General features: G+C 38.0%; 55 protein-coding genes and 1 tRNA gene (1 of these 56 running past the window's edge). 44 read left to right on the forward strand and 12 right to left on the reverse strand.

Translation table 11 applies throughout. From position 1 onward, the window contains the following. The first annotated feature begins 82 nt into the window (after positions 1 to 82). Positions 83 to 170, forward strand: a tRNA-Ser gene (locus Q4489_RS06345). A gap of 243 nt (positions 171 to 413) precedes the next feature. Here Q4489_RS06345 and Q4489_RS06350 read toward each other — a convergent pair. Further along, entirely contained in the window at positions 414 to 2,144 is a 1,731-nt protein-coding gene (locus Q4489_RS06350) for a potassium/proton antiporter (RefSeq protein WP_303478218.1), read from the reverse strand. A gap of 278 nt (positions 2,145 to 2,422) precedes the next feature. Here Q4489_RS06350 and Q4489_RS06355 point away from each other — a divergent pair, with 278 nt between their 5' ends. The 21 genes from Q4489_RS06355 (at position 2,423) to Q4489_RS06455 (ending at position 20,092) form a co-directional block, all read left to right on the forward strand. Beyond that, complete coding sequence (locus Q4489_RS06355; RefSeq protein WP_303478220.1) at positions 2,423 to 3,043, forward strand: fumarylacetoacetate hydrolase family protein; 621 nt, start codon at positions 2,423 to 2,425, stop codon at positions 3,041 to 3,043. 196 nt (positions 3,044 to 3,239) lie between these two features. Beyond that, a complete protein-coding gene (locus Q4489_RS06360) occupies positions 3,240 to 3,953 on the forward strand; it encodes a beta-ketoacyl synthase chain length factor (RefSeq protein WP_303478221.1) in 714 nt (237 codons plus the stop codon). Continuing rightward, complete coding sequence (locus Q4489_RS06365) at positions 3,950 to 4,717, forward strand: 1-acyl-sn-glycerol-3-phosphate acyltransferase (protein ID WP_303478222.1); 768 nt, start codon at positions 3,950 to 3,952, stop codon at positions 4,715 to 4,717. Before Q4489_RS06360 ends, Q4489_RS06365 begins: the two co-directional genes overlap by 4 nt. Continuing rightward, positions 4,714 to 4,974: a phosphopantetheine-binding protein gene (locus Q4489_RS06370; protein ID WP_303478225.1), complete on the forward strand. Its 261-nt coding sequence runs from the start codon at positions 4,714 to 4,716 to the stop codon at positions 4,972 to 4,974. Before Q4489_RS06365 ends, Q4489_RS06370 begins: the two co-directional genes overlap by 4 nt. 8 nt (positions 4,975 to 4,982) lie before the next feature. Then, complete coding sequence (locus tag Q4489_RS06375) at positions 4,983 to 5,234, forward strand: acyl carrier protein (RefSeq protein ID WP_286272171.1); 252 nt, start codon at positions 4,983 to 4,985, stop codon at positions 5,232 to 5,234. Next, positions 5,231 to 5,797, forward strand: a complete 567-nt coding sequence (locus Q4489_RS06380; RefSeq protein ID WP_303478226.1) for a hypothetical protein — start codon at positions 5,231 to 5,233, stop codon at positions 5,795 to 5,797. The genes Q4489_RS06375 and Q4489_RS06380 overlap by 4 nt, the downstream gene beginning before the upstream one ends. Then, positions 5,784 to 7,118 (forward strand): AMP-binding protein, encoded by a 1,335-nt coding sequence (locus tag Q4489_RS06385; protein ID WP_303478228.1) that lies wholly within the window; start codon positions 5,784 to 5,786, stop codon positions 7,116 to 7,118. Before Q4489_RS06380 ends, Q4489_RS06385 begins: the two co-directional genes overlap by 14 nt. Then, the gene (locus tag Q4489_RS06390; RefSeq protein ID WP_303478229.1) at positions 7,111 to 7,470 is read left to right on the forward strand and encodes a thioester dehydrase; all 360 of its coding nucleotides are present in this window, start codon (positions 7,111 to 7,113) and stop codon (positions 7,468 to 7,470) included. Before Q4489_RS06385 ends, Q4489_RS06390 begins: the two co-directional genes overlap by 8 nt. Further along, positions 7,471 to 8,205, forward strand: a complete 735-nt coding sequence (locus Q4489_RS06395) for a glycosyltransferase family 2 protein (protein WP_303478231.1) — start codon at positions 7,471 to 7,473, stop codon at positions 8,203 to 8,205. It abuts the gene before it with no gap. Next, the gene (locus tag Q4489_RS06400) at positions 8,202 to 9,155 is read left to right on the forward strand and encodes an acyltransferase (protein WP_303478232.1); all 954 of its coding nucleotides are present in this window, start codon (positions 8,202 to 8,204) and stop codon (positions 9,153 to 9,155) included. The genes Q4489_RS06395 and Q4489_RS06400 overlap by 4 nt, the downstream gene beginning before the upstream one ends. A gap of 12 nt (positions 9,156 to 9,167) precedes the next feature. After that, positions 9,168 to 10,706, forward strand: a complete 1,539-nt coding sequence (gene hutH, locus Q4489_RS06405) for a histidine ammonia-lyase (RefSeq protein ID WP_303478233.1) — start codon at positions 9,168 to 9,170, stop codon at positions 10,704 to 10,706. Then, positions 10,696 to 11,124 carry a thioesterase family protein gene (locus Q4489_RS06410; RefSeq protein WP_303478234.1) on the forward strand — a complete coding sequence of 143 codons (429 nt, stop codon included), beginning with the start codon at positions 10,696 to 10,698 and terminating at the stop codon, positions 11,122 to 11,124. Before hutH ends, Q4489_RS06410 begins: the two co-directional genes overlap by 11 nt. Beyond that, entirely contained in the window at positions 11,112 to 11,681 is a 570-nt protein-coding gene (locus tag Q4489_RS06415) for an outer membrane lipoprotein carrier protein LolA (protein WP_303478236.1), read from the forward strand. The genes Q4489_RS06410 and Q4489_RS06415 overlap by 13 nt, the downstream gene beginning before the upstream one ends. A 9-nt stretch (positions 11,682 to 11,690) precedes the next feature. Then, positions 11,691 to 13,907 (forward strand): MMPL family transporter, encoded by a 2,217-nt coding sequence (locus tag Q4489_RS06420; protein WP_303478237.1) that lies wholly within the window; start codon positions 11,691 to 11,693, stop codon positions 13,905 to 13,907. A gap of 1 nt (position 13,908) precedes the next feature. Continuing rightward, the gene (locus Q4489_RS06425; RefSeq protein ID WP_303478240.1) at positions 13,909 to 15,150 is read left to right on the forward strand and encodes an NAD(P)/FAD-dependent oxidoreductase; all 1,242 of its coding nucleotides are present in this window, start codon (positions 13,909 to 13,911) and stop codon (positions 15,148 to 15,150) included. Next, positions 15,135 to 15,683: a DUF3261 domain-containing protein gene (locus tag Q4489_RS06430; protein WP_303478241.1), complete on the forward strand. Its 549-nt coding sequence runs from the start codon at positions 15,135 to 15,137 to the stop codon at positions 15,681 to 15,683. Before Q4489_RS06425 ends, Q4489_RS06430 begins: the two co-directional genes overlap by 16 nt. Continuing rightward, positions 15,683 to 16,888 (forward strand): beta-ketoacyl-ACP synthase, encoded by a 1,206-nt coding sequence (locus Q4489_RS06435; RefSeq protein ID WP_303478243.1) that lies wholly within the window; start codon positions 15,683 to 15,685, stop codon positions 16,886 to 16,888. The genes Q4489_RS06430 and Q4489_RS06435 overlap by 1 nt, the downstream gene beginning before the upstream one ends. After that, positions 16,869 to 17,324, forward strand: a complete 456-nt coding sequence (locus Q4489_RS06440; RefSeq protein ID WP_303478244.1) for a hotdog family protein — start codon at positions 16,869 to 16,871, stop codon at positions 17,322 to 17,324. The genes Q4489_RS06435 and Q4489_RS06440 overlap by 20 nt, the downstream gene beginning before the upstream one ends. Continuing rightward, complete coding sequence (locus Q4489_RS06445) at positions 17,321 to 18,046, forward strand: 3-ketoacyl-ACP reductase FabG2 (protein ID WP_303478245.1); 726 nt, start codon at positions 17,321 to 17,323, stop codon at positions 18,044 to 18,046. The genes Q4489_RS06440 and Q4489_RS06445 overlap by 4 nt, the downstream gene beginning before the upstream one ends. Further along, on the forward strand, positions 18,046 to 19,269 hold the full coding sequence (locus tag Q4489_RS06450; protein WP_303478246.1) for a beta-ketoacyl-ACP synthase: 1,224 nt from the start codon (positions 18,046 to 18,048) through the stop codon (positions 19,267 to 19,269). The genes Q4489_RS06445 and Q4489_RS06450 overlap by 1 nt, the downstream gene beginning before the upstream one ends. A 121-nt stretch (positions 19,270 to 19,390) precedes the next feature. After that, positions 19,391 to 20,092 carry a MipA/OmpV family protein gene (locus tag Q4489_RS06455; protein WP_303478248.1) on the forward strand — a complete coding sequence of 234 codons (702 nt, stop codon included), beginning with the start codon at positions 19,391 to 19,393 and terminating at the stop codon, positions 20,090 to 20,092. Positions 20,093 to 20,150: 58 nt separating this feature from the next. Here the strand turns inward: Q4489_RS06455 and Q4489_RS06460 are convergent, their stop codons facing one another. Next, positions 20,151 to 20,534, reverse strand: coding sequence for a hypothetical protein (locus tag Q4489_RS06460; RefSeq protein WP_303478249.1), 384 nt, complete (start codon positions 20,532 to 20,534; stop codon positions 20,151 to 20,153). Between the two features lie 309 nt (positions 20,535 to 20,843). Here Q4489_RS06460 and Q4489_RS06465 point away from each other — a divergent pair, with 309 nt between their 5' ends. From Q4489_RS06465 to Q4489_RS06475, 3 genes are all read left to right on the forward strand, one after another. Continuing rightward, positions 20,844 to 21,278: an excinuclease ABC subunit A gene (locus Q4489_RS06465; RefSeq protein WP_303478251.1), complete on the forward strand. Its 435-nt coding sequence runs from the start codon at positions 20,844 to 20,846 to the stop codon at positions 21,276 to 21,278. A 106-nt stretch (positions 21,279 to 21,384) separates the two neighbouring features. Then, entirely contained in the window at positions 21,385 to 21,957 is a 573-nt protein-coding gene (locus Q4489_RS06470) for a 4'-phosphopantetheinyl transferase superfamily protein (protein WP_303478253.1), read from the forward strand. A gap of 222 nt (positions 21,958 to 22,179) precedes the next feature. Beyond that, positions 22,180 to 22,707 (forward strand): hypothetical protein, encoded by a 528-nt coding sequence (locus Q4489_RS06475; protein WP_303478255.1) that lies wholly within the window; start codon positions 22,180 to 22,182, stop codon positions 22,705 to 22,707. 68 nt (positions 22,708 to 22,775) lie between these two features. Here Q4489_RS06475 and Q4489_RS06480 read toward each other — a convergent pair whose 3' ends face one another. Next, complete coding sequence (locus Q4489_RS06480; protein WP_303478257.1) at positions 22,776 to 25,142, reverse strand: response regulator; 2,367 nt, start codon at positions 25,140 to 25,142, stop codon at positions 22,776 to 22,778. A 185-nt stretch (positions 25,143 to 25,327) separates the two neighbouring features. Here Q4489_RS06480 and Q4489_RS06485 point away from each other — a divergent pair, with 185 nt between their 5' ends. The 4 genes from Q4489_RS06485 (at position 25,328) to Q4489_RS06500 (ending at position 33,779) form a co-directional block, all read left to right on the forward strand. After that, a complete protein-coding gene (locus Q4489_RS06485) occupies positions 25,328 to 25,834 on the forward strand; it encodes a hypothetical protein (RefSeq protein WP_303478259.1) in 507 nt (168 codons plus the stop codon). Positions 25,835 to 25,967: 133 nt separating this feature from the next. Beyond that, on the forward strand, positions 25,968 to 27,023 hold the full coding sequence (locus Q4489_RS06490; RefSeq protein ID WP_303478261.1) for an efflux RND transporter periplasmic adaptor subunit: 1,056 nt from the start codon (positions 25,968 to 25,970) through the stop codon (positions 27,021 to 27,023). A gap of 2 nt (positions 27,024 to 27,025) precedes the next feature. Continuing rightward, positions 27,026 to 30,148: an efflux RND transporter permease subunit gene (locus tag Q4489_RS06495; RefSeq protein WP_303478263.1), complete on the forward strand. Its 3,123-nt coding sequence runs from the start codon at positions 27,026 to 27,028 to the stop codon at positions 30,146 to 30,148. Between the two features lie 145 nt (positions 30,149 to 30,293). After that, complete coding sequence (locus Q4489_RS06500; protein WP_303478265.1) at positions 30,294 to 33,779, forward strand: PAS domain-containing hybrid sensor histidine kinase/response regulator; 3,486 nt, start codon at positions 30,294 to 30,296, stop codon at positions 33,777 to 33,779. A 28-nt stretch (positions 33,780 to 33,807) separates the two neighbouring features. On the opposite strand, the gene Q4489_RS06505 is transcribed toward Q4489_RS06500, so the two are convergent. Next, complete coding sequence (locus tag Q4489_RS06505; protein ID WP_303478267.1) at positions 33,808 to 34,461, reverse strand: response regulator transcription factor; 654 nt, start codon at positions 34,459 to 34,461, stop codon at positions 33,808 to 33,810. 122 nt (positions 34,462 to 34,583) lie between these two features. Beyond that, a complete protein-coding gene (locus tag Q4489_RS06510; protein WP_303478269.1) occupies positions 34,584 to 36,869 on the reverse strand; it encodes a TonB-dependent receptor in 2,286 nt (761 codons plus the stop codon). Positions 36,870 to 37,148: 279 nt separating this feature from the next. Between Q4489_RS06510 and Q4489_RS06515 the strand changes: the two genes are divergently transcribed. The 5 genes from Q4489_RS06515 to Q4489_RS06535 are packed head-to-tail and all read left to right on the forward strand — an operon-like array spanning position 37,149 to position 41,774. Next, positions 37,149 to 38,444, forward strand: coding sequence for a GntP family permease (locus Q4489_RS06515; protein WP_303478271.1), 1,296 nt, complete (start codon positions 37,149 to 37,151; stop codon positions 38,442 to 38,444). Positions 38,445 to 38,462: 18 nt separating this feature from the next. Then, entirely contained in the window at positions 38,463 to 39,629 is a 1,167-nt protein-coding gene (locus Q4489_RS06520) for a homoserine O-acetyltransferase (protein WP_303478536.1), read from the forward strand. Continuing rightward, positions 39,629 to 40,396 carry a 3-hydroxybutyrate dehydrogenase gene (locus Q4489_RS06525; protein ID WP_303478273.1) on the forward strand — a complete coding sequence of 256 codons (768 nt, stop codon included), beginning with the start codon at positions 39,629 to 39,631 and terminating at the stop codon, positions 40,394 to 40,396. The genes Q4489_RS06520 and Q4489_RS06525 overlap by 1 nt, the downstream gene beginning before the upstream one ends. Positions 40,397 to 40,404: 8 nt before the next feature. Beyond that, a complete protein-coding gene (locus Q4489_RS06530) occupies positions 40,405 to 41,115 on the forward strand; it encodes a CoA transferase subunit A (RefSeq protein WP_303478274.1) in 711 nt (236 codons plus the stop codon). A 2-nt stretch (positions 41,116 to 41,117) separates the two neighbouring features. Then, complete coding sequence (locus tag Q4489_RS06535) at positions 41,118 to 41,774, forward strand: 3-oxoacid CoA-transferase subunit B (RefSeq protein WP_303478276.1); 657 nt, start codon at positions 41,118 to 41,120, stop codon at positions 41,772 to 41,774. An 80-nt stretch (positions 41,775 to 41,854) separates the two neighbouring features. Here the strand turns inward: Q4489_RS06535 and Q4489_RS06540 are convergent, their stop codons facing one another. From Q4489_RS06540 to Q4489_RS06550, 3 genes are all read right to left on the reverse strand, one after another. After that, the gene (locus Q4489_RS06540; protein ID WP_303478277.1) at positions 41,855 to 42,145 is read right to left on the reverse strand and encodes a transcriptional regulator; all 291 of its coding nucleotides are present in this window, start codon (positions 42,143 to 42,145) and stop codon (positions 41,855 to 41,857) included. After that, on the reverse strand, positions 42,138 to 42,620 hold the full coding sequence (locus tag Q4489_RS06545) for a hypothetical protein (RefSeq protein WP_303478279.1): 483 nt from the start codon (positions 42,618 to 42,620) through the stop codon (positions 42,138 to 42,140). Before Q4489_RS06545 ends, Q4489_RS06540 begins: the two co-directional genes overlap by 8 nt. Positions 42,621 to 42,785: 165 nt before the next feature. After that, a complete protein-coding gene (locus Q4489_RS06550) occupies positions 42,786 to 43,790 on the reverse strand; it encodes a LacI family DNA-binding transcriptional regulator (protein ID WP_303478281.1) in 1,005 nt (334 codons plus the stop codon). 157 nt (positions 43,791 to 43,947) lie between these two features. On the opposite strand from Q4489_RS06550, the gene Q4489_RS06555 reads away from it, so the two are divergent. From Q4489_RS06555 to Q4489_RS06580, 6 genes are all read left to right on the forward strand, one after another. After that, complete coding sequence (locus Q4489_RS06555; RefSeq protein ID WP_303478283.1) at positions 43,948 to 44,991, forward strand: UDP-glucose--hexose-1-phosphate uridylyltransferase; 1,044 nt, start codon at positions 43,948 to 43,950, stop codon at positions 44,989 to 44,991. After that, positions 44,991 to 46,148 (forward strand): galactokinase, encoded by a 1,158-nt coding sequence (galK, locus tag Q4489_RS06560; RefSeq protein ID WP_303478285.1) that lies wholly within the window; start codon positions 44,991 to 44,993, stop codon positions 46,146 to 46,148. The genes Q4489_RS06555 and galK overlap by 1 nt, the downstream gene beginning before the upstream one ends. 18 nt (positions 46,149 to 46,166) lie before the next feature. Continuing rightward, positions 46,167 to 47,192 carry a UDP-glucose 4-epimerase GalE gene (gene galE / locus Q4489_RS06565; protein WP_303478287.1) on the forward strand — a complete coding sequence of 342 codons (1,026 nt, stop codon included), beginning with the start codon at positions 46,167 to 46,169 and terminating at the stop codon, positions 47,190 to 47,192. Positions 47,193 to 47,442: 250 nt separating this feature from the next. Beyond that, positions 47,443 to 49,872: a M1 family aminopeptidase gene (locus Q4489_RS06570; protein WP_303478289.1), complete on the forward strand. Its 2,430-nt coding sequence runs from the start codon at positions 47,443 to 47,445 to the stop codon at positions 49,870 to 49,872. A gap of 11 nt (positions 49,873 to 49,883) precedes the next feature. Beyond that, entirely contained in the window at positions 49,884 to 50,381 is a 498-nt protein-coding gene (locus tag Q4489_RS06575) for a DUF6702 family protein (RefSeq protein WP_303478291.1), read from the forward strand. 197 nt (positions 50,382 to 50,578) lie between these two features. Beyond that, positions 50,579 to 51,283 (forward strand): transposase, encoded by a 705-nt coding sequence (locus Q4489_RS06580; RefSeq protein ID WP_303478292.1) that lies wholly within the window; start codon positions 50,579 to 50,581, stop codon positions 51,281 to 51,283. 55 nt (positions 51,284 to 51,338) lie between these two features. Here Q4489_RS06580 and Q4489_RS06585 read toward each other — a convergent pair whose 3' ends face one another. Next, complete coding sequence (locus Q4489_RS06585; RefSeq protein WP_303478293.1) at positions 51,339 to 53,210, reverse strand: CocE/NonD family hydrolase; 1,872 nt, start codon at positions 53,208 to 53,210, stop codon at positions 51,339 to 51,341. Positions 53,211 to 53,598: 388 nt separating this feature from the next. On the opposite strand from Q4489_RS06585, the gene Q4489_RS06590 reads away from it, so the two are divergent. The 3 genes from Q4489_RS06590 to Q4489_RS06600 are packed head-to-tail and all read left to right on the forward strand — an operon-like array spanning position 53,599 to position 54,579. Beyond that, on the forward strand, positions 53,599 to 53,925 hold the full coding sequence (locus tag Q4489_RS06590) for a DUF883 C-terminal domain-containing protein (RefSeq protein ID WP_303478295.1): 327 nt from the start codon (positions 53,599 to 53,601) through the stop codon (positions 53,923 to 53,925). A gap of 3 nt (positions 53,926 to 53,928) precedes the next feature. After that, positions 53,929 to 54,345 (forward strand): hypothetical protein, encoded by a 417-nt coding sequence (locus tag Q4489_RS06595; RefSeq protein WP_303478297.1) that lies wholly within the window; start codon positions 53,929 to 53,931, stop codon positions 54,343 to 54,345. A 3-nt stretch (positions 54,346 to 54,348) separates the two neighbouring features. Beyond that, on the forward strand, positions 54,349 to 54,579 hold the full coding sequence (locus Q4489_RS06600; protein WP_303478299.1) for a hypothetical protein: 231 nt from the start codon (positions 54,349 to 54,351) through the stop codon (positions 54,577 to 54,579). A 38-nt stretch (positions 54,580 to 54,617) separates the two neighbouring features. Here Q4489_RS06600 and Q4489_RS06605 read toward each other — a convergent pair whose 3' ends face one another. The 3 genes from Q4489_RS06605 to Q4489_RS06615 all read right to left on the reverse strand — a co-directional run bounded on the left by Q4489_RS06605 (position 54,618) and on the right by Q4489_RS06615 (position 56,597). Beyond that, positions 54,618 to 55,025 (reverse strand): SRPBCC domain-containing protein, encoded by a 408-nt coding sequence (locus tag Q4489_RS06605; RefSeq protein ID WP_303478300.1) that lies wholly within the window; start codon positions 55,023 to 55,025, stop codon positions 54,618 to 54,620. Positions 55,026 to 55,261: 236 nt separating this feature from the next. Continuing rightward, positions 55,262 to 55,597 (reverse strand): hypothetical protein, encoded by a 336-nt coding sequence (locus Q4489_RS06610; protein ID WP_303478302.1) that lies wholly within the window; start codon positions 55,595 to 55,597, stop codon positions 55,262 to 55,264. Positions 55,598 to 55,697: 100 nt separating this feature from the next. Then, positions 55,698 to 56,597, reverse strand: coding sequence for a DUF2785 domain-containing protein (locus tag Q4489_RS06615; RefSeq protein ID WP_303478304.1), 900 nt, complete (start codon positions 56,595 to 56,597; stop codon positions 55,698 to 55,700). Between the two features lie 239 nt (positions 56,598 to 56,836). Between Q4489_RS06615 and Q4489_RS06620 the strand changes: the two genes are divergently transcribed. Continuing rightward, positions 56,837 to 57,671: the start of a spermidine synthase gene (locus tag Q4489_RS06620; protein WP_303478305.1), read on the forward strand. 1,238 nt of this gene lie beyond the right edge of the window; 835 of the gene's 2,073 nt are visible here — the first part of the coding sequence; the start codon lies at positions 56,837 to 56,839; its stop codon lies off the right edge, out of view.

Raw genomic sequence — 57,671 nt, forward strand, 5'->3', positions numbered from 1 at the left:
CACGCTTGGCGTGCTCAGCCAAACCACCCAGTGTCGATAAACACTGTAAAAAGTTTATCGCTATAAAAATGAATCAAATTTAGGTGACGTGTCCGAGTGGCTGAAGGAGCACGCCTGGAAAGTGTGTAAAGGGCAACCTTTCGAGAGTTCGAATCTCTCCGTCACCGCCATCTTCTCTTCTGTTATTATCCAATGAATTTCCTCATATCAAAAAATAGCTTTTGCAGCTGCTTTTTAATTCGATAACATCGAAACTAAGCTATAAATTAATACAGTTTTCTCATGGGTATTCGGCAATCCCCACATTTTACTGTAAGGAGGTAATCTAAAAGTTACTTCGATTGAAATGAAAAGAGTTAACTAATGATACTATTGCTCTTAGTTCATTGGTTCCAAACATCGTTTTAGCCATTTCATTTACTATTAGTGATTTTACGGGCCGTCATTTTTACCCCGACAGTAATGATTCTATCCATTAGCATTTCATGAATGGTTAATTCAACATTTTCTAAAATAACCGATTTACCAACTTCTACATTATCTATGAGTTTACTTTTAATGAGCTGTTCTAAGGTTTCGTTTTCAGAGCCATTTACTTCTATATTATAGGAGTGAGATAATTCTAATATTCTTGTAGTAGCTTTAACTTTAAATTCGTCTAGCAAAGTATTGAGATTTTTTCGCTTTGATTTACTAGAGAAAACAAAATTCACAAAAGACCTAATTGCAGGCTTTAATACAATAAATAAATGATCGCCCGTCAATAATTGAGTTGAGCCTCTTGGTGCGATTATCTTATCGTTTCGGGTAATCATTGCAACTACGGCACTTTCAGGTAAGGCAAGTTGTGATAACCGTCGCTCTACCGCACGTGATTTCTCATCAATAGTGATTTCTACAATATCAGCATTTACATCTTTCAGTGACATAATTTCTAATGTGGCTGCTGGCTTCTCTTGAGGCGGCAATGTTAGCTTTAATGCTTTGGCCATTAAAGCCAAGGTAGAGCCTTGAACCGTTGCTGAAATAAGAACAACGAAAAACACTACGTTAAAGATAAGCGCGGCTCCGGGTAACCCAAATATATAAGGGAATATCGCTAAAATAATAGGCACAGAGCCTCTTAAGCCCACCCAAGAAACTAAGGTGATTTCTCGCCATCTAAACCTAAAAAGCGCGAGAATTGGAATTACTGCCAAAGGACGAGCGATAAAAATTAATACGAGTGCTATAACAAGGCCTTCTAGCCAAACCTCTAATAATAATGAAGGGGTTATTAATAAACCGAGTACTAAGAACATTGTTATTTGACTCAGCCAAGCAAGGCCGTCGTGAAATAAAAATGTGTTTTTTCTGGCGATAAAGTGACTATTTCCTATAACCGTGCCGGTAATAAACACAGCTAAAAACCCACTTCCGCCAACATAAGCGGTTATACCAAATGACAATAAACCGCAGGCTGCTACTAGCACAGGGTATAGACCTGCTGCTGATAACTGAGTGTTATTGATTAATTTGACTGATAACCAACCGATTAGTAACCCGAACAATCCCCCAAAACCCATTTGTGAGGCAAATAATGCTAATAATTGGGTGCCGGGCTCCATCCCATTAACTAAAATTTCTAACAGACCTACGGTAAGGAAGATGGCCATTGGATCGTTTGATGCACTTTCGATTTCAAGTGTAGAGCTAAGCTTTTTGTCTAAATTAATACCGGCATTGCGCAATAGTGAAAATACAGCAGCAGCATCAGTAGAGCCAACAATAGCGCCAATTAACATTCCATATAATAAGGGTAAATCTAAGATATAGGCTGCCGCGTATCCGGTAACTGCCCCGGTGATAAGTACACCAAGAGTTGCTAATGCAGAAGCTGGTTTCCACACCTTTTTAATTGATTTAAAAGGTGTTTGTAAACCACCGTCAAACAATATCATTGCTAATGCCAGCGTTCCTAGCGCATGCGCTGCTTCAGCATTATCAAACATTATTCCACCAGGACCATCTTCCCCTGCGAGCATACCAACTAATAAAAAGAGTACTAAAACAGGTAAGCCCAAACGAGCAGACAATTGACTCGACAAAATACCAATTAGAATAAGTGCGGCTGCAAGTAGAATAAACTGATCAATCAGAAACATTAGTTCCCCAGTACTCGCGCCTATGCGCGAAACTAATAAGGTAAACCTTTATTATATGGTAATTAATTCAACACATAAAATTTAATTATTTGTTATGTTTTTTGTTGTGAGCGGTAGGCAGTTTAGTAAGTTAGTTCCACAATCCCCATGATTCGATAATAATTCAGTGCGCACAGGCTGCTTATTTAACAGTTGTTTCAAAATTGTGATCATTTATTATTTAATGGGAATGAAAGGTCATTTTATAAATTGGCAAGTTATAGGAATATAAACGCACTATGTTAAATTCAGTAAATATTGGAACTCGTGAAGTAACACCTTCAAATATTATTTGTATCGGGCGGAATTATGTTGAACATATTGAAGAGCTTGGTAATGAAATTCCAGAAGAAATGGTCGTTTTCAACAAGCCTAATTCAGCAATATCAAAAGAGCTTTACTCGTTTTATGACGAACCTTTGCATTACGAAGCAGAGCTTTGTTTTATTGTTGAAAAAGGGCTGTTTTCAGCTGTAGGGTTTGGTATTGATCTGACTAAGCGCGCATTACAGGCTAAATTAAAAACGAGCGGATTACCTTGGGAACGCGCCAAAGCGTTTAACGGAGCTGCCGTATTCAGTGATTTTAAAACGATTACTCCTGATGATATCAATAACACTTTAAGGTTAGTGCTCACTATAAATGATGAGGTTGCCCAACAAGGAGGTGTTCAATTGATGATGCACAAACCTAATGAAATATTAACTGAATTATCATCTTTTACTACTGTAAATGATGGCGACATTATTATGTCTGGCACACCTAAAGGGGTTGGTAAGATTTCAAAAGGTGACTTATTTGAAGGCAACGTTTATTTAGGTGAACATTTATTAGTGTCAAAAAGTTGGGTAGCACAATAACCGAGGCTTTGTTTAACCGTTTAAATGTTTACAGAATAAAACCGCGGAATATTCCAGTAATGCTATAAGTAAATTATAAATTGATTGTACAAATGTTTAACATGTTGAATATATTTCAATACCCGATATAATTCGCCGTCTGCAAGAACAAGTACCATTAATTGAACAACCAGAACTGGTGTAGGGATGCATTTAAATGCGGTTTTATGTCAATAATTTTTGCTATTTAAGTGCTGAAAATAAATCATCGCTAACCGATGGTCGCCATTGCTTTGATAAGCATGAATTACCAAAATTAGATTGGGTTGCCCCTATGCAAAGAAGGCGATTGAGTGCCTTTACTAAAATGGCATTATACTGCGCATCAGAGGCCAATCGTGATAGAGATCCTATTCCTGTTGTGTTTTCTTCCAGACATGGTGATTTACATAAAACAGCTAGCCTTTTAGATTCCTTAGCGTTAAATGAAAGTCTATCACCAGCGAGGTTCAGTATGTCTGTGCATAATGCTTCTGCTGGGTTACTCAGTATTTTAACGAACAATAAAGCCGCATCAAATACCGTTTCTGCTGGGAAAGAGTCATTGTTGATGGCAATAATTGATGCGTATGCCAAGTTGATGAATGATAACAACGAACAAGTACTCGTTGTTCATTGCGATCAAGCATTACCGATTGAATACATCGGTTATCAAGATGAAAAACAAATTGACCATTGTTTAGCATTTATAATGTCTAAAAACATTACTACCGGTGAAGAGCTAATCATTGAGCATCGTGAACAAAGCGCACTTGATGAAAACACCATATTGCCTCATGGCATAGTTTTTGGAGAATTCCTGACCAACAAACACAACGATTGCTTATTGCACGGACGAAGAAGTAACTGGTTTGTTAAGGCGATAACGTGAACCATATCAGTTATGTTTGGCGGTTAATCGCAACAGGGTTTTGTTTTTTTGTTTTCGGTTTTGGAGGTTTGATTATCTCTATTTTTATTTGTCCGTTACAAGTTTTAATTTATTCAAATAGAGACAAAAGAAAGCGTAAAGCACGTAAAATGGTGCATTACTTGTTTAAAGGTTTTGTATGCTTATTAAAATATAGTGGCACAGCAAAATTTAACATTGAAAATAAGAACCACCTCGAGCACTTGTCAGGAAATATAGTGATGGCTAATCATCCCTCACTAATTGATGTTGTTGTGCTTATTTCTATTATTCCAAATGCAGATTGTGTTGTTAAAGCAACCTTATTTAACAACCCTTTTATTAAGGCCATTTTAAGTAACACTGGGTATATCAGTAATGATTGTGCTGATGGTGTAATTGAAGATTGCCGGCAATCACTTCATTGTGGAAATAACCTTATTATTTTCCCTGAAGGAACACGAACAATACCTGGTGAAGTGGTAAGGTTTCAACGAGGAGCAGCCAATATTGCTTTGCGTTGTAACGCTCCTATAACGCCAGTTTTAATAAACGTTGAGCCAACGACCTTAACAAAAGCGGAAAAATGGTATCATATTCCAAATAAACGCTTTGTATTTAGTTTAATGTTAGCCAATAAAACACCGTCATTTACTTTTACTGGTGAGAATGCAATGAGCAAAATGAGTCGTCAGTTTACCGCTGTTTTAGAACAGCATTACCGAGAGGAAATAGCAAGAATATGAGTGATTTAGTACTCGAAGTGAAAATGTTAATCATTGAATCTTTGGATCTGGAAGATGTTACTGTTGACGATATTAAAAATGATGAACCGTTATTTGTAGATGGTTTAGGATTAGATAGTATTGATGCTTTAGAATTAGGCTTAGCGATTAAAAAACGTTTTGATATTAAACTTGATGCAAACTCAGAAGAAACTAAACAGCATTTTTCGTCAGTGAATAGTTTGGTCGAATTTATACGAAGTGTTAAAAATCAATAGGTATACAGATGAAGTCTAGAGAAGAAATGTTAACAACATTAAGCGAAATTTTAGTTGAAGATTTCGAGGTTGATGAAGCTGATATCAAGCCGGAAACACATTTATATGAAGAACTTGAGCTAGATAGTATCGATGCTGTTGACTTGGTTGTTAAGTTAAGCCAAATAACTGGAAAAAAAATTAACCCTGATGCGTTTAAACGCGTAAGAACGGTTGGTGATGTTATTGATGAACTTGAAGCATTATTATTGACCAAGTGAAAACTCCGCTAACTGTGCTATTGGGTGGACTTGTAATTGTCTACCCGTTTATTGTTTATTTTGGCTTACAATACGTTGAACCCCGTTGGCTTGGTATTGCGCTTTTGAGTATCGTGATCTTGCGATTTCAATTATCTAAATCGTTGGTGAATAAAATGCCTTGGTTGCCTGTGTCGACGGTTTTAGGTGCATGCGTCATCTTATTTTCCATCATTATCAATCAAGATAGTGGAATTTTATTTTATCCTGTTATTGTCAATGTTGCTTTGTTTTTGGCGTTCAGTTATTCGCTAGTGAGAAAGCCTTGTGTGATTGAAACTTTCGCTCGCATTACAAATGATAATTTAAGTGAGAAAGCGGTTCATTATACTGAAAATGTTACCAAGGTATGGTGCATTTTTTTTGTTTTAAATGCTTCCATATCAACGTACACAACATTGTGCTTATCAAAAGAAGCGTGGGTGCTGTATAACGGCTTTATCGCTTATATTGCTATGGCAATAGTTTTTTTAATAGAGTTATTGGTTAGGCGTTCAGTACAAAAAAACGATGAAAATAAATAAATTTATTGGTGAAAATCCTCAGTTGTTTTCTGGGCAATCGCCGTATTCCAGTGATGACTTTCTTCAAGATGTTGAACAATATCGACGGTTAATTAAAACGACCATTGCGGTACGTTCTTCGATAAAAGTTATGCTCTACGACGCTAATATTTACCGTTTTTTAGTGCGGTTTTTGGCTTTGGGTATTGAAAACGTTAGTGTGATTTTACCGCCTAACGAACAAGTTGGTACGCTTGAAAGTATCGCCGAATCTGCTGACTATACTGCTGGTAATATATTAATCAGTGATATGCCTTCGATTGAAGATGCGTGCTTATTCACTGAAAAAATGTCGGCGCCAATTTGGCCTGAAAGTAGTGAGGTTGTTTTTTTTACTTCAGGTACATCGGGCAAACCAAAAGCTATTATCAAAAACTGGTCATTATTAAATAAAGAATTGTTAACATTAGCAAAACTGTTTCCAATGTCAGCAGAAAGTGCTTTTGTTTCCACGGTTTCACACCAACATATTTATGGTTTGCTTTTTCGAGCCCTACTTCCGTTAAAAAATGGCAATACCGTTTATCAAACCCAAGAATTTCCTGAGCATATTGCTAACGTTATACGTCATCACAAACACGTAGTGTTAGTTTCGAGTCCTGCGTTTTTATCTCGTTTAGTTGAAGACAACGTTATCGCAAGGTATCAACATCATTTGCATGTTGTTTTTTGTTCTGGGGGAAAATTAGAAGTTAGTCATGCATTACGTTTATTTGCACAATTTCAAAAACCAATAACGCAAATTTATGGCAGTACAGAATCCGGAGGAATTGCATATCGACATGTTTGTAAACCGTCTGATGAACTTTGGCAATTGTTCCCTGGTGTAAAATGTGAAGTAGACCCTAGCTCTCATCGATTATTACTTCATTCACCTTTTGTGAAAGAAGATACATTACAGCTTGATGATATTTGCCAAATAGAGCAGGGAAAATTACGGTTGCTAGGCAGGGTAGATCGAACCATTAAACTTGAAGAAAAACGAGTTAATTTAACGCATATGGAGGAGGTGTGTTGCCAGCATGAATGGATTGAAAGTGTTAAACTTTTTGAGTTGAAACAACAAAGAACAATAATAGCAGCTGTTGTGGTATTAACCCCTTTGGGAAAATCGGCACTAGCAGAGCAAGGTTCACGAAGCGTAACGGTTCAATTAAAAACATATCTACAACAATATTTTGAACGAGTAACGCTACCACGTAAATGGCGTTTTGTAGAACGCTTCCCTTATAATGCACAGGGAAAATTACCAATGAATGAATTGGAGAAGCTGTTTGTCTGATTTAACAAATATTTTACCAAATATTGAAGCTGTTAAGGTTTTTGATAATGAAGTATCAATGTCAGTGTTCGTTGCTGAGAATATTGATTACTTTAAAGGCCACTTTCCACAAGCGTCAATTTTGCCAGGTGTTGTGCAGCTAGATTGGGCAATACACTTTGCTAGAGAATATTTATCGATTTCGAATTCTGCGGTTAAAAATGTTGAAGTGTTAAAATTTCAAGAAGTAATCACTCCTAACATGAAAGTGACACTGCTATTAACACTAAAAAGTGCAGATAAATTTACCTTTAAATACATTTCAGCTAAAGGTACACATGCTTCAGGGCGAATAGTGTTAGAGGAAACCTAGTTGCGATACTGTTTTGTGATACCTAATTATAACCATATTGAAAACCTAGCCGCTCAAATAACGGCATTAGCTAAGCATGGTCTAACAATTTTCATGGTTAATGATGGTAGTGATTTACAGGTAAAGTCAGACTTAGAAGCGCTTACTGCTCAAGAGCCGTTATTAACGTTATTACATCATGAAACTAATCAAGGCAAAGGTGGGGCAGTTCAAACTGGGCTAACATATGCATTGGCAGAAGGGTTTGATTATGCCATTCAAGTGGATGCAGACGGCCAACATTGTCTTGATGACATTCCAGCGTTAATTGCGTTATCTCAACAATTCCCACATTCGGTTATAAGTGGAAAGCCTGTTTATGATGATTCTATACCCAAGCTTCGTTATTTAGCTCGTTATATTACGCATTTTTGGGTGATAATCGAAACTCTTTCAACGTCATTAAAAGACACGATGTGCGGTTTTCGTGTTTACCCATTAAAGCCAAGTGTTGCTTTGCTCGATAACGTGGCAATCGGCAAACGAATGGATTTTGATATTGAAATTTTAGTTCGTCTTTATTGGCGAGGGGTTAGAACTCAATTTATAGAAACAAATGTTATTTATCCTCAAAACGGAATTTCTCATTTTAAAGCATTTGAAGATAATGTCAGAATTTCATGGATGCACACCAAATTATGCTTTGGTATGTTACTTAGATTGCCAATCTTAATTGCGAGAAAATTCAAACAATGAAGAAAAGTAACCAACATTGGGCGAAAATGGAAGAAAGAGGCTCAAGGGTTGGCTTAAAAATTCTTTTATGGGTTTATCGAGTATTTGGTAGAAGGCTATTATGGCTAGTGCTTTTTCCAGTGGTGTTATTTATGTTCCTTACAGGAAGCAGAGCAAGGTTAGCGTCGTATCAGTTTTTTAAACAAGCGCATCGTGTCAATAGTGATGTACCTAAGCCTAGTTTTTACACCAGTTTAAAACATTTTTGTCAATTTGCAGATTCAGCATTTGATAAGTTAGATGCATGGCTGAACAGAATAAAGCAACAAGATTTAACCTATAACGATAGCCAAGTATTTCCTCGATTAGTTGAACAAAACAAAGGGGCAATTTTTATCGGTTCACACCTAGGAAATTTAGAAGTATGTCGCGCATTAAGTTACGGAAAGTATACAACAAAAATTAACGTGCTTGTTTTTACTGATCATGCCGTAAAGTTTAACGAAATGCTGCAAAGTTTGAATGATGGTGTTGCGATTAACTTAATTCAAGTTGGTGCAATGTCACCTGCACTAGCTATTACACTAAAAGAAAAAGTCGACAACGGTGAAATGATAGTAATAGTTGGCGATAGAACTAGTGTTACTCAACAAAATCGCGTGGAGTATGTGCCATTTTTAGGTCAAGATGCTGCCTTTTCTCAAGGGCCGTTTATACTTGCCGCATTGTTAGATTGTCCAATTTATTGGTTTTTTTGCTTTAAAGAAAAGGGTGGTTTTCATGTTATTTTTGAACATGTTAGCAACGGGCTTAGCTTACCGAGAAAACAAAGAGACATTATTTTAAAAGAGGTTATCACTGCATATGCTGAACGATTAGCGTATTATGCGGTGCGTTATCCGTTTCAATGGTTTAATTTTTTTGACTTCTGGCAGAAAGATGAAACTGTAAGTAGAAGAAAAGAAAAATAAGTTAGGGTAAAAATGAATTCAGTCGTATTTGGTCAAGGCAGACTAGCCATCGAAGATATCGTTGCAATTGCAACCGGTGATGTTGCTGTTGAAATTACTAGCGATAAACATTTCGTTGAACGTATTGAGAGCGCTGTAACGTTTCTAGACGCTTTATTAGCGGAAGATGGCGTGATTTATGGCGTTACAACAGGTTATGGTGATTCTGTCACTACTGAAATTCCTTTAGATCTCGTTCAAGAGTTGCCGTTACACTTAACGCGTTTTCATGGCTGTGGTCTAGGCGATTATTTTGATGAAACTCAAGGGAAAGCGATTTTAGCTACTAGACTAGCATCTTTAACTCAAGGGTATTCAGGAGTTAGTTGGGATTTACTCAATTTGCTGTCAACGTTTATCAATGAAAATATTATTCCTGTGATCCCACAAGAAGGCTCTGTTGGTGCTAGTGGTGATCTTACTCCTTTATCATACGTGGCTGGCGCGTTAGTAGGTGAACGTGATGTTTATTATCAAGGCAAAGTATCAGCAAGCCGCGATATTTTAAAACAGCTAGCGTTAACCCCCATTACTTTACGTCCTAAAGAAGGGCTCGCGATTATGAACGGAACAGCTGTGATGACAGCGTTGGCGTGTTTAGCTTATGACCGTGCACAATATTTAGCAAAAATAGCAGCTCGCATCACGTCTTTATCTAGCATAGCGCTTAAAGGTAATAGCCATCATTTTGATGAAATTTTATTTTCGGTTAAACCGCATCAAGGCCAACAACTTGTTGCGAAACGTATTCGAGATGATTTAAATCATCATGAACACCCACGAAATGCGGATAGGCTTCAAGATCGATACTCAATACGTTGTGCTCCTCATGTGATTGGTGTGTTGCAAGATAGCTTGCCATTTTTTAAAACCACCATAGAAAATGAGTTAAACTCAGCAAATGACAATCCGATTATTGATGGCATAGGTGAACATGTACTTCATGGTGGGCACTTTTATGGTGGTCATATTGCGATGGTGATGGACAGTATGAAAACTGCCGTAGCGAACCTTGCTGATTTAGCTGATAGACAGATTGCATCGTTAGTAGATACCCGTTACAACAATGGCTTACCAGCAAACCTTACTTCAAGTTGCGATCAACGTCGTTATATAAACCATGGCTTTAAAGCAGTACAAATAGGAGCCTCTGCTTACACAGCAGAAGCATTGAAATTAACAATGCCTGCAAGTGTGTTTTCTCGATCTACAGAGTGTCATAATCAAGATAAAGTCAGCATGGGCACTATTGCTGCGCGGGATGGTTTACGTGTTTTACAATTAACGGAGCAAGTATTAGCAAGTACATTACTTGCGGCCGTACAAGGAATTCGTATTAGATTAGCAAATAATGAGCTTACATTAGATTCATTATCGCCTAGTTTGATTACTATGTATCAAGACATTGCGAATTATTTTCCAGATTTATCAGAAGATAGACCGTTAGAGAGTACGCTAAGACAAACGATCAGTCATATTCAAAATCAACGTTGGCCTTTATATGAAGAGTAAAGATGCGTTAATCAGTGCTTATGCTGAAATAGATATTCCTTTTCAAGATTGTGATCCTATGCAGGTTGTTTGGCATGGTAACTATGCTCGGTACTTAGAAGAAGCGCGTAGAGAGCTATTACGTAAAATTGATTATGACTATTTGCAAATGCAAGCATCTGGCTTTATGTGGCCGATTATTGATATGCGATTAAAGTATGTAAATTCAGCGTACTTTTCTCAGTTGATCCGTGTAGATGCTTACCTAAAAGAGTATGAGTCTCGATTAAAAATAGACTATATCATTTCTGATGTGAAAACTGGTCAAAAATTAACAAAAGCCTACACCATTCAAGTTGCTGTTGATATTGAATCGCGCGAGATGCAATTTGAAAGTCCGAAACTTTTTATCGATAAAATTCAATCATGGTTAAGTTAATTTTTTTCTGTTGTTCGTTGTTGGTGATTGTATGGTCACAGTCAATACATAGCTTCGAGCTCAATGCTGAGCAAGCGATGGAAATGTTATCAATAACTCCTGAACAAAACACCAACGGAACATTTAAACAGAAAAAATTTTTTAAAGTGTTAGCGACACCTTTTATTTCTACTGGCTTTTATCGTCAAACAAGCAACAATTTTAAATGGGTGACGACTGAGCCGGTTCGTAGCACATTAATTTTTGATGGTGAAAAACTTTGGCAACAGAATGGTTCAGAAATTCGGGTGGAACTACCTTTGGCTAATCACTATATTAATGTTGTTAAAGCATTAATTAAGGGTGATTTGTATGCGTTAAAAACATACTTTTCTTTTAAAAAAAGTAAAGTTAATAACTGTATAACCTTGTTACCATTAGATAATAAAATTGCTTTGATTGGTGAAAGTATTCAGTTTTGTTACCAAGGTAAACGACTTTCCATTCGCATTAACGAAAGCAGTGGAAATTATACTGACTTGAAGATAACACCTGCTGATAAAAGCGTTGAAAATTAAAGAGCTGTAATGAAAAAGCGAATCGGGCTATTGATTGTACAAGTGTTAATCACAGTAATGATGTTGCTGTATTTAGCTCGACAAGGTATTAATGTTCAAGCAGATATCTTAAGTACATTACCTGCATCAGATTATCCTGAATTTGTTATTGATGCTGAAAAAAAGCTATTCCAACGTTCGGCTAATCAAATTATTGTCTCATTTGCTGGCGAAAACAAAGTAGTAGCTTATCAACACATGCTATCTAACATCCAACAAAAAGGTTGGCAAGCTACTTTGCCAAATAAAGACAGAATAAATCAATTAGCGAATTTTTATAGCCAGTATACTGGTAGTGTTCTTTCAAATGATTTTCGAAAAAATATATCAACGAAAAAGCGTTATGATAATTATTTTAATCAACAGCTTTCGCAAGTAGCAAATCCAATTGTCAGCCAAACCTTTACAAATGATCCCAGCCTTGCAACTGCCAGTTTTATTCACGAAAGGCTTTTCCAATACTCATCAGTAACAGTAAAAGAAAACTATTTCATCGCTACAAGCTCACCTAAGCAACCTATTTTACTTTTTATTGATGTGCGTGAGACTGAAAAACCGCCAGTTGATATTAACCAGACGATAGTGATATCAGAACAAGTTAAACGATTGGTGAGTGAAACATTATTGCAATACCCAGAATTAACCATAAAAACGTCCGGTATACTGTTACATACCGCTGAGAATGCAGCGAACGCTAAGTGGGAGATGAGTGTTTTTGGCAGCTTAAGTCTATTAGCCACTATCGTTTTAGTCGTCTGGGCATTTCATTCGATTATTCCTGTTTTTTGGATCATGCTGACGGTGGGCAATGCATTTTTAGTAGGACTTTGTGCACTGATGTGGAGTTTTGAATCAATACATGTGATCACGCTCGTTTTTGGTGTGACGTTAATTGGTTTAACCGTGGATTATTGCTTACATGTTTTGACAAGTAAGTATGTAAGGCCGAGGCATAGAGTAGGGAAGACATTGTTTTTTGCTTTGGTGACAACACTAATCTGTTATGGCTTATTTTATTTTACCCCGCTATTGATATTAAAACAGGTTGCCGTATTTGTTAGCTTTGGATTAATAGCTGCTTTTTTTACCAGTTTATGGCTAGAAAGAGTGTTAATTTTTCAAGATCTAAATCAATCTTCAGTGCGCATATTAAACCTAAGAGAATTTAAATCCTTACTGTTAAAGTTTCAGCCGATTGTTTTAACGGTTGTAGGTACAATTATTGTGGTTTCCATATTTAAACCATTACAATTTGACGATAATATTGCTTCATTAAATGCTAGCTCTGACGAACTGATAGACGCTGAACGCTATCATTTTAAATTGCTCAATCAGCAGTCAATTTATCGAGTGTTCATCTACGCTAACTCAATAGAGGCCTTGTTACAAAAAGAAGAAGTTATCGCTGCCCAATTACGTACAGCATATCCCTTAGTTAACATCAATAAATTAAGTGATTGGCTCCCTTCAAAAACACAGCAAATTTTTAATTTCCAACGTTTTAAAGAAGCGGAGGAAAACGATGTTTTTTCATTGTTAACAAAAATGGTTCCTACATTTCAACTACCTAGTAATGGAGCTTATTTAACATTTGATAACTTTTCTCAAAGTCTACAAATGCAGTACGTTAACCATTTATATACTGGTACTGAGAATGGTCATGTGTCAGTGATGGAGTTAAGTGCAATACCTAAACAAGCAATATCCTCGTTTTTGGCCGATAAAAATCAGACAATTTTATTTGATAAACAATCGTCATTGACTGACGTTGTGCAGCAATTTAGACAAGCGCTTAGTTATTGGCTTATCGCTGCTATAGGGGCTATTTTACTATTGTTATTAATACGATACGAATTAAAAACAATGCTAAAAGCTGCCATGGTTATGGTCGCTTCTATTTATAGCGCACTCTTTATTTCACAGTTATTCAATGGCACTTTGTCTATTTTTAATTTGTTGAGTGCAATGTTACTAATTGGCTTGGCGGTAGATTACTTAATCTTTTATCGTGAACGGCAGCTAAGCCAAGCAAACTTTTTAGCAGTGAGTTTATCTGCTGCTTCATCAATACTGGTTTTTGGAATGTTAGCATTTAGTCAAACTCCGGCTATATATAGTTTTGGCTTGACTGTCACTGTAGGATTGCTCTTGATTTATATATTGGCCCCAATAGTGGCAAAGGAATGAAATGAAAATTGAACATGTTGATGTCATCATAATAGGTGCTGGCCCAGCAGGCGCAGTGGCTGGAGCAATGCTTGCAAATTTACACCACAAAGTATTAATTATTGAAAAGGAACATTTTCCTCGTTTTTCAATTGGTGAAAGTTTATTGCCACAATGCATGGCATTTATCAAACAAGCAGGTTTATTAGAGAGTCTTGAAAAATCAGCTAACAGTTTGTCTTTTCAATTTAAAAATGGTGCAGCATTTTGCCATCAAGGAAAATACACTGACTTTGATTTTACGCAAAAATTTACAGAAGGCCCAGGAACGACTTATCAAGTTAAACGTGCTGGTTTTGATAAATTGCTTGCCGATGGCGCTAAACAAAAAGGCGTAGATATTCGCTACGGTCAGATAGTGAAAAAAATTGATGTAGAGGGTGAAAGCCCAGTGGTCGATATTGAAACAGATGATGGTGAATTATATCAAGCGACAGGAAAGTTTTTATTAGATGCGAGTGGTTTTGGCCGGGTTCTTCCTCGATTATTACAGCTAGAGACACCGTCAAGTTTTCCTGTCAGACAATCTTGTTTTGCTCATGTTAAAGATAATATTACAGACGTAAACTTCGATAGAAATAAAATTTTAATTACGGTGCATCCAGAATTTAGAGATATTTGGTACTGGTTAATTCCTTTTGCTGATGGAACGGCAAGTATTGGTGTAGTAGGCGAACCATCAATGTTTGATCAACAGTTAACTGCGAATCAATTACTGGAGTCTTTTATTGAACAAGCGCCAAATCTGAAACATTTATTAAACGAAGCCAGCTTCATCAATAGTGCTCGAGTGATTAAAGGTTATGCTGCAAATGTTGATAGGTTATACGGTCATAATTATGCTTTGCTTGGGAATGCAGGTGAGTTTTTAGATCCGGTATTTTCTTCAGGGGTAACCATTGCAATGAAGTCAGCGTCTTTAATTACGCCGATTGTTGATAAGAAAATTAAAGGTGAACCTGTTGATATTGAAAATGACTTTGCTATTCCCTTAAAGCAAGGTATTGATTGTTTTAAAACATTTGTTAGCGCTTGGTATGATGGGCGTTTTCAAGATGTTATATTTTTCGAGCAACAGGAATCGCAAATAAAAGAGATGATCAGTTCTATTTTAGCTGGATATGCGTGGGATGACAAAAATCCATATGTTGCTCAGAGTGAAAGACGACTAAATGTATTGGTTAAGTTATGCAACGATATATAGCCATAATATTTTCAATATTGCTACTTTCTTGCTCAGCTATTCAACAAACAACAAAAGTATCTATCGCAAAAGGTGTTGTGTTGAACCTACTACCCAATGAGGTAGGAGTGAAGTACTACGAGCAAGCCTTGTTAACTGTTATACAACAAAATCAGCAATATAATATGCTCGTAAATACTCAATACTCACAAGGGAAACTGGCAATCGTTGCAGTATCATTGCAGGGTATGCCCTTGTTTGAATTAACACGTGATGTGGTTGGAAACGTCAATATAAAGCGATACATACCACTCGATATTGATCCGGCTCATATGTTAGCTGACATGCAGTTAATTCAACTGCCAGCAGATAAGTTATCTTTGCAGTTATCAGGTGGAAGACTCATAGAAAATCAAAACGCAATAAATAAGCATCGTACCATTTACTTTCATCAGCAACCTGTGATTGAAATCACGTATTTGGAAAATGTAACTGAGTTTCACCATTTACAACGACAATACAAAATGACGATTAAAAAAATAAAGGCAGACTAATGAGCTATTTACATGATTTAGGAATTGTTTGCTCGCTAGGTAATTGTAAAGAACAAGTATTTGATTCACTTATCAATCGACCAAGTAAAGAGTATTTGACACCTTGGCGGCAAGCACTTGATTCAGACAAAGTGTTTCAGTGTGGACAAGTAAAATTAAATGCTAACGAAATGCCTGATTTAACAAAATATCCTTTACATTTTCAAAGTAGAAACAACCAATTATCATTATTAGCATATCAACAAATTGAAAAAACCGTTAACCAAATTAATGCTGATATTTGCCCTTCACGAGTTGCAGTTGTGTTAGGAACAAGTACCTCAGGGATCAAAGAAGGTGAAATAGCGCGAGCAGCCCATAAGGGGTTAGGCATATGGCCTGAAAATTATCACTATAGTATACAAGAAATGGCCTCACCTGCTCACTTTATAGCCGAAATAGTGGGTGCTAAAGGACCTGTATATACTATTTCAACAGCATGTAGCTCAAGTAGTAAAGCACTTGCGAGCGCCAGAAATTTACTTAACAGCAATTTAGTTGATATGGTTATTTGCGGAGGAGTTGATACCTTAAGCCATTTACCCAACAACGGATTTAACTCACTTGAGTCAATCGCAAATCAATTCTGTAACCCGTTGTCGGCTGAGCGAGATGGTATCAATATTGGGGAGGGGGCGGCATTGTTTGTTATGTCGAAAAAACCTGCGAATATCAAATTGAAGGGCGTTGGTGAAACATCTGATGCTTACCATATTTCTGCGCCACACCCTGAAGGCGAAGGCGCAAAAGCGGCAATGGAGCTAGCGCTTAATAATGCGGGGTTAACAGTTGACGATATCCATTATATAAATCTACATGGCACAGCAACAATTAAAAATGATGAAATGGAAACACACGCTGTAGCTGAAATTTTTGGTGCTAAAGTCCCTTGCAGTTCAACAAAGCGTTTTACCGGCCATACACTAGGCGCTGCCGGAGGGATAGAGGCAGGTATTTTATGGTTGTTGTTATCATCATTAAATATTGAAGATAATATTCCTATCAATAAAAGTGATTTCGGTATAGATGCCAATTTTGATAAGATTGCCATTTCACAGGGCTCTCTCGGCGTTTCGTTAGAAAATGCTTTGTCAAATTCCTTTGCGTTTGGAGGGAATAACATCAGTATTATTTTGGGTAAAGAAAATGAAAAATTACGCGATTGAAGCGTTGATCGCTCATCGAGAGCCAATGATCTTAATTTCTCGATTGATACACTTTAGCGAAACGCATGCAACTTGCGAAGTAGATATAACTAAAGCATCGGCTTTCTATCAACCCAGTATTAAAGGCGTACATAGTTACATTGGTATTGAATATATGGCGCAATCTATTGCTGCTTTTGCAGGTGCTAAAGCGCAAGAACAAGGCAAGCCAATAGAAATAGGCTTTTTATTAGGAAGTAGAAAATACCATTGTTATCAAACAAGCTTCCAGTTAAATGAAACCTATCAAATTTCAATAGAAGAATTATATAGAGAATCATCTGGCTTAAGTGTGTTCGAATGTGCCATTTCGTTAGATGAGCGTATTGTTGCACAAGCAAAAGTTAATGCGTATCAACCAGAGAATCCGAAAGAATTTTTAAAGGAACAACAATGAGTAAACGTGTGCTAGTAACAGGTTCTAGTCGAGGTATAGGGCGCGAAATAGCATTAAAACTCGCTGAACTAGGGTTTGATATCACCGTACACTGCCGTAGTCAAAAAGACAAAGCAGATAAAGTTGCAGCTGAGATCATTGCGCTTGGTCGTAACGCATCAGTATTACAATTTGATGTTTGCGACAGAGTGTTAGCAAAAAACACAATCGAAACTAATATTGCAGAGTTTGGCGCATATTACGGTGTTGTCTGTAATGCTGGCATAACACGTGATATGGCTTTTCCTGCTATGTCAGGTGATGATTGGGATGACGTGATTAAAACAGGATTAGAAGGCTTTTATAATGTTGTTCACCCAACAGTAATGCCAATGGTGCAAGCTCGTAAAGGCGGACGAATTATTACTATGGCATCTGTTTCAGGAATTGCCGGTAATCGTGGACAAGTAAATTATAGCGCCGCAAAAGCGGGAGTGATTGGTGCGACAAAAGCGCTAGCGTTAGAGTTAGCCAAGCGAAAAATTACTGTTAACTGTGTGGCTCCAGGCTTAATTGAAACTGAAATGACGGCAGATCTCCCTCTTGACGATATGCTTAAAATGATACCGTTAAAGCGAGCAGGGAAGGCAAAAGAAGTTGCAGGCGCTGTAGCTTTCCTCATGTCAGATGACGCTGCTTATATAACAAGACAAGTGTTATCGGTTAATGGTGGGCTTATATAATGAAGCGTGTTGTGGTTACAGGAATGTCAGCAATTACAGCGTTAGGGCAAGATTGGCAAAGCTTTAAATCAGCGCTTAATCAAGGTGAAAGCGCTGTAGTTAATATGCCAGAGTGGGATTTTGTAGAAGGTCTGAATACGCGAATTGCTGCACCAGTAAAAGACTTTGAAAAACCTAAACATTATAAGCGACAAAAAGTACGTTCAATGGGACGAGTGTCTTTAATGGCAACCGTTGCAACAGAGCGAGCAATAGAACAAGCTAGGCTAAGTGAGGCGCCTTGTTTAACTGATGGTTCAACGGGGATCGCTTACGGGTCTTCAACGGGATCGACTTCACCTATCGTTCCTTTTGGTAACTTAATGAAAAACGGTGAAATGAATGGCGTTACTGCCACTAGTTATATTCAAATGATGGCCCATACTACCGCGGTGAATGTTGGGGTTTTCTTTGAGCTAAAAGGGAGAACTATTACCACTAGTTCTGCTTGTACCTCTGGTTCGCAAGGCATTGGCTACGCTTATGAAGCAATAAAGTATGGTAAACAAAAAGTGATGGTTGCTGGTGGAGCAGAAGAGCTTTGCGTTACTGAAGCTGCGGTATTTGATACATTATTTGCGACAAGTGTGAAAAACGACACACCCAAAAAAACACCTAGACCCTTTGAACAAAGTCGAGATGGACTCGTCATTGGTGAAGGGGCATGTACGTTAATTTTAGAAGAGTTAGAGCATGCTAAAGCGAGAGGAGCCAATATTTTAGCTGAACTTGTAGGTTATGGTACTAATGCTGATGGTGTTCATGTTACTCAGCCTACGCAAGAAACAATGACAGCGGCGATAAACTTAGCACTCGAAGATGCCGAACTTAGTGCGAAAGATATCGGCTATGTTAATGCTCACGGTACTGCTACAGAACGTGGTGATATTGCGGAGTCTTTTGCAACGGAACATGTTTTTGGGCAAGTACCTATTAGTTCATTAAAAAGCTATTTAGGTCATACGTTAGGAGCATGTGGGGCCATTGAAGCTTGGGCTTGCATTAACATGATGAATGATAAGTGGTTTGCACCCACGTTAAATTTAGATAATGTTGATAAAAATTGTGCGTCATTAGATTATATTCGAGAAGAAGCTAGGAACATTGATACTCAATACGTCATGAGTAATAATTTTGCTTTTGGTGGCATAAACACTTCGCTTATTTTTAAAAAGTGGTCGTGAGTAAGTGATGAGTTCCTTAAGGTGTTTTATTTTATTGATACTATTAAGTTTTGTAAGCAATAAGAGTTATTCAGCGCCAAGGAATAAACCCATATTTGAGTATGGTGCAGGCGTTTTTGCGTTGTCCACGTCTCAATATACTGGTGCTAATTCACGAAAAAATTACCTTGTACCTTTACCTTATTTTTATTATCAAAATGAGCATATCAAGGTTAATCGAGATGGGTTATTAGGTCACTTGTGGCAGTTGGAAAATATCACTCTCGACTTTTCATTTTCAGCAAATATTCCTGTAAAAAGCGCTGAGGTTGACCTTAGAAAGGGCATGCCAGATATCGACTGGACATTTCAAGCGGGTCCCGCCCTTAAGTATTACCTTTCAGGACAACAATATTCTTCAGAAAAATCATATTTTGAAGTTTTTAGTCGAAAAGTGGTGATGACAGATTTTAGTTACCTCGATAATGCAGGTTGGCAATACGGTGCTTCTTATTTATCGCAATCACTGATAGCAAATCAATTCAACGCAAACCTTACTTGGCAAAATCGTTTAACGGTAAATTTCGCTACAGATGACTTTCATCAGTTGTATTATGGTGTCGATAAAAAATATCAATCTAACATTCGTGAAGCCTATACCTCGCATGGGGGTTATTTACATTCAAGTATTTCTTCAGGTGTTGTTTATCGCAAGGGCAGTTTATGGTTGGCTGGTTTTATGATGTACCGTAACCTTCAAGGAATGAAAAGTGAAGATAGCCCCTTAGTTGAAAGAAAAGACAACATTTCAATAGGGTTAGGTATGGCTTGGATTATACGTTAAAAAGGTTTATAGATGAGCGACATTAAAGTAAAGGCACTTCAAATAAGTGCCTTCGAAATTAGCGGTTAGCCAATAAGGCATTTCTTTCTATTTCGGCAGCAAGTAGCTTAATCCATTTATTGTAATTACGGTGAATTTTGTTTTTAGATGAAGAGTAATCTAAGTTGTCGCTGTTTTGATAATCGATAGAATAGTCACTGTTGTTATAGGTGATTTTAATTTCTGCATAATGATCGCGAACATCAATGCCAGCAATAATGTTGTTATCGTTGGTTTTCAGCACCCGCCACCGCTTATATAATAAAGCATCAATAATCGACTTTTTCATTGTTTCATTACTGATATTAACTGGAACACTTGCTTGTGTGTTATAAATTACTTGAGAAGTTTTACAGCCAGCGAGTGTGAGTGTAATTAGGATGGAAAGTAAGATATATTTCATGAATTTCCTTCTGAATATTTCATAGTGTTAAAAAACAGTTATTATAACGATATTTTTTACGGATGTAATTTATATAAGTTATTGATTTATATTTTTAAAAAAATTAATTATGATGGCTGTTATTTCAACGTCGACTTATACTTTTATATCTGAACTAGCCAGTTATAGTTGAACACATGTAACTGCTTTGCAATGAAATATTAATATAGAAATAACAATGGCTTATAGTTAATTATTCATTATCGCTATTTTTACTGAATGTTTATAACGACATCTATATGTATTATTAAAGGATTGAAGGAGCCCCCCATGAAATTAACGTTTTTATTAGCTAGCTTGTTTACTGTGTTAGTTATTTTTCAAGCCAAAGCTGCAGACAGAATTGATTCATATTCAATAGAGAAGTTGTTAGAAAGTACTAAAGCTAAAGACGCTTTAAATAGTGATGTAAAACTATACTTTGGTAAGCAAAGCTTTGGCGATTCTCAAAAAACGTATGGTGAAGTGATGACTAATAAAAAAACCAATGCTTTTATGAAATCAGATAAAGAAGCATGCGAATGGGTAATGCTATCGGCATTAAAGGCATTGCAAGCACGAGCATTAAAAGAGGGAATGAATGCCGTTGTTGGTATTGAGTCATATTATAAAAAGCGTGAGTTTGTCAGCGAAACACACTTTGAGTGTGGCGCAGGCGCCATTTTAGCAGGAGTAACATTAAAGGGCACTTTAGTAAAACTTTAAAACTGAAGGCTGTCTATTTTTGTTCAATAAAACACAAATGTTAGCATTGGATTTTTTAATCATTAACACCAGAAATTACGCTGTACCTTCATCATTCGAGTTCAGCTTGTTTAATTCTGAGCGTGAGCAATTTTTATTAAAACGATCAGTAAAATCGAAGTTAACTTTTCTTCAAAGTCGTGCATTAATCAAAAAATATGTTGGTCTTTGTTTTAATTATGCAAGTGAAGATATTGAGGTTGTTTTTAATCATCAAGAGCAGTGTTTGCACGCATTATTCAATTCGAACCTTGTTTGCCGAGTATCATTAAGTCATTCAGGAAAGGCAATTTCAGTTGCTTTTCAGCTATCAGAAAAGCCTTTTATTTTTGGCGTTGATATTGAAAATAAAACCAAAAAAAGAGATTTAGAAAGTTTGGCAAAAACCTGTTTGAGTGTTAAAGAACAAGAAAATTTTCGGTTAAACTTAAATGATTCTGTAGCGTTTTATCGCCAATGGACTTTAAAAGAAGCGTTGATGAAAGCTACTGGACAACCATTATCAACATTATTTTCACTTGATAGCGATAAAATATTGTTAGCACAATCGTTGACATCGATTAGCTTTGATTTACATGAGTATGTTGGTACGTTTGTTTGCACGAAACAAGCAAGTTATAAGTTTATTGAGATCAATTAACGCATGAAAAAGCGGTTGCTAGCATTTTATCAGTATCATAAAAATTCTTGGTTCTTTTGGGCTATGTTTTTTGCATTCTACTTGCCTATATTAAGTTTTGTCTTAGTAACGCTGGTATTGTTAGTTTATATATTCTGGCCTTTTACTCACTATAATATACCCTTGCCTGAGATCTCAAACTCGTCGCATCAAACCCGTTCAATTACGGTGATTAGCCATGGATTGAAAGATTCTAACAGAGGTTGGGCGAAACAACTTGAGTCGCTCTTAAAACAACACGATGAGCATGAATTTGTGATCAATATAGATTGGGAGCACTATGCTGATAATGCATTAACATGTTCGGTAAATGGTCGACGAATTGGTACTAAAATAGCTGAAAAGTTAACACAATTTGATCAGTTAACATCGGTTAAAGTCATTGGTCACAGTTGTGGCGGTTTTATTAATTTAGGGCTTTGTGAAGGGCTTAAAGCTGCTAATGAACATATGAAGGTAAAAAGCGTTTATTTAGCGCCAGTTTCTGTTTATGGCGGAATATTCTGGAATTATGGCACGCAGAATTTTGGGCGTTGTGCTGATGAAAGTGTTACTTATTTTGACCATGAAGATAAGGTACCAGGTAGTAATAAAGCGCCTGTTTATAGTGAAGGCGTGGATATAACACACTTGAAAGAAAGTTTTGATTACCATGGCTCTACCCACCAATGGCCCATTTATTATTTTTTAAAAATTAATGCTAATAATTAATGAGCTTAAGTAAATTTTTACATTCTTTTGGGTTCAGCTTGAACAATTTGTTTTTGAAAGTGTTCCTATCAACCGATTATATCTCTAGAAAAAAACAGCGTCGTAATATTCGCTACAGTTATCAATGCGCTTTTATCACTTTCGGTCCAGTTCACTTGGCTGCCTACATTTTCACAACAAATTACCCCTAATGGTTTTTCGTCAATTGAGAAAATGTAATCGAGCAATGAAAATATCTTAAAGGGTTCAAAGTAACTTTCATTGAAGCATTTCGTTACTGGGTTCTCTCTTGCATGTGAGGCGTCTAATACCTCATTTTTTAGAATATACTTAAAATAACGTGGAAAATCAGCCGCTTTTAATACTAAACCATTACTATATTCGTTGTTATGATCTAAACACTGAAGGCATTGTATCTGGGTGTATTCTTGGTTAAATATCCATAAACTTATGCGATTTGCTTGGGGAATTAATTGCTTAAGTGCTTGGCATATCGTTTGTAATTTTTCTTCGTTGTTAATGGTTGGGTCGCTAATTCTAACCGCCAAATTATTAATACCTGGGTGTTCATGTTGTGGAGCGTAAATTGTTAATAAGCTATTTAACTTTGCGCGATTAAAAGGTTTGGTGATATAACCGTTCATGCCAATAGCAAGGTATTGCTCAATGTCTTCTTTCATTGTATTTGCTGTCATTGCGATGATAGGAATATGCGAGCTAGCTTTGCTTGAGCGTAAAAGTTTGGTTGCTTCAATGCCATCCATCACTGGCATTTGAATGTCCATAAAAATGAGGTCAACAATATTTTCTCGACAATAATCTATACATTCTTGGCCGTTTTCTACTACGGTGGCATTTACATTATGCGCAGATAACATTTTTGTTACGATAGTTTGGTTTACACGATTGTCTTCTGCAATCAGTATATTGGCTTGTTGTAAATTTACCGTTTCATGGTGAGTTTTGGCTATTTCAGACAGACCACTAACCGTAAATTTTTGCTGGTAGGTAAAGGTGGTGCCTTGTCCTTTTTCACTTATGAAGTCTAATTTACCGGCCATCATTTCACTTAATTTTACACAAATGGAAAGCCCTAACCCTGTGCCGCCATATTTTCGTGAGGTTGATGCATCAGCTTGGTGAAATGCTTTAAATAAGTTTGGTTGTATCTTAGTGTCTATACCTATACCGGTATCAATGACTTCAAATTGAATGTGTTGACAGGTGTCAGTTGTTTCAAGCACATTCACACTTAGTTGTACGCTACCTTTGTCGGTGAATTTTAAAGCGTTAGCACAAAGGTTATTTAAAATTTGGATAACACGTACAGGATCGCCTTTCAGTACCTTTGCTACTTGGTCATCGATGTGGGATACAAGGTTAACACCTTTACTTTGTGCAATTTGGCTAAGCGGCTTTATTACTGATGTGATCACATTGGCTAACTCAAATTCAATGTGCTCTATTTCTAACTTTCCTGCTTCTATTTTAGAAAAGTCGAGTACATCATTCACAATATTTGCCAGTATATTTGTAGAACTTAAAATACTTTTTAGGGCTTGATCTTTTTCATCGCAATGGGTCTCTGCCAAGCCAAACTCGGCAAGGTTTAATATACCATGAAGTGGCGTTCTTAATTCATGAGACATATTTGCAAAAAAGCGGCTTCTTGCCGAAAGCGCACTTTTAGCTTGTAACTCAGCCATTTTTAGTGCGGTAACGTCAGTATGTGTGCCAGTAAAACGTATTGGTTTGCCATGGTCGTCTTTTTCAACTACTTTACCTCTATCAAGAATATAGCGCCATTCACCATCTGAATGACGCATACGATGAAGGTTTTCATAAAAGGATGTTTTTCCATCTATATGTGCGGTTATGTCTGCAAAGCAGTCTTCAATATCTTCTGGATGAACTCTATCTTGCCAATCAGCCAACGTTTGAGTTAAATCAGCGAGTTTCAACCCTAGCATTTCAGCCCATCTATCATCAAACGTTACCTCATTGGTTTGTGGGTTCCAGTCCCACATACCAAGCCTTGTACCTTCTAATACAAGTGCTAATCGCTGTTGTGACTTTTTAGTGATTTCGCGTTGTTTTACTAATTCTGTAACATCGGTAAAAAATGAAATGGCGTGGTCACTTGGTTGAATAATGATTTCTTCACGCAGAAATGTTGTGGGTTGGTTAAGATATTTGACGCCATAAACAGGGATGTGGATCACATTTGCTTTATTCTTTTGAATGAGTTGTTGCCGTTGTTTTATTATTTGTTGATCGACGATGAGCGTTGTAATGTCATCAGGTAGCTCGCTGCCTGTTAATAGAATTTGCCGGGTATTATCTGAAGCATTGCTAATGATAGTACAGTCTTCATTTTGCCATTTAATCGAAAAAATATGTGACGTTAAACTTAACAGGTTATATGTGTGTTCCACATTTATATCCTTTTGCTTCAAATTCAGTAACAACATGTAAAGTTTAGACAAATTTTGATATTTGTATATTGTTAAATCAAAGAAACATATTTTCTAGCGTTTCATTTTGCTTGTCTGGGGTTTGACACTTGCTATTCAATTGCCTTTTGGTAATAGTAGTTAAAGGTTAGAAGAGGCTATAAGCAATGCATTTTTTATTATTTCTTGGGTTATTCTTTTTCTTTACAACGGTATCAGGTGAAGAATTCATCGGTCAATGGTATGTTGACAATCAGCATTCACAAATCACCGCACATACACGAGATGGTGATAGCCAATTACATCTTGATGTTCATGAAGGTAAGGTAACTGCGGTTAGGCTTTACTTACCCAATTTCGCACACTTTGGCGAAGTAAACGCTGCTTTTCAATATAGCTCACCTAAATATGGTTTGATCAGAACAACGACATATCACGTTGACGGCGAACAAGTCATGTTAACCGATCCGTTCGAAATTCATTCATTTGTTGAAAACCTTAAAGATATCGCTACACACCTTATGTTTCGAGAACACAACTTGGGTAATTCATTTAAAGATAGAAAGCTGACGATTTCATACATGGATTCAAGTAAAAAACCTAAGTGGCGTAATGCGAAGTTTTCCACGATTGAAATAGATGAGGTTTTACAAAAGCTTGGTGTAATGGCGTAACTTTATCAATTGACCAAATATGTATACTTTCCTCTTAAATATTAAGCTTTTTAGCGTTAATGTAATGAATAGCATGTAAATTTCGTATACCCTAATGCAAATAGTTATTATTACACCTAATGGTTGAGGTTTTATGGAAAGGTTACTGATATCACTTGTTTTTGCTGTATTTACGTTAACGGCACATGCAGAATCTGCAATTAATGTTGAGGTTACTAACGGTGAGGTTGCCAGCGTAAATGAAACATTAACGCTTTCTGGCAGTATCGAATCTAAGCAACATGCAAGTTTAGCCCCTTTACAAGCGGGGGTAATCGCTAACATTTTTGTAGAAGCAGGTGATGTTGTTTCTAAAGGCCAACAACTCATGCAGCTTGATAGTCAACTCGCTGAACTTGAATTACAGCAAGCAATGGCCGACTATCAATCAGCACAAGCGGAGCAGTCAGAAGCTAATCGTCTATTGCAAGAAGTTGAAGAGCTTTCAAGTAAAAAGGTGGTTGCACAAACAACGATAGGGGAACGTCGCTCTCAATTATCTATAGCCGAAGCACAGGTTTTACGTGCTAAAGCAAGTGTTGAACAATATAAAGAAACATTAAAGCGACATGTATTACGTGCACCTTTTGCAGGTGTTGTTTCAGCACGCCATATTGATATTGGTGAATGGGTTACTCAACAAACGGTTGTGTATACACTCGTTGAGCAACAACAGCTTCGGGTAAAACTTGCAATTCCGCAAGAATACTTATTTCAATTAACTAACCCCAAAACTCATAACGTTACCATTATTCCTGACATCATTGGTGCTAAGCCCATTACAGCAACGTTGAGCCAAATAGTACCTGTTGCAAATGAACAAAGCCGAGCAGTGACCGCGTGGGTAGACCTACCTCAAGGGCATAATTTAGTGTCTGGTATGTCAGCGAAAGTGAATATTGCCTTTTCGGGTGATGCTACAAATAAACAGCTAGTTTGGTTGCCTAAATCATCAATCAAAACTCACCCTGATGGTGGTCGCTCAGTGTTTATTGTTGATAATGGCAGAGCAACAAATGTCAAAGTAAAGGTCACGAAAAGCGAAGGAAGCAAAGTGGCTGTTGTAGGGATAAATGAGCACCAACGAGTCGTTACAACGGGAGTAGCCATTTTAAAAGCGGGTAGCAAAGTAACGGTAAAGGGTGAGTAGCCATGATTAAACAAGCCGTTAACCAAGGCGTATTAGTTGCCGTTGTTGTACTAATTTGTAGCATTTTAGGTGTTGTAGGCGCACTTAATATCCCGGTACAAATGATCCCTGATTTAGAAGTTAGAACCATTTCTGTACAAACGGGCTGGCCGGGCGCAACACCACAAGATGTTGAAAAAGAGATCCTAATCGAGCAGGAACGATATTTACGCGGTTTATCAAACCTCAAGCGAATGGTATCGTTCGCTGATATGGGTGAAGCGAATATTGAATTAGAGTTTCCCTTTGGTGTTGACGCAAATGATGCACTTATTCGGGTGAATAACGCGTTAAGTCAAGTGCCCGCTTATCCTGAGAACGTTGACCAACCTAGGCTTTATTCGAGCTCATTTTCGGGTAATGCGTTTATGTATTTTACCCTCAAACCGGTTGCAGGTAATCCGTTTGATCTTGATGTTGATATGCTCAGAGATTATGCCGAAGATTTTGTTCGGCCTCGTATGGAAAGCGTAGCAGGCGTTTCTGAAGTTCGCGTAAGCGGTGGCGCTCAGCGTCAAATTCAAATTAAAGTTGATGCTGCTCGGTTAGCACAACGAGGGGTTAGTTTACCTGAGTTAAGAACCGCGATTCGAACACGTAATAAAGATACCTCTGCGGGTGATATAGAAAGTGGTAAGAGTCGTTACTTATTGCGCGTTATTGGTCGTTTTGAACAATTGAGCGAATTAGAAGAGTTAGTTGTTGCCAGAAAAAATAGCACTGATATTCGTTTAAAAGATGTAGCGATAGTTAACTTAGATCATTTTGAAACGCGAAGTGTTTCTTATAAAGATGGCGAACGAACACTCAGGTTGTCTGTAAGACGTGAAAGTGGCTCAAATGTACTTGCGATTAAAGAAGCCATGCTACCTATTGTGGAAGAAATTAACCAACAGTTATTAGCGCAAAATGGCCTTGAATTAACCTTAATGAGTGATGACGTTCGTTATGTAAAAAGCTCGTTAGAAAATGTGTGGATCAATTTAGCGCTTGGCGCACTGTTAGCAACTCTTGTGATGTATTTATTTTTACGCTCTGGCAAGGCAACATTAGTTGGTGTGATGGGGATACCTATTTGTACCATCGCAGCCTTTTTAGCATTAATGTTATTTGGTCGAACCATTAACGTTATTTCGTTGGCGGGGGTTGCTTTTGCCATCGGCATGACGGTGGATAATACCATTGTAGTGCTTGAGTCTATCATGCAAGCAAAGCGTCAAGGTGTCAGTAAAGTACAAGCTGCAATTAATGGTGTGACTGAGGTTTGGCCTGCGGTTTTAGCTTCTACAGCGACAACAGTATTAGTATTTGCGCCTATTTTATTTGTCGAGCAAGAAGCAGGACAGTTATATTCTGATATCGCCATTGCAATTTCAGGCGCTATTATTGCTTCAATGTTTGTGGCTATTTTTGTGGTGCCTGTTGCACTTGCCACTTTAAGTAAGAAAAAAGACTTACAACATGGAAAACAATTAGCACTGTCAAAGAAATGGTTACTGTTAGCGAATCGTTTTACCCAAACCAAAAAACATGCACGCATTACTTCTGCGGCATTTATCGTTGTGATTCTAACAAGTGCATTTTTATTGATGCCGGCAGCAGAATATTTACCAGAAGGTGAAGAACCCAAAGCGTTTTCGTCAATGATCGCCCCACCAAGCTATAATTTATCGGAAATGATGGTAATAGGGGAAGAGATCAGAGCGTATTTAGATCCTTTTGTGTTAGATGCGCACGAAGAAAAATTTTCAGCGGGTCAGTCTGAAATGCCTCCTCTTGAATACTACTCAATGTCAGTGTCTGTTGGGCGAATTTGGCTACTAAGTGCGCCGAAAGATGCAACGTATATTGATCAAATGATGACAGCGATCACTGATAAATTTAAAAGTTATCCCGATATGCGTGCCTTCTCATCACGAGGATCTATTATTTCAAGTAATGATGGAGGTACAAGGGCTGTTGCTGTTGATATAGCGGGTAGTGATATTAATGAATTATATCAAGCCGCAGATGCTGTTTATCAACAAGCAAGTGTTGTGTTTGATAACCCACAGATCAATTCAGATCCAAGTTCGTTAACCTTAGATCAACCATTAATTGAAATTAGCCCAAGGTGGCAAAGGCTTTCAGAGTTAGGGATTAACAATAACGATTTTGGTTATGCTATTGCCGCAATGAGTGATGGTGCCTATGTAGATGAATTTATTTTAGAAGATGATAAAGTCGATATTTTTCTCTTCAGTGGCGAAGGTAACCAGCAAAGCCTTACGCAGTTAGCTAATACACCAATTATTGCCCCTGATGGTGAAGTTCTGCCCTTAAAAGCCTTGGCTGATTTAAAAGAAAGCCAAAACAGTAACTCTTTACGTCGTGTTGATGGTAAACGAACAGTAACGGTTTATATCATTCCACCACGTAATGTGGCTTTAGAAATCGCTGAGCAAAAAGTGCGACAAGAGTTATTGCCAGCACTATGGCAGCAAGGTGCCATTGCACAAGGGATTAATGTCAGTATTAGTGGCGCAGCCGATCAGCTCGAAGCAACGCAGGCATCTTTAAGTAGCAACTTTATTATCGCGCTTGTCTTGTGTTATTTATTGTTAGTGGCAATCTTTACTCATTGGCGTTACCCGTTATTTATTCTTGCTACAGTACCGCTTGGTATGGCTGGTGGCTTGTTGGGGCTAGTGCTTATTAATGGATTAAATAAAGCGTTAGGCGTTGTTGGCCTTGGTTTAATACACCTTCCTTTTGATATGATCACCATGCTTGGTTTTCTAATTTTATTGGGCACGGTGGTCAATAACCCGATATTAATTGTGGATCAAACGCGCCGTTTTGTTCTTGAGCAAGGCATGGCGGTTAGAGAAGCAGTGATTCAATCGGTAGAAAAACGCTTAAAACCGATTCTTATGTCAACAGCAACCACACTTTTTGGGCTAGCGCCATTAGTGCTTATTCCAGGCGAAGGTACAGAATTATACCGTGGGGTAGGGGTTATTGTGTTAAGCGGTATTTTTGTTTCTACCTTTTTAAGCCTAACTTTTTTACCCGCGTTACTCGTTGCTGTACTGCATAGAAAATAGTGCTAATTAAATATACTTGATCATATTATTCAGTATAAAAATGGAGACTTTATTATACGAGAAGGCATCACAGTACTTAAGCACTATTCGCAATTTTAGATAGATAGATTAGTATGGCTAAAACAATAATAAAAAATTGTCTGTTATGCTGCCGATTTCTGTCTTAGTTTTATTAAGCTTTTTCTACCTAATTTTACTGTTTACCATTGCCTTTGTTGGTGATAAATACACAATTTCAAAAAAGGTTAAACCGGTAGTTTATAGCCTAGGCTTGGGTGTTTATTGTACCTCTTGGGCGTTTTATGGCGTAACAGGGCAATCGGCAACCACGGGTTGGTGGTTTACGCCAACCTATACTGGCGCTATTTTAGTGTTTATTTTTGCCTGGCCATTAGTGCTAAAAGTTGCGCGTATTTGTCGTGAACAGTCGTTAACCTCGTTAGCTGATTTTATTTCATCTCGTTATGGTAAGTCTTCAAAATTAGCAGGGCTAATAACCGTAACCGCCGTATTTGCTATTATTCCCTATATTGCTTTGCAGCTTCGGGCGATCACAAGTAGCTTTAATGAAGTGATTAATTACCCCAATGAGCAATCGCCGGTCGATGTCACACTTTTATTTACCGTTACGTTAGCTGTGTTTGCCATATTGTTCGGAACTAGACGTATTCGCCCCTCTGAACATAACCCTGGACTTTTATTAGCGATAGCATTCGAATCAATTGTTAAGCTATTTACGTTTTTAGCGATTGGCTTTTTCGTGTGTTTTTATATGTTTGATGGCATCACAGAGCTGTTTAAGCAAGCAAGTGTTCATCATGCGGTACAAAACATTAGTTCACCACCCAGTTATGTTTATGTTATGCAAACATTGCTTGGTGTGCTGATGATGTTTTGTTTACCACGTCAATTCCACATGACATTCATTGAGTTAGATGAAGAAAAGGAACTGAAAACAGCACGCTGGTTATTTCCTTTCTATATGATTTTAATTAATATTTTTGCACTGCCTATTGCTTATGCCGGCTTAATTTTATTTGACGGTGTGAGTGTTGGTTCTGACAGTTTTATGCTGCAATTGCCGATATTAGCAGGAAGTCAATTAATGACATTAGTGTCATTTTTAGGGGGCTTTTCAGCAGCGACTAGTATGGTAATTGTTGCAACCATCGTATTAAGCATTATGATTTCTAATGACTTGATCACGCCTAAATTGCTAAATCGTGAAGCACATGCTGGACAACTACAAAAATTAAGCCCTGATAAATTGTTGTTGATCCGCCGTATCGCCATTGTCATTATACTTTTAGCGGCTTATGCCTATTATCAGGTTACCTCTAATTCTGAACTGTTAGCGGTTACTGGCTTAATGTCTATGTCGCTAGTTGCGCAGTTTTCTCCTGCATTATTACTCGGGCTAGTATGGCGTAAAGCAAACCAAAAAGCGGCTTACCGCAGTATTATTGTTGGTACACTCTTTTGGGCCTACACCTTGTTGTTACCTTCGCTTCATCAGAGTGTGATTAATATTGATGCACTATTACAGGAAGGTTTTTTAGGTATCGCCTGGCTCCGTCCCACGATGATGTTTGGCTTAGAGCTCGAGTTTATTTCTCACGGAGTGTTTATTAGTCTCGTGGCAAGCTTTTTGGTGTTTGTATATTACTCTTTGACTGCAACACCAGAAATTACTGAGCAATTGCATGCAGTAAAGTTTATTCACCCAGATGACTCTCAACGAGATTTTAATCAAATATCATCTGCATTAACCATTCGTGACTTGCATAGTTTAGTGGCCCGTTTTTTTGGTCCAACGGTAGCTGATCAGCTTATAGGTGATTACTTTCAACAACAGGTGTTTAACTGGGAGCATGTAGCGCCAGTTGCTTTAGAGCAAAAAGCAGAACAAGAATTAGCTGGCGTTATTGGCGGAGCTTCCGCGAAGCTTTTGTTTGATTCAGCTAAACGTAGACGTAGCGCATTATTAAATGATGTGGTCGATATTGTTGATGAAGCGAGCGAGTTGTTACGTTTTAATCGTTCGTTACTTCAAGCGACAATACAAAATGTTGAACAAGGGATTTCTGTGGTAGACAAAGAATTGCGTGTTGTTGCATGGAATCGCCGATACATCGAAATGTTTGATTATCCTGAAAAAGAGATTTTTGTCGGTAGGCCGGTTGAAGAAGTTTTACAATTTAATGCTAACAGAGGCTTATTTAATAAAGATAACAATGATGAAGAGATTGCTAAACGTATTGGCTATCTTAGAAAAGGAATTTCCTACCGGTTTCAGCGGGTACAGAAAAATGGCAAGGTATATGAAATGTCTGGTAATCCATTGCCTGGAGGTGGCTTTGTTACAACGTATGCTGATATTACCGAGTTTGTTAACACACAAAAAGCGTTAGAAGAAGTGAATGTTCACTTAGAGTCTCGCGTTGAACAACGTACGCACGATTTACAGCAATTAAACTTACATTTACAAGCGGCGAAGCAAGAAGCAGAGCAAGCTAATATTAATAAAACACGTTACTTTGCGGCATTAAGTCATGATTTGTTGCAGCCGTTTAATGCGGCCAGTTTATTTTCTTCAATTCTTGCTGAAAAAGCACGAGAGCAAAACGGCGATAAAGCTGAAATTACAGAATTAAGTGACAATATCCATTATTCGTTAACCAATGCCGAACAGTTACTCAGTTCGATATTAGAGCTGACAAAATTAGATGCCGGTAGCACAACGCCTTATTTAGAAGATTTCAATATTGAAAGCTTTATACGACCGATCGCTGAAGAGTTTGCTTATCTTGCCCAAAATAAGCAATTAACCCTAGAACAACGCATTGAAAATTGCGCAACCCGTTCTGATAAAGCGTTATTAAGACGCGTGTTACAAAACTTATTAGCCAATGCGCTACGCTATACTGATCGTGGCACAATTTCATTAAATGCCTATCAACTGCAACAAAAGTTGATCATTGAAGTGGTTGATACGGGAGTCGGTATTAAACAAGAAGATCAACAACGTATTTTTAATGATTTTGAGCAAATTGAAGGGGCTCAAGGTAATAAACACCATGTAGGTTTAGGCTTAGGGCTCGCGATTACTTCGCGAATCTGTAAAATTTTAGGTATTCCGTTAACCTTAACTTCGTCGTTAAATAGCGGAAGCTGTTTTACTTTATCATTGCCAGTGATCAAAATGTCGCAAACAGCTGATACTGATGCATTGCCTGTTATTAATCGAAATAGACGAGATTTAGCGGGCTTACACGTTTTAGTGATTGATAACGATGCTGCAGTTTTAGCTGCGATGGAACAACGACTATTAGAGTGGGGGTGTCAGGTGAGTGTTGCACATGACGCGCAAACGGCTTTAGTGAAATGTCAGCAGCAGTTACCAGAGATGATTTTGGCTGATTATCATTTAGATCATGGTAAAACGGGTGTTGATGCCGTAAATCATATTCGTAATACTTTACAGTGCCAGATCCCTATCATTATCAATTCTGCTGATCATTCCGAAGAGCTTTATGAGCAAGTCGTTGAGAATAATTTTATTTTTATTAATAAGCCGGTAAAACCTGCGGCATTAAAACGCACGATAAAATCGTTGATGGTAAGTACTTAATGCTTTTTTAAACGTACAATAACAGCCCTTAATTTGCAGTCATTTGTTTCAGGTTTTGAAACAGCATACTGGCCTGTGTGCGGTTATTTACTTGCAGCTTTTGTAAAATAGCCGAAACATGATTTTTTACTGTTGGTTCTTGAATATTCATTTCATAGGCGATTTGTTTATTAAGTAACCCGTCTGCGATCATTTGCAAAACCCGATATTGTGCAGGGGTTAATTTATGTAACTTATCAGCAAGTGCTTTTGCCGGAGTCGGTTCGATATTGGTTAAATCAATACCAACTGGTAGCCATGTTTCACCGTCGAGTACTTCTTCAATTGCGGCGGCAATTTGATCTAAAGAGGCTGATTTAGGGATATAACCACTTGCGCCCAAGTCAATCGCTTTACTAATGACACTAGGGTCTTCGTTTGCAGATACCATAACCACTTGAATGTCTTGATAGGCATTTTTGATTGACGTTAAGCCAGTAAAACCTTCATTACCGGGCATGTTCAAATCAAGGAAAATAAGTTCAATATCAGGGTGTTGTTGAATTACTTGGATAAGACTATCGTAACAATCAGCTTCGATTATTTCGCTTGTTGGTAGTAATTTACTTGCCGCTTGAATTAACGCAGTTCTAAATAATGGGTGATCATCGGCAACCGCTAATTTCACAACATCTTCACTCATAATAAACCTTTGTAAGACTATTAAAACAGAATGAAGAAGAGGGCGCTAGTGCCCCCTTCAGTTTAGCGCGTGTTAATCTTTTTGGGGTAAACGTTGTTCAACACGCGCTAGTCTACGCTAAATTAAAAGCGATAACCTACAGTTAAGTGAATAGTACGCGGATCACCATAGTAACCAATTAGTGTGGTGTCTCCACCAAAACCAGGACCATATGAGCCGTCAGGATTACGGCTAGTAAAGTTATAACCGCCTACCATGTATTCTTCATCGGTAATATTTTTCGCGTGTAAACCACCGTACCAGTTGCCGTCATTGCTTTCCCAAGCAATGCTCGCATTAACTTGGCCAAAACCTTCTTGATTCAATGAATCATCATCTTCAAAAATGATGTATTCATCACGATAGTAATAACCGGCGTTAAACATAAAAATACCCATGTCTGTTTCTAATAAGTAGTTTGCAGAAACATTAAAGGTATTATCAGGGGTATTTGATAAACCTACTAACGGAACATTAATATTTTCATCTTGTTCTATATCGGCTGAAATGTGCCCGTAAGCCATGTTTATCGTTAAGTTCTCACTGGCCAACCATGTCACTTCTGCTTCAATACCCTGTACATCAGAGCTTGCCGCATTTGCTAAGTTTTGACCTAAATCTGTTGGGTTTTCTTGCGGTAGAACAACAATATATTGTCTGTCTTTATGTTTAGTTGCAAAGGCGGTGATGTTGGTTCTTAGGTTATCCGTCCAATCTTTTTTCATACCAATTTCGAAAGAATCAACAATTTCTGGATCGGCTGCGTTTTCATTAGCACCAGCACGAGGGTTAAAGGTACCTGATTTAAAGCCTTGTGAGTAACTAGCAAAATACATGGTATCTCTGTCAGCCTGATATTCTATACCTACCCGCGGTGTAAAACGTGACCACTCATCAGATTTCATGGTATCTAATATACCGTCGCCATTACTATCTTTACCAAGCACTTGTGTTTGCGGTAAATTAGGGTCTTGTGTATAACCATCAACCCAATTGTCATAAGGGTAGACAATACTTGCATAAGTATCTGAATATACATCAGCTTTACGTTCTTCTTTGGTATAACGTGCGCCTAAAGTTAAAGACAATTTATCGGTTAAATCAATATTACTTTGTAAATAGGCAGCAACAGAATCGCTTTCATTACAACCTGATTTCTCAGCGGTTAAGCTTAAAAAGATGATGGCGTCATACTTACCACAAGATTCACCCGAGTATTGGTACAAGCCACCCACAATATTAAAACCGTTACCGCGATAATTAGCTTGAATTTCATGACTTGAATTTTCGTCATCATATACGGCTGGTACATCAAAAATTTGTAGGCCGGTGTTATCAAAGTCAATGTTGGTTGGAGAGTAACTTTCACGTTTTGCACCAACGTATTTTAATGAAAGGTTGTCTGTTGCTTGCCAGTCAATGGTTAAGCTTATGCCTTCAAGTTCAACTTTATTCCAGGTAGGTAAACTTGTGTATGAATCGTATTTACTGTCAGGAATTGGCGCATCGGGGGCTAATAAACTCGGTAATAAACGGTACCCACCTTTTGAGTTAGAATCGTCATCGGTTTTATCCCAGGCTAAACGCATAAAGAGGTCGTCACTTGCATGGTATTCAAGTGTTAATCGTGATGCCGTTAGATCTTTGTTGTAGTTTTCAGTATCTTCACCAGCAGGTGCTACCAAAAATTCACCAAAGCCGTCTCGGTTTAATGTGCCGTGGCCAAAGCCAAGATAAAGTTTTTCATCAATTAAGGGAATTTGGCCGGTAATTTTTAAATCACGTTGGTTATAACTACCAACTGTTGCTTCGATGTTAAACTCAGTGTCACCCGACATAGGTTTTGTGACATATTTAATTGCACCACCTGTGGTGTTTTTACCGTAAAGTGTGCCTTGTGGCCCGCGTAAAACCTCAATGCGTTCAACATCAAGTAGATCAAGTACAGCTCCTTGCGGTCGAGCCATGTAAACGTCGTCGATGTAAATACCAACGCCAGGTTCATAGCCCCAAAGAGGATCTTGTTGACCAATACCACGAATAAAAGCGGTAAGGGTTGAATTTGTACCTCGACTCGCTTGTAAGGTGGTATTTGGTGAAAAACGTTCTATTTCAGTAATATTCGCAATACCATTTTCTGCTAATTCAGCAGCGCCAACTGATGTAACGGCGATAGGTACTTCTTGCAGACTTTCTGTAGTTTTACGCGCGGTTACTTCAATGCGTTCTAACCCTTGTTTTTTCGCACTCTCATCTTGTTCAGCAGCAATAATATTGCCTGAAAATAACGCTGAGCTAATTGCGATTGCACAGAGTGACTTGGTGTAGCGTGAAGCCTTGTTGCTCACAGTTACGTTTGTATATTTCATACTTCCCCCGATGGATTTCTTCTTATCTTTTTTATCTTTAGGTTTATGTTTATCGTTTTTGCAGTGATTATGTTTTAGTCGATTAATAATGTAGTCGAAGCGTTTCCATCTGTATGTGGTACTTAAGTACTATACCTATTTCTGCCTTGGCGTTTAATAATGAATGCGTCATTTATGTGTTGACTGTTGGTAAAAACATCAACCGTAACTATGCCGCGTGTTTTGAGTGATATATGTTTTTGGTCAAACAATAATTCTAATAGAACGCAGGAACGGCTTATGATAAGTATGATTGGCTTGGTAGGAGGGCTGGTATTGCTCGTGATTCTTACCATGCGGGGGATGAATTTATTCATTAGCGCCCCGTTGTGTGCATTATTTGTTGCACTCACAAATGGTATGACGTTGCTCACGGGTGATGTACATTTTGTTAATACCTATATGTCTGGTTTTACCAGCTTTATTGCTGCTTGGTTTTTCATGTTTTTGCTTGGTTCACTGTTTGGCAAATTTATGGAAGATACGGGAGCTGCTGACAGTGTAGCGCGCTATATCGTAGACAAGCTAGGCATGAAAAAAGCCGTGTTTGCTGTAGTAGCTGCTTGTGCCATTTTAACCTATGGTGGTGTCAATTTATTCGTAGTTGCATTTTCGGTTTATCCGATGGCGTTAAGTTTATTTAAAGATGCTAATCTGCCGCGACGTTTTATTCCAGCAACACTCGCCTTTGGTTCGGTTACCTTTACCATGACATCTGCTGGTTCACCAGAAATTCAAAATTGGATCCCAATAAAGTATTTAGGCACTACGCCTTATGCGGGTTGGGAAGTTAGCTTAGTTGTTGCTGCATTTATGGCACTTTTTGGTTATTGGTGGTTGAACCGATTAATTGGTAAAGCTGTCGCAAATGGAGAAGTTTTTGAACACCGAGAAGATGATCCTGAAATACCTGAACGTGACTATCCACACCCAATCACAGGCGTCATTCCTTTATTGGTGGTGCTTGGCTTATCGTTTACGTTACATCATGATTTCGGTCATAACGCATTAATTATTGCATTGGCCGGTGGTGTGATCAGTATTTTACTGATCAATAATAAATATTTTCATCATCTTTCTAATGCGGTTACAGAAGGCACTAATGGTGCGCTTATCGCTATAGGTAATACGGCAGCGGTTGTTGGGTTTGGTGCAGTTGCTAAATCAACAGATGGTTTTCAATTAGCCGTTGAAATTATGACTCAAGTGCCGGGCAATGAACTCATTGGTGCTGCCGTTGCAGTAACTGTGATTGCAGGTCTAACAGGATCAGCATCAGGGGGGCAAGCAATTGCTTTACCTTTATTAGCACCACATTATTTAGATCAAGGCGTTAATCCAGAAGAGCTTCACCGAGTAGTTGCAATAAGTTCAGGAGCATTAGATACCTTGCCACATAACGGTTATGTGGTAACAACCATTAGAGCAATCTGTAAAGAAACGCATGCCAGTGCATATTGGTCGATGTTTGCTATGACAGGTATCGTCCCTCTGATAGGCTTAATACTTGCCATTAGTTTGTTTATATTATTTTAATAAAAAGAGAACCTTATGATGAATTTTCAACGCACTATTTTTATGTTTTTACTTGTGTTTGCTAGCAACCTTTGGGCAAGCGACCTTATCGTAGAAAAACAAAAGTTCACCTTAGATAACTTCAAAACTTTTAATGGCAAATTGATCAAACAAGTGAATGTTGGCTGGGAAGCTTACGGCACGTTGAATGAAGATAAATCGAATGTCATTTTAATCACGCACTACTTTACGGGTAACTCACATGCTGCAGGAAAATACAGTAAGCAAGATGCAATGCCTGGCTATTGGGATAGCATTATTGGCCCAGGAAAAGCAATTGATACAAACAAATACTATGTCATTAGTTCAGATACGTTAGTCAATGCTGGTGCCTTTGATAAAAATGTGATCACAACAGGGCCAGCAAGTATCAACCCAGATACGGGCATGCCCTATGGCCTAAGCTTTCCTGTAGTAACGATTCGCGACTTTGTTAACGTACAAAAGGCGCTAATCGAAAGTATGGGAATTACAAAGCTACATGCTGTTGTTGGTGCTTCAATGGGCTCGATGCAAGCGTTAGAGTGGGCGGTAGCTTACCCTGATATGGTTGAGCGTATGGTGTCTGTTATTGGTATTGGTCAGTCGGATGCATGGTTAGTTGCAGGCTTGGAAAAGTGGGCAGCCCCGATAAAACAAGATCCTAACTGGAATAATGGCGATTATTATCAAAGCGAAGGGCCAAATACTGGTTTAATGCAGTCACTTGCAACAATCACGCAAGAGGCAATGCACCCTGCAATTTTTAATGCCTCGAATCCAAACCATAAAAATATAATGGGCGATGCACTCCATGATATTAAAGCGACCTTTCCAGTAGTAGATTGGCTATATGGAGCTGCGAAAGCACGATTAAACACTATGGATGCAAATCATATTTTGTACTTAGTGCGCGCAAGCCAATTATTTGTTGCTGGTCATAATGATGACTTAGCAGCAAGTTTAGCGAAAGTAACAGCGAAGTCACTATTTTTACCCGCAAGTAATGATTTATTGTTGTTTCCCGAAATGGCGAAAAAAACCCATGAAATGTTAGGTGATAAAAGTCAGTATGAAGAAATTAAGGGCATGTGGGGACACTTAGACGGTTTATTTACCGTTCAACAAAAAGCCAAAACATTGAGCGACTTTTTGGAGCAGGAGTAATGAAAAATAAAACCGTACTGATAACTGGAGCTGCAAGTGGTATCGGCTTTAGTATCGCCCAGTTACTAGCAAAACAGCAGGCTAACGTTATTATCACTGATGTCAGCGAACAAGCTGCGCAACAGGCGAAGGAAAGATTAATATTACAGGGCTTTGCGGCGCAAGCATTTAAACTGGACGTAACACATGAAAATGATATTGAGCGTTTAATTGAAGCGCTTAGTAATACTTCCGTTGATATTTTAATTAACAATGCTGGTATACAACATGTTTCGCGGTTAGAGGACTTCCCGATGGGGGCTTGGCAAAAAATCATTGATGTACTGTTAACTGGGCCAGCAAGAACCTGTAAAGCTATATTACCTAAAATGCGCGAGCAAGGTTTTGGCCGTATTATCAATATAGGTTCGATTCATGGCTTAGTTGCTTCACCGTTTAAATCGGCATACGTTGCAGCTAAACATGGGCTGATAGGTTTTTCTAAGGTTATCGCGCTAGAAACTGCTGATTGCAATATTACCATCAATACTATTTGTCCTGCTTATGTCAAAACGCCGTTAGTCGAAAAACAAATAGCTGACCAAGCGAAAGAACACGGCATCAGTGAAGATGAAGTCATTGAAAAAATTATGCTCGCACCTATGCCAAAAAAAGCGTTTATCGATATGGATGAGATTGCCGCAACCGTGCAATTTCTTGCGAGTGAAAATGCTAGAAACATGACCGGTCAAGCTCTAGTGCTAGATGGCGGTTGGACAGTGAAATAGGAGGTATTATGTCTGGATTTAATAAGGTAGTAGCAAGTTACCAAGAAGCACTTGCCGGTCTTGAAGACAATATGACAATTATCGCAGGTGGCTTTGGCCTCTGTGGTATACCAGAAAACTTAATTCAAGAAATAAAACGTAAAGGCACCAAGGGGCTAACAGTAGTTTCTAATAATTGTGGCGTTGATGACTTTGGCTTGGGGGTGTTACTTAAAGATCGCCAAATTGAAAAAATTATCGCTTCATACGTTGGAGAAAACGCGGAATTTGAACGCCAAATGTTAAGTGGTGAATTAGAAGTTGTGCTTACTCCGCAAGGCACATTAGCGGAGAAAATGCGAGCAGCTGGTGCCGGTATCCCTGCTTTCTATACTGCGACAGGTTATGGGACACCTGTTGGAGAAGGCAAAGAGGTTAGAACTTTTAACGATAGAAATTATATTCTTGAGGAAAGTATCAAAGGTGACTTTGCCATAGTCAAAGCATGGAAAGCGGATACTTACGGTAATCTTATTTATCGTAAGACAGCACGAAATTTTAATCCGATGGCTGCAACAGCTGGCAAGATAACAGTTGTTGAAGCGGAAGAAATAGTTCCAGCAGGTGAATTAGATCCCGATCAAATTCATACGCCAGGGATTTACGTTGACCGTTTGATACAGGGAACATTTGAAAAGCGCATAGAACAAAGAACCATTAGACATTCAGGAGAACAATGATCATGGCATTAACGCGAGAACAAATGGCAATGCGAGTTGCACAAGAACTACAAGATGGTTTCTACGTTAATCTAGGTATTGGCATTCCAACATTAGTGGCTAATTATGTACCGTCGAATATGGAAGTGATGTTGCAATCAGAAAATGGCTTACTTGGGATGGGACAGTTTCCTACTGAAGAAGAAATAGATGCTGACTTAATAAATGCGGGCAAACAAACGGTCACTGTTGCCAAGGGTGCATCAATTTTTTCTAGTGCTGAATCATTTGCGATGATACGTGGTGGTCACGTCGACTTAACGGTATTAGGCGCATTTGAAGTTGATGTACATGGCAATATTGCTTCTTATATGATCCCTGGAAAATTAATTAAAGGCATGGGCGGCGCGATGGATTTAGTTGCAGGTGCAGATAATATTATTGTGACCATGACACATGCCTCTAAACACGGAGAGTCAAAGCTATTATCACAATGTTCATTACCTTTAACGGGGAAAGGCTGCATCAAAAAAATACTAACTGATTTAGCGTATATTGAAATCATTGACGGTAAATTTCATTTACTAGAACACGCGCCAGGCGTTGAAATTGAACAAATAAAAGCGCTTACTGCAGGCGAATTAGTCGTGAGCGAGCACGTAAAAGAAATGAATATTTAGTTTTCAAAGCGCTTGATTGGTGTTTAAACCGGCTCCCACGGTAAAAAAAACATCAAGTTCAAGCGCTTTTCATCTATTTTTTAAACACTGCCTACTATGTTTCGTAGAGCTGCTAAATGTCCGTTATATGCTTCTCGTCCTGTTTTAGATAGTGAGAGCCAAGTTCGCTGTCTACCCATATTTGAACGCTTTTGTGCGCACAGATACTGGGCGTCTTCGAGTGCTTTCAAGTGTTTTGAGAGTACAGAGTCACTCACCTCAAGCTTTTCTCGTAACACTTTAAATTCTATTTCTGCTGTTGCTGCTAAAATGGCACAAATTTGTAAACGATTTTGTGCATGAATGAGCGGATCAAAGCTAACATTATTCATGGTTACCGTTGTCCTTGATGTAATTACCTGTTGAGTAATGATGCAATAAATAAGCAAGTACAATTGCATTGAGTAGACCGCCAATATAGGCGCTATATTCAAATCCATTCACGCTTAAAGCGCGAGTCAGTATAATGACTGCACCGAAGAAAATGCCTGACAATAAATGATAAAAACATTCAGCTCTACTCTTTGGTAGTACCTTAGGTTTTATGCCAAGTAAATGACTGCTGTAGAGATAAAAGGCGACACTTGCCAGAAAGCAAATTGATGAAATAATTAAACCGAGCATCCAAAGGTTCTCATGTCGGGTAGATGCCCAAGAAAAAGTCATCATTCCGTAAAAAAAGGCCATAATGACGGTCAGCCAAAGTGGAGGCCTGATAAGTTTATTGGTACTACTATCTATATTCGCTAAATTATCGAGAGCTAGTTTAGCTTCTTCTGCCGATATGTTTTGTTCTTTATTTTTCATGATTACCCCTGTTACTTTCCGTAATGGAAAGTAATATAATCTATACTTTCCGAGTTGGCAAGTTAAAACTTTCCGTATTGGAAAGTTAGTGGGTGGATTTAGCTTTATACTATTGATTTTAATTGTTTTTAAATGTGTTCAGGTTGAGAGGCTAAATAAAATCCTTTATTTTTTACTAGTTGACTCCCTCTTTACCAGCCGTGGAATATGTTTAAACGTGACTTCGGTCGCCATACTTTCTTCTGGTTTTGTCATGCATAAAGCCAAATTTGCTGCTTGCTTAGCCATGGTTTCGATAGGGTAGTGTAGTGTAGTTAGCTTTGGCCTTGAATAGCGAGACAACAACACATCGTCAAAGCCGATGACTGAAATGTCATTGGGTACATGATAACCATTGTCTTCTAAGGTTGATATTGCACCAATCGCCATTGCATCGTTGTAGACAAATATCGCTGAGAATGGTTGACCACTTGTCAATAAGTTTTGGGCGGCAATTTCTCCACCTTGCAAAGTGGGTGCTTGATAATCAATCAGTTGCTCTTTAAGCGTGAGTCCATGCTCTGACAGAGTGTCTTTAAAGCCTTTAAGTCTTAGGGCTGGATCTTCAATAGGGTAGTGACTGCTAATACAAGCAAGTTTTTGATGAGACAATGTAATTAAGTGACGTGCTGCTATTTTACCGCCTTCGATGTTATCTAACCAAATACAGCGTTCTTCCAAACCCTTAACAATTCTATCAATAACAACTAAGCCTTTTACCTTTTGTGTGAGCTCGATAAGTTGTGCGTCGCTTAACGCCTTGCTATGAACAACCATAACATCGCAACGGCGCTCAATGAGCAGATTAATTGCTTGAATTTCAGACTCCGCATTAATCTCACTAGTACTTAATAGCAATTGCCGATGATGTTGCCGAGCAACTTGTTCTACGCCGCTGGCTAAAGAAGCAAAGAAAGGATCAGTTATATCAGGAATAACCACGCCAATGGTTGTGCTTTTTTGCGTTACCAATGCCCGCGCATTCGCATTAGGAGTATAACCAAGTTGCAGCATCACTTTACTGACTTTTTCTTTGGTTTTTGCACTTACTTTTGGGCCGTTATTTACCACTCGAGAAACTGTTGCCACAGAAACACCAGCGATACGGGCTACATCTTTAATTGTTGACATATGTAAATGTTTACATTTATTAAGTGTTTAACTTAACCCCAGTATATATAAGCTATTATGCTCGTGCAATATCATAGTTGTATTCCTAAAAAGTAAGGTTGTATTAAAAAGGGAAAACGTTTACATTTATGCTAAATTTATCTGATGGAATTAGTTTATGACGATTGAATTCGATCCTACAGAGCATCCACATCGCCGCTTTAACCCTTTATTAAGAGAGTGGGTACTGGTTTCTCCGCATCGTGCAAAACGCCCTTGGCAAGGACAAGTAGAGGCGGTTACTGAACAGCAATCAATTTCGCATGATCCAAATTGTTATTTATGCGCTGGTAATACGCGTATTAATGGTGAAATTAATGAAAACTATGAAACAACGTTTGTATTTACTAATGATTTTGCCGCGTTAAAAACCGATACCCCAAAAGTACAAAATAATGATCCGTTATTTCGTATGGCAACAGAGCAGGGCGAAAGCCGCGTGATCTGTTTTTCTCCAGATCACAGCAAAACCTTACCTGAATTGGCAGCATCAGAAATAAAGCATGTTGTTGATGCTTGGCAAGAGCAATGTGAAGATTTAAGTGAACAATACCAATGGATACAAGTGTTTGAGAATAAAGGAGCGGTTATGGGCTGCTCTAATCCTCACCCGCATGGGCAAATTTGGGCTCAGCAGCAAATACCAACCTTGGCAGAACGTAAATGCCGTTCACAATTAGTGTATTTTAATCAATACCGTAGCAACCTACTAAGTGATTATGCTGAAAAAGAAATAGCACAAGAACAACGTGTTGTAGTACTAAACGACGACTGGGTTGTGGTGGTGCCATATTGGGCGGCATGGCCATTTGAAACATTGTTACTACCAAGGTTTACCGTGTCTAGAATGGTTGAATTAACAGAACAACAAAAAATTTCGCTTGCCGATATATTGAAAAAAGTTGCTACCAAATACGATAACTTATTTCAATGTTCTTTCCCTTATTCAATGGGGTGGCATGGTGCACCATATGATGGTGAAAAACATCCTGAATGGACCTTACATGCGAGCTTTCTACCGCCACTTCTGCGTTCTGCAACGGTGAGAAAATTCATGGTTGGCTATGAAATGTTAGCCGAGGCTCAACGCGACTTAACACCAGAGCAAGCAGCAGAAAGATTAAAATCACTGCCAGACACACATTATAAGGAAGCTTTGTAATGACTCACGAACAACAGATCAACACTTTGTTTAACCAACGTTATCAACATCAACCTGACGTGATTTGTTACGCGCCAGCTCGCGTGAATATTATTGGCGATCATACTGACTATAACGATGGTTTTGTTTTTCCAGCAGCGATTGACTGTGGTACAACCATTGCCGCCTCTAAACGTGATGATCAATTAGTAAAAGTGTATTCACATGACTTTGGCCAAAGTTCTACAGAATTTGTACTAAATCAGTTCAGTTTTGATACTGAGCATATGTGGTGTAATTACATTAAAGGTTCTGTTCAAGCGTTAATGGAGAAGTATCCAAATCTAAGAGGGGCAAACCTTGTGGTCACTGGTAATGTGGCACAAGGTGCAGGGTTAAGTTCGTCAGCCAGTTTTGAAATGGCAATATTGAAAACTTTTACCTCGTTATACCAATTAGAGTTAGATGGAAAAACTGCCGCCAAAATGGGACAACAAGCTGAAAATGATTATGTTGGTTGCAATTGCGGCATTATGGATCAACTTATATCGGCTATGGGCAAGAAAGGCCATGCTATGCTACTTGATTGTCGTGATTTAACGTTTGAAGACGCACCAATTTCAGACGAGTTATCATTGGTTATTATCAATTCAAACGTTAAACGTGGATTAGTTGATAGTGAATACAACTTGCGTCGTGAACAATGTGAACAAGTTGCCAAACACTTTGGATGTAAAGCATTACGTGATGTTACATTAGCGCAATTAGAGTCGGAAAAAGCACAACTGCCTGATGTTCAATACAAGCGAGCCAAACATGTGATCACTGAAAACGCACGAACAGTGGCAGCGTTAACAGCATTTAAATCTTCCGATATGTCAACGTTAAGTCAGTTAATGGCTGAGTCACATCAATCGCTACGCGATGATTTTGAAGTCACGACAGTTGAAATGGACGGGTTGGTCGAGATTATTAGTGAACAAATCGGTAACCAAGGTGGTGTACGCATGACCGGCGGTGGGTTTGGCGGTTGTGTTGTAGCGTTAATGCCCAAAACATTAATTAAACAGGTGACTGAACACGTCAATATTCAATACCCTGAGCGATTTGGATTAACGGCAGATATTTATATTTGCCATGCATCTCAAGGTGCCTTTAGACAAATAGAAGAAGCTTGATTTATTACAGGATATACCATGAAAATTTTAGTCACCGGTGGCGCTGGTTATATTGGCTCGCATACGGTTTTATCATTATTAAACAACGATTTCGATGTGATTGTGTATGACAATTTATCTAATGCCAATATTGAATCTATTAGACGAGTTGAAAACTTAACCGGAAAGAAAGTGTCATTTATCAAAGGCGATATTCAAGATAAAGCGACATTAACGAAGGTGTTTAGTGAGTTTGTTATAGATGCAGTAATCCACTTTGCTGCCTTAAAAGCCGTTGGTGAGTCGTCTACGCTACCTTTGAAGTATTATCAAAATAATGTGCATGGTACGCTAAATCTATTAGAGGTAATGATGGCGTTTCGTGTATATGATTTTATTTTCTCTTCTTCTGCAACGGTTTATGGAGGTGAAAATGTTGTGCCTTATGAAGAAACTATGCCATTAGGGGAAGCTTCTAGTCCTTATGGTGCAAGTAAAGTGATGATTGAACGAGCGTTAAAAGATCTTGCACAAGCGAATTCAGAGTTCCGTGCCGTTTGTTTACGCTACTTTAACCCTATAGGCGCACATGAAAGTGGAGACATTGGCGAAGACCCGAAAGGTATTCCAAATAATTTATTACCCTATGTTGCCCAAGTTGCGGTAGGAAAGCGGGAAAGTTTACAAGTTTTTGGTAATGACTATTCAACGCAAGATGGTACATGCGAACGTGATTATCTTCATGTGATGGATCTGGCCGAAGGGCATGTGTCAGCCGTAAATTGGTTAAAGAAAAATAGCAGTTTTACTGGTGTGGAAGCCTTTAATCTAGGGACAGGGCGAGCAATTTCTGTGCTCGAAATTATTAACGCTTTTGAGCAAGCTTGCCAACAAAAAATACCTTATCACTTTGCTCCACGGCGTTATGGAGATTTACCTGCGTTTTGGGCAAATGCTGAAAAAGCTAATAAACAACTTGGTTGGAAAGCAACCCGCAATATATCGCAGATGATGGCAGATACTTGGCGTTGGCAATCGAACAATCCACAAGGTTATCCGAACTAATAAAGGGTACGTGAAACACGTTGAGTAAGTGTGGAGACATTAAGCTAGTATTGTTATAGTATAACAATTGAGACGAATGGTAGTATTTTGTTGTTAGAAAGCACTGAAGTTAGCTAAAAATTCCTTTATTATCTATGGGCTACTTTTCTTTGTTGTACTTTATCAACATAACATACACCAAAGAAAAGTAGCCCTAGCACTGCGTATGTTGATGAATGTGCGTAACCTCAAGTAGTGAGCAGGAAAAACTATGATTAAAAAAACGATAACATTGGCAGCTTTGCTTGTGTGTACCGCGTCATTATCGGCGTATGGTTCAGTGAAGCAGACCAAAGGGAGCTTTGAAGATAAGTTCCGTCAATTAGATGAAGTGTTACCAACACCTAATGTGTACCGTAACGCAGCTGGTGAACCAGGGCATCAATATTGGCAACAAGAAGTTGATTATAAAATTAACGTAACGCTTGACGAAGAAAAGCGTCGTTTAGAAGGCAGCGAAGAGATTGTCTATGTTAATAATTCACCTGATTCATTGAAATATCTTTGGCTACAATTAGACCAAAATATTTTCAAAAAAGATTCATTAAGTGAATTATCTACCACCTTCAGTGGTAACAAAGCGTCAGGCGGTAAAATTAGTTTATCTGCTTTGCGTCGTCAGCAATTTATTGGCGACTCTGAGTTAGGCTATACCATTGATAACGTGAAAGACAGTCGCGGCAATGTATTGAACTACGTTATTGTTGGTACCAACATGCGTATAGATTTGTCTAAACCGTTAAAACCAGGCCAGAAAACATCGTTTTCGTTAGACTTTGGTTTTAATATCGTTGAAGAAGATGCCGTATCAGCGCGTTCAGGTTATGAACATTTTCCTGATGATGCGCGTGAAGGTGGCAATGATATCTTCTTACTGGCTCAATGGTACCCTCGTTTGCATGCTTATACTGATTACGAAGCTTGGACAAACAAAGAGTTCTTGGGGCGTGGTGAGTTTACTTTAGAGTTTGGTGATTATGAAGTTGAAATGACAGTACCTGCTGATCATATCGTTTCTTCAACGGGTGAATTAGCAAACCCTAAGCAAGTACTTACGAAAGAACAACGCAAACGTTTAGAGAAATCAAAAGACGCTGACCGTATAGTTTTCATTGTGACTGAAGAAGAAGCGTTAGAAAACGAAAAAGCGGGTACAGATAAAACTAAAACGTGGAAATTTAAAGCAAATAACGTACGTGACTTTGCATGGGCATCATCGCGTAAGTTTATGTGGGATGCTCGCGGTTTCAAACAAGATAACGATGAAACTCCGCTGGTAATGGCGATGTCTTTCTACCCGAAAGAAGGCGGTGACTTGTGGAAAAAGTATTCGACTGAATCAATCATTCATACGATGGATGTTTACAACCGATTCTCATTTGATTACCCGTACCCAACGGCTCAGTCAGTAAATGGTCCTGTTGGTGGTATGGAATACCCAATGATCACATTTAACGGCCCGCGTACTGAATTACGTGATGATGGAAGTCGAACGTATTCACAAGCAGAGAAGCGCTTTTTAATTGGTGTAGTTATCCATGAAATAGGACATATTTATTTCCCTATGGTTGTTAACTCAGATGAGCGCCAATGGACATGGATGGATGAAGGCTTAAATAGTTTCTTAGATGGTGTTGCTGGTCGTGAATGGGATCCTACAATTCCATGGGGTGTAGAACCTCGTGACATCACAGGCTATATGAAGTCTTCAAATCAAGTGCCAATTATGACGCAATCAGACAGCGTATTACGTTTGGGTCCAAATGCTTATACAAAACCTGCTGCAGCGCTAAACATTTTACGTGAAACGATTTTAGGTCGTGAACTATTTGATTTCGCATTCAAAGAGTACGCACAACGTTGGAAGTTTAAACGTCCTACACCTTCTGATTTTTTCCGCACCATGGAAGAAGCATCTGGGGTTGATTTAGATTGGTTCTGGCGTGGCTGGTTCTATTCTACCGATCATGTAGATATTTCGTTAGACCGCGTATATAAATTACGTATTGATACTAAAGATCCTGATATTGATTTTGCACGTGAACGTCAACAAGAGTTGAATAAACCTAAGTCTTTAACTGACGAACGTAATAAATCAGAAGGTAAGCAACTGTGGGTTGAACGTTTCCCAGATATTACTGACTTTTACGATGAAAATGATCGCTTTACCGTGACCAATAAAGAGCGTAACAAGTATCAGAAATACCTTAAAGGTTTAAAAGACTGGGAACGTGAAGTTTTCACTCGCGCCGTAAAAGAAGATAAAAACTACTACGTATTAGATTTTTCTAATAAGGGTGGCTTAGTTATGCCAATTATTTTAGAACTATCATTTGAAGATGGTAGCAAAGAAATGATGCGCATTCCTGCAGAAATTTGGCGTCGTACACCTAAAGCCGTTAGTAAGTTAATTGTCACAGACAAAGACAAAAACCTAGTAGGTATTACTGTTGATCCTCGTTGGGAAACAGCTGACGTTGATGTGGAAAATAACCACTACCCACGTCGTATTATTCCATCGCGTATTGAAAGTTATAAGCGTAAAAAGTCATCAGCAAAAGTAAGCCGTGATATCATGCATGATATTAAAACGGAACTGAAAACAGATGATGATGAAAAAGATCAACAGAAAGATAACTAATTAGGTTTTATATGAAATTTGTAACTAAAAGCTTAATAATATGCTTGTTTTTAATCAGTAATGTTATTTATGCACATCAACAAAAAGCGGCGATTAGCACTGTGTTGTTTAATCCAAATACAGAAAATATTGAAGTAAGTCACCGCTTTTATTTGCATGATGCAGAACACGCTGTAAAACATATTTTTGGTAAAAATGCTGACATCATTCAATCGAAACAAACACAGCAACGTTTTTTCGAATATGTAATGGCACGTTTTTCATTGAAAGATGATAAAGGAAATACTATTGATTTAGGGCCTGTTGGCTTTGAAGTTGATGGGAAGTTCTTTTGGGTTTACCAAGAAACAAAACAACCTGTACTGTTAAGCGGCCTTACCATCGAGCATGCTGCATTACGTGATATTTGGCCGAGCCAAACGAACACTGTTAATGTGGAAGGGAAAGGCGACGTAAAAACTGCCACGTTTAACGGTAGTGTTGAAGTGGCTAAGATCGAATTTCATTAAACTAATAAGTCATTGATAAAGCCGCTAGGTAGATACATCTAGCGGCTTTTTTGATCCACAAATTAAAGTAAATTAAAGGGGTCAGGTACAATATTCTATCTTTGAATATTGTACCTGACCCCTTTAATTATCTAATTAGGCTATTTATCTAAAGGTAAACTACACTGAGAACTTTATTTAGATATCAAGGACGATAAATGGCCAGATTACCCAGGTTAGATTTACCAAATATTCCACAACACGTGATTCAGCGTGGTAACAATCGGCAAGCATGTTTCTATCAAGAAAAAGACTATAAAGCCTATTTAAATTGGCTTAAGTATTACTCGTTGAAAGAAAATGTAGCTATTCATGCATGGGTTTTAATGACTAACCACGTGCATTTATTATGTACACCTAGAAAACCGAAAGCAGTTAGTTTGATGATGCAAGGGCTAGGTAGGCGATATGTTCAATATTTTAACCATAGTAATCAAAGAACTGGAACTTTATGGGAAGGCCGGTTTAAATCTTGTTTAGTGCAAAATCGCAATTATTTACTCGAAGTTTATCGCTATATTGAATCAAACCCCGTTCGATCGGGTATGGTTAACAGCCCTGCGGAATACCCTTGGTCAAGCTATCAAATTAACGCATTAGGTAAGCGTTCCGATTTAGCAACTTATCATGAGCAATATATTGCCTTAGGTCAGTCGGAAGCAGAAAGACAACATTCGTATAGTACACTTTTTAAATCCAAGGTAGTTGGTCAGAATGAACCGTTGATCAGAAAGTCGGTTAGCAGAGGGGGAGTACTTGGCGATGAAAAATTTAAGTCAGCAATCGAAGCTATTACAGGGAGAAGAGTGACTTCAGTACGAAGAGGTAGACCAAAAACTGTTGTTGATACAAAATCGATTTAATGTACCTGACCCCATTTATTTTCATTTATGTTGGGGTTAGGTACATTATTTGAGTTTATTTCAGTACTGAAATTTCAATTTTACTCGCATGATCAGCTTGATGATAAATGCGATGATCTGCTTTAACAAAGTCAGCTTCTGTTGCTTTAAAGATGTTTTCTACATAGTTTTGCGGATTACGATCTAAAAATGGGAACATGCTACTTTGCACCATAATTTGTAATTTATGGCCACGTTTAAAGGTGTGCATTACATCGTAAAGTTCAAAATTTACAGGTGTTACTTTATTCGCGGTAAATGGCTTGGGATCGCTCATTGACTCTCTAAATCGACCACGGATTGAGCCCCATCTTACAAGTTCATGACGGTTACCCAGTTTTTTATCTAACTTATTGTTGTTCTCATTTTTTGCTGGAAATACGTCAACAAGTTTAACAATAAGGTCGGCAGCCGTTTGAGTGGTACTAAACTTTAATTTCAGTTCAATATTCCCTGATAAAGTTAGATCTTCGGTTAACGGTTCCGTTTCAAAAATAAGTACATCAGGTCGACGTGCAGCAAAACGTTGATCTTCTGTCATATAAGGACGATCCCATCCGCGACCAATAGCCTTTGAATGCGGTACAGGTTTATTTGGATCACTGATATATTCAGAAAAACTTTGCTTTTCAACGGGTTTTTCTGAGCGGATACTTTCTCCCGCTGATAAATATAACGTTTGTTTTTCAACCGCTTTTGGTGGCCAGGTGTCAAAACGATGCCAACGGTTTGCGCCGGTATCAAAAATAGTCGCTTTAGCTAAATTTGCATTGTCGCCTTTTTTAAGATGTTCTTTAAAAAATGGTAATAGCACGTGTTTTTGAAACCATGAACTGGTATTAAACCCGTTATCTGCTTCACCCATTTTTGAGCCGTCTCCACGGTTCCATTGCCCGTGATACCATGGTCCCATTACCAATTGCACATTATCTTTTTTATTGCCATGAGACATTGTTTGATACGTTTGCAACGGCCCATATAGATCTTCGGTATCATACCAACCACCTACAACTAAAGTAGCAGGCTTTGTTTTACCTAAGTGTTGTAATACATCACGAGACTGCCAGTATTCGTCATAATTTGGGTGAGCGGCTAAGGCATCCCAAAATGGACGTTTATGTTTAAAATATTTTTTGTTCACATTTGATAATGGACCTAAATCTAAAAAGAATTGGTAGCCATCATGCGTTGCCATGTCTTGACCTTTAGGCCAATAACCATGCTTTTCGTTTGGAAAGTTATCAAAGGTATCGAAAAATACAAATGCCATAGGTAAAACAAAGGCACCGTTACGATGAAAATCATCAAAAAACCAATCAGCAATTGGGGCTTGAGGTGAAATGGCTTTTAAAGCAGGGTGAGCATTTATTGAAGCAACAGAGGTATAGTAACCTGGGTATGAAACTCCCCACATGCCTACTGCACCATTGTTGTTTTCTAAATTATTGACCAGCCATTCAATACTATCGTATGTATCTGTAGCATCATCAACTGCTTTTTTACCACGTTGATACGCGTTTTGAGGGCGCATATTGTCGTATACCCCTTCGGAGCGAAATCGTCCTCTTACGTCTTGAAAAACAAAAATAAAGCCCTCTTTTTCAAAAGCCTCTGACGGACCTAAGCGAGTACGATATTTATCAACACCATATGGGCCAACAGAGTAAGGTGTACGTTGCATGATTACCGGATAGGTTTTTGATACATCGTAAGGGGTATAAACAACGGTAAACAGGGTTTTTCCGTCGCGCATTGGAATTTCATATTCGTATTTAGCATAATTTTCACGAATATATTCGGCTCGCTTATCCGCGCTGCTGTCATAAGCTAAGGCGGTCATCGTACTAACGATAAATAGTACTGAGACCAAAACTAGATTTCTAAACATGATAAAGCATCTCGTATTGTTGTTTTTGTAAACAAAAATTATTGTGGCAAGTATATGCTTTGCAGGCAAGTAGCTGGCCAACAACTCAACAGGTAAAAACCTACCACTCAACGCATTTTTAGTTCGGCCTTCATCGTTTAAATTGAATTGAAATATGAATAGCATAAATAAAACAACATTGAGGTGACAAAGCAAAAGCTATAAGAAATTATTTCAATACTACTTGTAGAATTTACATACATTTCATCAGCCATTAAGCGTCATAACAATTAAGTAGGCTTGATAGCCTGTTAAAACGGCAATGTAGGTTTTGGTATAGCCATTGCAGCAATATGTTTGACTCACGCAATAGAGTGAGAATAGTTTTAAACAAATATTGGAGAATATTATGGCTAGTCAAGCAACAAAAGCACAGAGTGAAAGCAGTGAACCTAAAACTACTAAAGGTAATGGATCGTCTCCTATTGCACAAAAAATTACTGAGTCGTTACATCAATCTGTTGATCATTTAGGTGAACATGCAGCTAAAACTGAAGAGTCGCTAAGAAAAAATGCGACTAATTCAGCAAATTCGATGAAAGATAAGCAAGTAAAAGTGCAAAGTATGTGGAATCAATCGGCAGTCGGTCGATACACACAAGAACATCCTGTGGCATCAGCCGGCATTGCTTTTGCAGCAGGTATGTTACTGACTAGCTTACTTAAGAGAAAGTAACAGATGAATGATAACTCTGAACATCAAGCTCAAGAAGATGCAACGTCTGCTAATGACGTTGCTCTTTCAGATATATTATCTGCATGGCAAGAAGTATTAACGGTTTACAAATTGCAGATACTGAAAGCGAGCGATCTTGTTGGCTCAGAAATTAAACTCAGTGTTAAAGCGATGACCTTAAGTTTAATAGGCTTATTGGTGTTGGTTGGTATTGGTTTGATAATGTGGATAACCCTTTGTTTAACAATTGCTTATACTGTATTCACCTTTGGCGGTCATTGGTTATTGATCCCTTCTACAGTATTGTTGATTAATGCAGTTGTGGCTTGGATCAGCTTTAAATTGTATAAACAAAGTAAGTCGGCGATAGGGTTACCGTATGCAAAGTCGTTGTTGATGAACTCAGAGCCTGAGGAGTAAGCGATGTTTGATCTACTAAAAAAACATAAAGCAAATGTTCAGTATGTATATGATGATTATCAAATTGTTACATCGTATAAAAGGATGAGCATAGAGCAAGCGAAAAATAAAAGCTTATATGTTATTGGTTCGCCAAAAGGCTTAGCGGCTAGTTTTGCCGCAGGTTCAGTGGCTGGTTTATCGTCTTCTTCGCATCAGCGTTTATTACCTTTGATCAAATTGTTTGTATTTTAAATGACACTTGCTCTGAAGGCGGTAACATCGCTATTTATCTATTTGCTTTCAACATGTTTTTTAAAGTTATTTAGAATCATTTGCCATCCGTGTTTTTGTTGTTCTAACGTGCTTTCATCTTCTGTTTGAAAGGTTTCTTTAACTGTTGTGTCGTCGCCTTTTTCAATGAACTCAACCGATACAGAACGTCCATCATTTAGGGTGAAATTAATTGTGTTAAAAGCAATTATTTTGCTAAACTTTCCTGAAAAATCAAAGGCCATGGAGTTATCTTTCGCTGTCATTCGATAGTTAAACTGACCTCCTTCCTTAAAGTCTATTTCCGCGTTAGGGCAGCACCAATCGTCGTTGGCAAAATTCCAACATTTAATGTCTTCTGGTGTTACCCATGCCTGCCAAGTTGTGCTTAATGGCTTATTCACAGTTGCTTCTATTACTACGTTCATGTTATCTCCTCTGTATTAGATTAAAGTGTACGCTAAGCCAAAAACAGGCTTTGTGTATTAGTCGAACGTAGTGACTGTCAATCGACATGTTAATTTAACTTTTTTGAAAGCGTTAATGTTCAAACATAAACCAATGTTAGGTTGATTTTAGTTGTACAACTTTAAGAGTTAATAATGCATTGATATACAAACTATTTTTCAATTCCGATATAGCAATATATGAATTCAGTTTTAGGTTAAAGGTCATTCTCACTGATATTGTGTTTTTGTTTGAGTATTTTTTTCAGGTATTTTTTAATGACTTTCTGTTCAAAATAAAGAGCAGTAAAACTGCCTACGCCAAAAGTAGTAAAACCTAATAAGAGGACGATAAAGTTTAATCTTGAACCTTGAGTTAGGTAATTTAAGTACAGAGTAATAGGAATAACGATCACGAAAAACGTGAATACTTTAGTGAATTCACGCAGTAATTTGCTATTCGACTTTGCTTCAATAATATATTCATCAATGCACTGTTCAGGGATTTGGTTGGCACGAGGAAATGTTTTTTGTATCCAGTGTGAATAATCCAATAGTAGACCTTGTTACTTTTGTGTATAAAAACATAAATATACCAAGATATATTTGCGAGTTATAGTAATAAAACTCGCACTTTAGAGAGTCGTTTTAATATTATCCTAAAGATGTTAACGCTTGTTGTAATGAAGCTTGTATAGCTTTTAGCTGGGGGTTTTTGCTATTACTGGTGATGACATATAGGTTATGTAAAAAACTTCTTGTGTTATGAAGTTTTGCTAGGCCTTGCTCGCTTTGATAAACGCTTTGCCAGGTTTCAAATGGTGCCGGTGATGTTACAGAGGTTAACCAATTAGCGAATTCATCAGCGGAAAGTTTGTTTTGTAAAATAATATAAACCACAGGCATGGCTAAGCGTTTAGGCTCCCCAAAAGTATAGAAGGTATTTTTAGGAGAAATTTGTTGCTTGATTGCAGTTAATAATTGCTGATGCTGAGCTTTAGTCACTTGTTTATTAAGTGCAAGTTGTAAGAAAATATCAGCCGTGTGAGCAACATTGTGTCGCCAGCCTTCTTGTTCGTTAAATCCACGGTAATCTGAAATGTTTGACATGAAACGGGTGCTAACATCAACAATTGTCTGCCGTTCTTGCTCTGACATATAAGGGGTAATGCGATCAACACGCACCACTTCCGATAATACTAATGCCGCGAAAGGTTGTTCGAAACCATTCGGGTCTTTGCTCTTAGAAGCTAATATTGTTTGTAGCTTAAAGAGTAAAGTGTTGATTGTTTCTGTATCTAGTGCCTTGTTTCTTAGCCATGTACTGTATGCTTGATAGACAATTTCGTCACGTATTTTAGGATCAGGGTGAGACAAACAATTAAGTAGGGTGATCGCGAGATTATTGCGCTTTTTATCTTCTTCGATAGTAAAGTCATTTGTTTTTAAGGATTTGAGTGCTTCAACCGTAAGTTGTTGATGACAGTGACTAGCCAACGCAGCATTAGTAAATAATAGTAGTGAACCCATAAGGACTAACGAGTGTAGTTGCATTTTTATACCTTAATAAAGGCTTAGCTTGTGTTTAGCTAATACCGAAAATTGATTATCTAAGTTAGTGTTTCATTGTTTGTTAATTGTTGCTATGAGTCAATTAATCTGTGAGATAAGTTGTTATATTTTATAAACAAAGCTAATTCATTGACCGTTTTAAGGTGTTAACTGTAAAAGATAGTCTTTATAATCAACCGCAATACTCATCAGAATAAGCTACCTTGCTTTCGTTATCACATATGCATTATTTATTTGTTGTTTTTATTGGTGCTTTTTTACTGTTTCAAGTACAGCCACTGATCGCTAAATTAATTTTACCTTATTTCGGTGGTGGCGCTGCAGTTTGGACCGCCTGCATGCTTTTCTTTCAAGCTTTTTTATTAGCAGGTTATGGTTATAGTCATATATTGTCGAGAATTAGGTCAATAAAGCTACAAGTAATCTTACACATTTCCTTGTTGGTAATTAGTGTATTTACTTTGCCAATTGGTTTGTCTGAACATGTGTTACCTAAGGTATTTGTTGAAAGCCCACTGTTAAATATTTTATACCAATTGATGTTGTCGGTTGGATTACCTTATTTTATTTTATCGTCAACCGGCCCACTGGTACAAAACTGGTATGCTAGTAATCACCAAGGTAAGGCACCTTATTTTTTGTACTCTTGGTCTAACGTGGCTTCTTTAATTGCATTACTCAGTTTTCCTTTTGTGTTCGAGCCGATATTAGCCGCATCTACTCAATTAATTTTATGGTCGGTATTGTATGGTGTTTATGTTCTGGCTTTTATCGTTATAGCAATAACAACGTATCGCGGGCAGTTGCTTCAACCTATAGAAACAACACAATCGATAACAGGGGTAAATATCGATACGGGTGTTGCGAAAATTGATAGACACACACATGACTTTAATCTTACAAATGCTATTTCATGGGTCGCTTTGTCGTCACTTGGGGTGATTTTTTTAGTCGCTACTACTAATGCGATCACACAAAATGTTGCACCTATTCCATTTCTTTGGATCTTGCCTCTTTGCTTGTATCTGCTTAGTTTTATTATTTGTTTTCACAGCG

Origin of the sequence: Thalassotalea sp. 1_MG-2023 (assembly GCF_030546745.1) — a bacterium.
In the GTDB taxonomy this organism is placed as follows: Bacteria; Pseudomonadota; Gammaproteobacteria; order Enterobacterales; family Alteromonadaceae; genus Thalassotalea_C.

What these genes read in the sequence shown, in the direction of transcription:
- Q4489_RS06350 (WP_303478218.1), bottom strand. Translation starts at nt 2,144, where the DNA reads ATGTTTCTGATTGATCAGTTTATTCTACTTGCAGCCGCACTTATTCTA.
- Q4489_RS06355 (WP_303478220.1), top strand. Translation starts at nt 2,423, where the DNA reads ATGTTAAATTCAGTAAATATTGGAACTCGTGAAGTAACACCTTCAAAT.
- Q4489_RS06360 (WP_303478221.1), top strand. Translation starts at nt 3,240, where the DNA reads ATGCGGTTTTATGTCAATAATTTTTGCTATTTAAGTGCTGAAAATAAA.
- Q4489_RS06370 (WP_303478225.1), top strand. Translation starts at nt 4,714, where the DNA reads ATGAGTGATTTAGTACTCGAAGTGAAAATGTTAATCATTGAATCTTTG.
- Q4489_RS06375 (WP_286272171.1), top strand. Translation starts at nt 4,983, where the DNA reads ATGAAGTCTAGAGAAGAAATGTTAACAACATTAAGCGAAATTTTAGTT.
- Q4489_RS06385 (WP_303478228.1), top strand. Translation starts at nt 5,784, where the DNA reads ATGAAAATAAATAAATTTATTGGTGAAAATCCTCAGTTGTTTTCTGGG.
- Q4489_RS06400 (WP_303478232.1), top strand. Translation starts at nt 8,202, where the DNA reads ATGAAGAAAAGTAACCAACATTGGGCGAAAATGGAAGAAAGAGGCTCA.
- hutH (WP_303478233.1), top strand. Translation starts at nt 9,168, where the DNA reads ATGAATTCAGTCGTATTTGGTCAAGGCAGACTAGCCATCGAAGATATC.
- Q4489_RS06410 (WP_303478234.1), top strand. Translation starts at nt 10,696, where the DNA reads ATGAAGAGTAAAGATGCGTTAATCAGTGCTTATGCTGAAATAGATATT.
- Q4489_RS06415 (WP_303478236.1), top strand. Translation starts at nt 11,112, where the DNA reads ATGGTTAAGTTAATTTTTTTCTGTTGTTCGTTGTTGGTGATTGTATGG.
- Q4489_RS06420 (WP_303478237.1), top strand. Translation starts at nt 11,691, where the DNA reads ATGAAAAAGCGAATCGGGCTATTGATTGTACAAGTGTTAATCACAGTA.
- Q4489_RS06425 (WP_303478240.1), top strand. Translation starts at nt 13,909, where the DNA reads ATGAAAATTGAACATGTTGATGTCATCATAATAGGTGCTGGCCCAGCA.
- Q4489_RS06430 (WP_303478241.1), top strand. Translation starts at nt 15,135, where the DNA reads ATGCAACGATATATAGCCATAATATTTTCAATATTGCTACTTTCTTGC.
- Q4489_RS06435 (WP_303478243.1), top strand. Translation starts at nt 15,683, where the DNA reads ATGAGCTATTTACATGATTTAGGAATTGTTTGCTCGCTAGGTAATTGT.
- Q4489_RS06440 (WP_303478244.1), top strand. Translation starts at nt 16,869, where the DNA reads ATGAAAAATTACGCGATTGAAGCGTTGATCGCTCATCGAGAGCCAATG.
- Q4489_RS06445 (WP_303478245.1), top strand. Translation starts at nt 17,321, where the DNA reads ATGAGTAAACGTGTGCTAGTAACAGGTTCTAGTCGAGGTATAGGGCGC.
- Q4489_RS06450 (WP_303478246.1), top strand. Translation starts at nt 18,046, where the DNA reads ATGAAGCGTGTTGTGGTTACAGGAATGTCAGCAATTACAGCGTTAGGG.
- Q4489_RS06460 (WP_303478249.1), bottom strand. Translation starts at nt 20,534, where the DNA reads ATGAAATATATCTTACTTTCCATCCTAATTACACTCACACTCGCTGGC.
- Q4489_RS06465 (WP_303478251.1), top strand. Translation starts at nt 20,844, where the DNA reads ATGAAATTAACGTTTTTATTAGCTAGCTTGTTTACTGTGTTAGTTATT.
- Q4489_RS06485 (WP_303478259.1), top strand. Translation starts at nt 25,328, where the DNA reads ATGCATTTTTTATTATTTCTTGGGTTATTCTTTTTCTTTACAACGGTA.
- Q4489_RS06490 (WP_303478261.1), top strand. Translation starts at nt 25,968, where the DNA reads ATGGAAAGGTTACTGATATCACTTGTTTTTGCTGTATTTACGTTAACG.
- Q4489_RS06495 (WP_303478263.1), top strand. Translation starts at nt 27,026, where the DNA reads ATGATTAAACAAGCCGTTAACCAAGGCGTATTAGTTGCCGTTGTTGTA.
- Q4489_RS06500 (WP_303478265.1), top strand. Translation starts at nt 30,294, where the DNA reads ATGCTGCCGATTTCTGTCTTAGTTTTATTAAGCTTTTTCTACCTAATT.
- Q4489_RS06505 (WP_303478267.1), bottom strand. Translation starts at nt 34,461, where the DNA reads ATGAGTGAAGATGTTGTGAAATTAGCGGTTGCCGATGATCACCCATTA.
- Q4489_RS06510 (WP_303478269.1), bottom strand. Translation starts at nt 36,869, where the DNA reads ATGAAATATACAAACGTAACTGTGAGCAACAAGGCTTCACGCTACACC.
- Q4489_RS06515 (WP_303478271.1), top strand. Translation starts at nt 37,149, where the DNA reads ATGATAAGTATGATTGGCTTGGTAGGAGGGCTGGTATTGCTCGTGATT.
- Q4489_RS06520 (WP_303478536.1), top strand. Translation starts at nt 38,463, where the DNA reads ATGAATTTTCAACGCACTATTTTTATGTTTTTACTTGTGTTTGCTAGC.
- Q4489_RS06525 (WP_303478273.1), top strand. Translation starts at nt 39,629, where the DNA reads ATGAAAAATAAAACCGTACTGATAACTGGAGCTGCAAGTGGTATCGGC.
- Q4489_RS06530 (WP_303478274.1), top strand. Translation starts at nt 40,405, where the DNA reads ATGTCTGGATTTAATAAGGTAGTAGCAAGTTACCAAGAAGCACTTGCC.
- Q4489_RS06535 (WP_303478276.1), top strand. Translation starts at nt 41,118, where the DNA reads ATGGCATTAACGCGAGAACAAATGGCAATGCGAGTTGCACAAGAACTA.
- Q4489_RS06540 (WP_303478277.1), bottom strand. Translation starts at nt 42,145, where the DNA reads ATGAATAATGTTAGCTTTGATCCGCTCATTCATGCACAAAATCGTTTA.
- Q4489_RS06545 (WP_303478279.1), bottom strand. Translation starts at nt 42,620, where the DNA reads ATGAAAAATAAAGAACAAAACATATCGGCAGAAGAAGCTAAACTAGCT.
- Q4489_RS06550 (WP_303478281.1), bottom strand. Translation starts at nt 43,790, where the DNA reads ATGTCAACAATTAAAGATGTAGCCCGTATCGCTGGTGTTTCTGTGGCA.
- Q4489_RS06555 (WP_303478283.1), top strand. Translation starts at nt 43,948, where the DNA reads ATGACGATTGAATTCGATCCTACAGAGCATCCACATCGCCGCTTTAAC.
- galK (WP_303478285.1), top strand. Translation starts at nt 44,991, where the DNA reads ATGACTCACGAACAACAGATCAACACTTTGTTTAACCAACGTTATCAA.
- galE (WP_303478287.1), top strand. Translation starts at nt 46,167, where the DNA reads ATGAAAATTTTAGTCACCGGTGGCGCTGGTTATATTGGCTCGCATACG.
- Q4489_RS06570 (WP_303478289.1), top strand. Translation starts at nt 47,443, where the DNA reads ATGATTAAAAAAACGATAACATTGGCAGCTTTGCTTGTGTGTACCGCG.
- Q4489_RS06575 (WP_303478291.1), top strand. Translation starts at nt 49,884, where the DNA reads ATGAAATTTGTAACTAAAAGCTTAATAATATGCTTGTTTTTAATCAGT.
- Q4489_RS06580 (WP_303478292.1), top strand. Translation starts at nt 50,579, where the DNA reads ATGGCCAGATTACCCAGGTTAGATTTACCAAATATTCCACAACACGTG.
- Q4489_RS06585 (WP_303478293.1), bottom strand. Translation starts at nt 53,210, where the DNA reads ATGTTTAGAAATCTAGTTTTGGTCTCAGTACTATTTATCGTTAGTACG.
- Q4489_RS06590 (WP_303478295.1), top strand. Translation starts at nt 53,599, where the DNA reads ATGGCTAGTCAAGCAACAAAAGCACAGAGTGAAAGCAGTGAACCTAAA.
- Q4489_RS06595 (WP_303478297.1), top strand. Translation starts at nt 53,929, where the DNA reads ATGAATGATAACTCTGAACATCAAGCTCAAGAAGATGCAACGTCTGCT.
- Q4489_RS06600 (WP_303478299.1), top strand. Translation starts at nt 54,349, where the DNA reads ATGTTTGATCTACTAAAAAAACATAAAGCAAATGTTCAGTATGTATAT.
- Q4489_RS06605 (WP_303478300.1), bottom strand. Translation starts at nt 55,025, where the DNA reads ATGAACGTAGTAATAGAAGCAACTGTGAATAAGCCATTAAGCACAACT.
- Q4489_RS06615 (WP_303478304.1), bottom strand. Translation starts at nt 56,597, where the DNA reads ATGCAACTACACTCGTTAGTCCTTATGGGTTCACTACTATTATTTACT.